50 protein-coding genes, 2 tRNA genes and 2 pseudogenes (1 of these 54 cut by a window edge) are annotated in these 48,060 nt (G+C 66.5%); 16 read left to right on the top strand and 38 right to left on the bottom strand.

The genetic code is table 11. The features are described from left to right. Positions 1-1,044, bottom strand: partial view of an LLM class flavin-dependent oxidoreductase gene (locus MAY35_RS17980; RefSeq protein WP_308192470.1) — the 5' portion only. It extends 408 nt beyond the left edge of the window; 1,044 of the gene's 1,452 nt are visible here — the first part of the coding sequence; it begins with the start codon at positions 1,042-1,044; its stop codon lies off the left edge, out of view. Positions 1,045-1,113: 69 nt separating this feature from the next. Between MAY35_RS17980 and MAY35_RS17985 the strand changes: the two genes are divergently transcribed. After that, positions 1,114-1,617, top strand: coding sequence for a DUF664 domain-containing protein (locus MAY35_RS17985; RefSeq protein WP_238422665.1), 504 nt, complete (start codon positions 1,114-1,116; stop codon positions 1,615-1,617). Positions 1,618-1,749: 132 nt separating this feature from the next. Here the strand turns inward: MAY35_RS17985 and MAY35_RS17990 are convergent, their stop codons facing one another. Continuing rightward, positions 1,750-2,163: a hypothetical protein gene (locus tag MAY35_RS17990; RefSeq protein ID WP_238422666.1), complete on the bottom strand. Its 414-nt coding sequence runs from the start codon at positions 2,161-2,163 to the stop codon at positions 1,750-1,752. Between the two features lie 131 nt (positions 2,164-2,294). On the opposite strand from MAY35_RS17990, the gene MAY35_RS17995 reads away from it, so the two are divergent. The 3 genes from MAY35_RS17995 (at position 2,295) to MAY35_RS18005 (ending at position 4,616) form a co-directional block, all read left to right on the top strand. Next, positions 2,295-3,224: an LLM class F420-dependent oxidoreductase gene (locus MAY35_RS17995; RefSeq protein WP_238422667.1), complete on the top strand. Its 930-nt coding sequence runs from the start codon at positions 2,295-2,297 to the stop codon at positions 3,222-3,224. 86 nt (positions 3,225-3,310) lie between these two features. Then, on the top strand, positions 3,311-3,700 hold the full coding sequence (locus MAY35_RS18000; protein WP_238422668.1) for a hypothetical protein: 390 nt from the start codon (positions 3,311-3,313) through the stop codon (positions 3,698-3,700). A gap of 67 nt (positions 3,701-3,767) precedes the next feature. Beyond that, positions 3,768-4,616, top strand: coding sequence for an alpha/beta hydrolase (locus MAY35_RS18005; RefSeq protein ID WP_238422669.1), 849 nt, complete (start codon positions 3,768-3,770; stop codon positions 4,614-4,616). A 29-nt stretch (positions 4,617-4,645) separates the two neighbouring features. Here MAY35_RS18005 and MAY35_RS18010 read toward each other — a convergent pair whose 3' ends face one another. The 5 genes from MAY35_RS18010 to MAY35_RS18030 all read right to left on the bottom strand — a co-directional run bounded on the left by MAY35_RS18010 (position 4,646) and on the right by MAY35_RS18030 (position 10,364). Further along, on the bottom strand, positions 4,646-5,089 hold the full coding sequence (locus tag MAY35_RS18010; RefSeq protein WP_238422670.1) for a hypothetical protein: 444 nt from the start codon (positions 5,087-5,089) through the stop codon (positions 4,646-4,648). 110 nt (positions 5,090-5,199) lie between these two features. Beyond that, positions 5,200-6,708, bottom strand: coding sequence for an alpha/beta hydrolase family protein (locus tag MAY35_RS18015; RefSeq protein ID WP_238422671.1), 1,509 nt, complete (start codon positions 6,706-6,708; stop codon positions 5,200-5,202). A 75-nt stretch (positions 6,709-6,783) separates the two neighbouring features. Continuing rightward, the gene (locus tag MAY35_RS18020; protein WP_238422672.1) at positions 6,784-7,584 is read right to left on the bottom strand and encodes an alpha/beta fold hydrolase; all 801 of its coding nucleotides are present in this window, start codon (positions 7,582-7,584) and stop codon (positions 6,784-6,786) included. A gap of 70 nt (positions 7,585-7,654) precedes the next feature. Beyond that, positions 7,655-8,584 carry an alpha/beta hydrolase family protein gene (locus MAY35_RS18025; RefSeq protein WP_245404256.1) on the bottom strand — a complete coding sequence of 310 codons (930 nt, stop codon included), beginning with the start codon at positions 8,582-8,584 and terminating at the stop codon, positions 7,655-7,657. 355 nt (positions 8,585-8,939) lie between these two features. After that, on the bottom strand, positions 8,940-10,364 hold the full coding sequence (locus MAY35_RS18030; RefSeq protein ID WP_238422674.1) for an aldehyde dehydrogenase family protein: 1,425 nt from the start codon (positions 10,362-10,364) through the stop codon (positions 8,940-8,942). A 184-nt stretch (positions 10,365-10,548) separates the two neighbouring features. Between MAY35_RS18030 and MAY35_RS18035 the strand changes: the two genes are divergently transcribed. Beyond that, positions 10,549-10,869, top strand: a complete 321-nt coding sequence (locus tag MAY35_RS18035) for a putative quinol monooxygenase (RefSeq protein WP_238422675.1) — start codon at positions 10,549-10,551, stop codon at positions 10,867-10,869. 5 nt (positions 10,870-10,874) lie between these two features. Here MAY35_RS18035 and MAY35_RS18040 read toward each other — a convergent pair whose 3' ends face one another. The 3 genes from MAY35_RS18040 to MAY35_RS18050 form a co-directional block, all read right to left on the bottom strand. Further along, positions 10,875-13,232 (bottom strand): MMPL family transporter, encoded by a 2,358-nt coding sequence (locus tag MAY35_RS18040; protein ID WP_238422676.1) that lies wholly within the window; start codon positions 13,230-13,232, stop codon positions 10,875-10,877. 1 nt (position 13,233) lies between these two features. Next, positions 13,234-13,902 (bottom strand): TetR/AcrR family transcriptional regulator, encoded by a 669-nt coding sequence (locus tag MAY35_RS18045; protein WP_180819300.1) that lies wholly within the window; start codon positions 13,900-13,902, stop codon positions 13,234-13,236. Between the two features lie 100 nt (positions 13,903-14,002). Continuing rightward, positions 14,003-15,016 carry a LacI family DNA-binding transcriptional regulator gene (locus MAY35_RS18050; RefSeq protein ID WP_238422677.1) on the bottom strand — a complete coding sequence of 338 codons (1,014 nt, stop codon included), beginning with the start codon at positions 15,014-15,016 and terminating at the stop codon, positions 14,003-14,005. A 179-nt stretch (positions 15,017-15,195) separates the two neighbouring features. On the opposite strand from MAY35_RS18050, the gene MAY35_RS18055 reads away from it, so the two are divergent. Then, positions 15,196-16,668, top strand: a complete 1,473-nt coding sequence (locus MAY35_RS18055; protein ID WP_238422678.1) for an MFS transporter — start codon at positions 15,196-15,198, stop codon at positions 16,666-16,668. A gap of 54 nt (positions 16,669-16,722) precedes the next feature. Here MAY35_RS18055 and MAY35_RS18060 read toward each other — a convergent pair whose 3' ends face one another. The 6 genes from MAY35_RS18060 to MAY35_RS18085 all read right to left on the bottom strand — a co-directional run bounded on the left by MAY35_RS18060 (position 16,723) and on the right by MAY35_RS18085 (position 24,705). Beyond that, positions 16,723-17,958 carry an alpha-hydroxy acid oxidase gene (locus tag MAY35_RS18060; protein ID WP_238422679.1) on the bottom strand — a complete coding sequence of 412 codons (1,236 nt, stop codon included), beginning with the start codon at positions 17,956-17,958 and terminating at the stop codon, positions 16,723-16,725. A 20-nt stretch (positions 17,959-17,978) separates the two neighbouring features. Next, entirely contained in the window at positions 17,979-19,466 is a 1,488-nt protein-coding gene (locus tag MAY35_RS18065; RefSeq protein ID WP_238422680.1) for a rhamnulokinase family protein, read from the bottom strand. Further along, entirely contained in the window at positions 19,463-21,499 is a 2,037-nt protein-coding gene (locus MAY35_RS18070; RefSeq protein ID WP_238422681.1) for a bifunctional aldolase/short-chain dehydrogenase, read from the bottom strand. The genes MAY35_RS18065 and MAY35_RS18070 overlap by 4 nt, the downstream gene beginning before the upstream one ends. A gap of 87 nt (positions 21,500-21,586) precedes the next feature. Continuing rightward, positions 21,587-22,747, bottom strand: a complete 1,161-nt coding sequence (rhaI, locus tag MAY35_RS18075; protein WP_238422682.1) for an L-rhamnose isomerase — start codon at positions 22,745-22,747, stop codon at positions 21,587-21,589. A 112-nt stretch (positions 22,748-22,859) separates the two neighbouring features. Continuing rightward, positions 22,860-24,233: an MFS transporter gene (locus tag MAY35_RS18080; protein ID WP_238422683.1), complete on the bottom strand. Its 1,374-nt coding sequence runs from the start codon at positions 24,231-24,233 to the stop codon at positions 22,860-22,862. A 115-nt stretch (positions 24,234-24,348) separates the two neighbouring features. Continuing rightward, on the bottom strand, positions 24,349-24,705 hold the full coding sequence (locus tag MAY35_RS18085; protein WP_238422684.1) for an L-rhamnose mutarotase: 357 nt from the start codon (positions 24,703-24,705) through the stop codon (positions 24,349-24,351). A gap of 204 nt (positions 24,706-24,909) precedes the next feature. Here MAY35_RS18085 and MAY35_RS18090 point away from each other — a divergent pair, with 204 nt between their 5' ends. Beyond that, the gene (locus tag MAY35_RS18090) at positions 24,910-25,773 is read left to right on the top strand and encodes an SDR family oxidoreductase (protein ID WP_238422685.1); all 864 of its coding nucleotides are present in this window, start codon (positions 24,910-24,912) and stop codon (positions 25,771-25,773) included. Here MAY35_RS18090 and MAY35_RS18095 read toward each other — a convergent pair. Both MAY35_RS18095 and MAY35_RS18100 read right to left on the bottom strand, forming a co-directional pair. Further along, positions 25,770-25,988 carry a hypothetical protein gene (locus MAY35_RS18095; RefSeq protein ID WP_238422686.1) on the bottom strand — a complete coding sequence of 73 codons (219 nt, stop codon included), beginning with the start codon at positions 25,986-25,988 and terminating at the stop codon, positions 25,770-25,772. The two genes, MAY35_RS18090 and MAY35_RS18095, sit on opposite strands and share 4 nt — an antisense overlap. A 49-nt stretch (positions 25,989-26,037) precedes the next feature. Beyond that, positions 26,038-26,122: transfer RNA gene (locus MAY35_RS18100), tRNA-Leu, on the bottom strand. A gap of 222 nt (positions 26,123-26,344) precedes the next feature. On the opposite strand from MAY35_RS18100, the gene MAY35_RS18105 reads away from it, so the two are divergent. Beyond that, positions 26,345-26,614 (top strand): hypothetical protein, encoded by a 270-nt coding sequence (locus MAY35_RS18105; RefSeq protein WP_238422687.1) that lies wholly within the window; start codon positions 26,345-26,347, stop codon positions 26,612-26,614. Between the two features lie 190 nt (positions 26,615-26,804). Here the strand turns inward: MAY35_RS18105 and MAY35_RS18110 are convergent, their stop codons facing one another. The 3 genes from MAY35_RS18110 to MAY35_RS18120 are packed head-to-tail and all read right to left on the bottom strand — an operon-like array spanning position 26,805 to position 28,135. Next, positions 26,805-27,542: a hypothetical protein gene (locus tag MAY35_RS18110; protein WP_238422688.1), complete on the bottom strand. Its 738-nt coding sequence runs from the start codon at positions 27,540-27,542 to the stop codon at positions 26,805-26,807. A 19-nt stretch (positions 27,543-27,561) separates the two neighbouring features. Beyond that, positions 27,562-27,849, bottom strand: a complete 288-nt coding sequence (locus MAY35_RS18115) for a hypothetical protein (protein WP_238422689.1) — start codon at positions 27,847-27,849, stop codon at positions 27,562-27,564. Positions 27,850-27,859: 10 nt separating this feature from the next. Further along, positions 27,860-28,135: a hypothetical protein gene (locus MAY35_RS18120; RefSeq protein WP_238422690.1), complete on the bottom strand. Its 276-nt coding sequence runs from the start codon at positions 28,133-28,135 to the stop codon at positions 27,860-27,862. A 92-nt stretch (positions 28,136-28,227) separates the two neighbouring features. On the opposite strand from MAY35_RS18120, the gene MAY35_RS18125 reads away from it, so the two are divergent. Beyond that, a complete protein-coding gene (locus tag MAY35_RS18125; protein ID WP_238422691.1) occupies positions 28,228-29,016 on the top strand; it encodes a hypothetical protein in 789 nt (262 codons plus the stop codon). A gap of 105 nt (positions 29,017-29,121) precedes the next feature. Here MAY35_RS18125 and MAY35_RS18130 read toward each other — a convergent pair whose 3' ends face one another. The 15 genes from MAY35_RS18130 to MAY35_RS18195 all read right to left on the bottom strand — a co-directional run bounded on the left by MAY35_RS18130 (position 29,122) and on the right by MAY35_RS18195 (position 40,164). Beyond that, entirely contained in the window at positions 29,122-29,295 is a 174-nt protein-coding gene (locus MAY35_RS18130; RefSeq protein WP_238422692.1) for a hypothetical protein, read from the bottom strand. Continuing rightward, entirely contained in the window at positions 29,292-29,441 is a 150-nt protein-coding gene (locus MAY35_RS18135; RefSeq protein WP_238422693.1) for a hypothetical protein, read from the bottom strand. Before MAY35_RS18135 ends, MAY35_RS18130 begins: the two co-directional genes overlap by 4 nt. Beyond that, positions 29,438-29,989: a hypothetical protein gene (locus tag MAY35_RS18140; RefSeq protein WP_238422694.1), complete on the bottom strand. Its 552-nt coding sequence runs from the start codon at positions 29,987-29,989 to the stop codon at positions 29,438-29,440. Before MAY35_RS18140 ends, MAY35_RS18135 begins: the two co-directional genes overlap by 4 nt. Positions 29,990-30,005: 16 nt before the next feature. Continuing rightward, positions 30,006-30,251 (bottom strand): hypothetical protein, encoded by a 246-nt coding sequence (locus MAY35_RS18145; RefSeq protein WP_238422695.1) that lies wholly within the window; start codon positions 30,249-30,251, stop codon positions 30,006-30,008. Further along, positions 30,251-35,497, bottom strand: a complete 5,247-nt coding sequence (locus MAY35_RS18150; RefSeq protein ID WP_238422696.1) for a tape measure protein — start codon at positions 35,495-35,497, stop codon at positions 30,251-30,253. The genes MAY35_RS18145 and MAY35_RS18150 overlap by 1 nt, the downstream gene beginning before the upstream one ends. 252 nt (positions 35,498-35,749) lie before the next feature. Beyond that, on the bottom strand, positions 35,750-36,160 hold the full coding sequence (locus MAY35_RS18155; protein WP_238422697.1) for a hypothetical protein: 411 nt from the start codon (positions 36,158-36,160) through the stop codon (positions 35,750-35,752). Further along, positions 36,157-36,525, bottom strand: coding sequence for a WhiB family transcriptional regulator (locus tag MAY35_RS18160; RefSeq protein ID WP_308192471.1), 369 nt, complete (start codon positions 36,523-36,525; stop codon positions 36,157-36,159). The genes MAY35_RS18155 and MAY35_RS18160 overlap by 4 nt, the downstream gene beginning before the upstream one ends. Then, a complete protein-coding gene (locus MAY35_RS18165; protein ID WP_238422699.1) occupies positions 36,468-37,817 on the bottom strand; it encodes an AAA family ATPase in 1,350 nt (449 codons plus the stop codon). Before MAY35_RS18165 ends, MAY35_RS18160 begins: the two co-directional genes overlap by 58 nt. Further along, positions 37,814-38,227, bottom strand: a complete 414-nt coding sequence (locus MAY35_RS18170) for a hypothetical protein (RefSeq protein WP_238422700.1) — start codon at positions 38,225-38,227, stop codon at positions 37,814-37,816. The genes MAY35_RS18165 and MAY35_RS18170 overlap by 4 nt, the downstream gene beginning before the upstream one ends. Positions 38,228-38,286: 59 nt before the next feature. After that, complete coding sequence (locus MAY35_RS23445) at positions 38,287-38,682, bottom strand: DUF6011 domain-containing protein (protein ID WP_374237977.1); 396 nt, start codon at positions 38,680-38,682, stop codon at positions 38,287-38,289. Further along, positions 38,594-38,941 carry a hypothetical protein gene (locus MAY35_RS18175; protein ID WP_238422701.1) on the bottom strand — a complete coding sequence of 116 codons (348 nt, stop codon included), beginning with the start codon at positions 38,939-38,941 and terminating at the stop codon, positions 38,594-38,596. The genes MAY35_RS23445 and MAY35_RS18175 overlap by 89 nt, the downstream gene beginning before the upstream one ends. Next, a complete protein-coding gene (locus MAY35_RS18180) occupies positions 38,938-39,570 on the bottom strand; it encodes a hypothetical protein (RefSeq protein ID WP_238422702.1) in 633 nt (210 codons plus the stop codon). The genes MAY35_RS18175 and MAY35_RS18180 overlap by 4 nt, the downstream gene beginning before the upstream one ends. Beyond that, positions 39,567-39,743, bottom strand: coding sequence for a hypothetical protein (locus MAY35_RS18185; protein WP_238422703.1), 177 nt, complete (start codon positions 39,741-39,743; stop codon positions 39,567-39,569). Before MAY35_RS18185 ends, MAY35_RS18180 begins: the two co-directional genes overlap by 4 nt. A gap of 1 nt (position 39,744) precedes the next feature. Further along, complete coding sequence (locus MAY35_RS18190) at positions 39,745-39,954, bottom strand: hypothetical protein (RefSeq protein WP_238422704.1); 210 nt, start codon at positions 39,952-39,954, stop codon at positions 39,745-39,747. An 18-nt stretch (positions 39,955-39,972) separates the two neighbouring features. Beyond that, positions 39,973-40,164 carry an excisionase family DNA-binding protein gene (locus MAY35_RS18195; RefSeq protein WP_238422705.1) on the bottom strand — a complete coding sequence of 64 codons (192 nt, stop codon included), beginning with the start codon at positions 40,162-40,164 and terminating at the stop codon, positions 39,973-39,975. Between the two features lie 117 nt (positions 40,165-40,281). Here MAY35_RS18195 and MAY35_RS18200 point away from each other — a divergent pair, with 117 nt between their 5' ends. From MAY35_RS18200 to MAY35_RS18210, 3 genes and pseudogenes are all read left to right on the top strand, one after another. After that, positions 40,282-40,974 carry a helix-turn-helix domain-containing protein gene (locus MAY35_RS18200; protein WP_238422706.1) on the top strand — a complete coding sequence of 231 codons (693 nt, stop codon included), beginning with the start codon at positions 40,282-40,284 and terminating at the stop codon, positions 40,972-40,974. A gap of 65 nt (positions 40,975-41,039) precedes the next feature. After that, positions 41,040-41,162, top strand: a pseudogene (locus MAY35_RS23245) (Arm DNA-binding domain-containing protein); the annotation flags it as partial. A gap of 150 nt (positions 41,163-41,312) precedes the next feature. Continuing rightward, positions 41,313-42,143, top strand: coding sequence for a site-specific integrase (locus MAY35_RS18210; RefSeq protein WP_238422717.1), 831 nt, complete (start codon positions 41,313-41,315; stop codon positions 42,141-42,143). A 36-nt stretch (positions 42,144-42,179) separates the two neighbouring features. Here the strand turns inward: MAY35_RS18210 and MAY35_RS18215 are convergent. Continuing rightward, a tRNA-Leu gene (locus tag MAY35_RS18215) sits at positions 42,180-42,253 on the bottom strand. A gap of 217 nt (positions 42,254-42,470) precedes the next feature. On the opposite strand from MAY35_RS18215, the gene MAY35_RS18220 reads away from it, so the two are divergent. The 4 genes from MAY35_RS18220 to MAY35_RS18235 all read left to right on the top strand — a co-directional run bounded on the left by MAY35_RS18220 (position 42,471) and on the right by MAY35_RS18235 (position 47,769). Further along, the gene (locus MAY35_RS18220) at positions 42,471-43,694 is read left to right on the top strand and encodes an oxygenase MpaB family protein (protein WP_238422707.1); all 1,224 of its coding nucleotides are present in this window, start codon (positions 42,471-42,473) and stop codon (positions 43,692-43,694) included. A 49-nt stretch (positions 43,695-43,743) separates the two neighbouring features. Continuing rightward, positions 43,744-46,014: an MMPL family transporter gene (locus tag MAY35_RS18225; RefSeq protein ID WP_238422708.1), complete on the top strand. Its 2,271-nt coding sequence runs from the start codon at positions 43,744-43,746 to the stop codon at positions 46,012-46,014. 54 nt (positions 46,015-46,068) lie between these two features. Beyond that, positions 46,069-46,746: a TetR/AcrR family transcriptional regulator gene (locus MAY35_RS18230; RefSeq protein WP_238422709.1), complete on the top strand. Its 678-nt coding sequence runs from the start codon at positions 46,069-46,071 to the stop codon at positions 46,744-46,746. A gap of 156 nt (positions 46,747-46,902) precedes the next feature. Continuing rightward, the gene (locus MAY35_RS18235) at positions 46,903-47,769 is read left to right on the top strand and encodes a Bax inhibitor-1/YccA family protein (protein ID WP_238422710.1); all 867 of its coding nucleotides are present in this window, start codon (positions 46,903-46,905) and stop codon (positions 47,767-47,769) included. Here the strand turns inward: MAY35_RS18235 and MAY35_RS18240 are convergent. Further along, positions 47,766-48,060, bottom strand: a pseudogene (locus MAY35_RS18240) (acetyl-CoA C-acyltransferase); the annotation flags it as partial. The gene MAY35_RS18235 and the pseudogene MAY35_RS18240 sit on opposite strands and share 4 nt — an antisense overlap.

Raw genomic sequence — 48,060 nt, forward strand, 5'->3', positions numbered from 1 at the left:
GGCGGCCACCGCGGACTGGATGGCGTTGCTGTGTACGTTGCCGATCGGCTCGTCGAGCTGATAGCTCGCGAGGTCGATGCCCATCCACCCCGACATGAACACCAGTGCGCCTTCATCGCTGGTGTAGGACTGGTACTCCTGCGCCTTGGCCCGCGCCGCCTCCGGCGTCGAATCGGTGATGATCGTCAGCAGGGTGTAGATCTTCGCGTCGTACGGATCGCGGCCGGCGAGGACGAGTTCTTCCCGGGTTCGCGCGACGACATCGCGCAGGATGGCCTTCGTGGGCGCCGCGACGAAGATCGCCTCGGCGTTCTCCGCGGCGAATCGTCGACCGCGCGGTGACGCGCCCGCCTGGTAGATGACCGGAGACCCCTGCGGGGACGGCTCCGACAGATGGATACCCGGCACCGTGAAGTGGGTGCCGTGGTGGCCGATGTGATGAACCTTGGCCGGGTCGGCGAAGATGCCGGCGTCGCGGTCTCGCAGCACCGCGCCGCGCTCCCACGACCCTTCCCACAGCTTGTACAACACCGTGAGGTACTCGTCGGCGTGGTCGTAGCGCGCGTCGTGTTCGAGTTGGTCGTCGGCGCCCATGTTGCGAGCCGCCGCCGGCAGGTACCCCGTCACGACGTTCCAGCCGACACGGCCGCGGGTGAGGTGGTCGAGTGTCGACAGCCGGCGAGCGAACGGATAGGGATGTTCGAAGCCGGTTCCGGTGGTGATGCCGAATCCGAGATGCTCCGTCGCATGCGCCATCGCCGAGACGAGCAGCAGCGGGTCGTTGACGGGGATCTGCGCCCCTTGCCGGATGGCGGCCTCGTCGGTCCCCGCATATACGTCGTAGGTGCCCAGTACGTCGGCGATGAACAGTCCGTCGAAACCGCCGGTCTCGAGCAGTCGGGCGAGGTCTACCCAGTAGTCGATGGTGTTGTAGTTCCACGACCGGTCGGCGGGGTGGCGCCACAGGCCCGGCGACTGATGCGCCACGCAGTTCATGTCGAAGGCGTTGAAACGGATCTTGCGAGAGGTGTTCGGTTCTGACACCGGAGGAATGATGCTGACCGATCCGCGCAGTGACCATCATTGAGCCCATCGCGAACCTAAACTTGCCGCATGCGATCCACCGATGTGTTACTCGACGGTCTCGGCCGAGTCGCCGACAATGTGCACGCCGTCCTCGACGGCGTGGGACACGATGTGCTCAACCGCGCTCCGGCGCCGGGTGCCAACACCATCGCTTGGCTGGTGTGGCATCTGACGCGGGTCCAGGACTCGCACATCGCCGACGTGGCCGGAACGGACGAGGTATGGGTGACCCAGGGGTGGGCCGAGCGCTTCGACCTTCCGTTCGCGGCGTCGGAGATCGGTTACGGGCAGTCGGCCGAGGACGCGGCTCGCGTCGTCGTCGAAGACCCGGCGTTGCTTCGGGCCTACTACGACGCAACGCACGCGGTCAGCGTGGATTACATTGCGGCGCTGTCTGATTCGGATCTCGATCGGGTGATCGACGACAACTGGGACCCGCCGGTGACGCTGGGCGTCCGTCTTGTGAGCGTGGTCGACGACGACGCCCAGCATGTAGGTCAGGCCGCGTACGTGCGGGGTCTGCTCTCCTGACGTGGTGCGGCTGCCTCGGTGTCGTGCTCACCGGGCTCCGCGATCCTCGCATCGCCTGAGTCGGGATCCTGTAGCGAACGATGGCACATGACACCGTTGTTCGCCACCGAATCCCGACTGCCCGCGAGACGATCAGGAGATGCAGCCCCGGAACGTCTGGAAGTCACCGGCGAAAGCCGGTCCCTTGCAGGTGGGGCCGTTCTTGCCGTCGACGACGACTTCGCCACCGGGGCCGGCGATACCGATGGCCAGACCGGGGCGGATGCCGTTCATGGTGACCGTCGCGCCGGGGCCCAGTGCGATCGCCGCGGGTCCCGCGAAGTTGTCGGCCGAGGAGGTCGCCGTGCCGCCGTTGTCGGTGATGGCGAGCGACAGTCCGGTGGGGCCGGATTCCGCGCTGCAGGAGTCCGCCGACGCGGACTGTCCGGGCAGCGCCGGACAGATGGTGGGTGCTGCGCTCGCGGACGGGGCGGCAGCGAGGGACACTGCGGTCGCACCGGCGGCCGCGACGACGAAACCGAGAGCTGTGCGCGTAACTGTCTTCATGATCGGACTCCTGTTGTCGAGGAACGATGTGTCATGCGTTGAGCGATTCGGAGTGACCGTAGGGCTGGATGGGAACGATGGGCGCCCCGCCTCGCACCAGCACGGGTGCCCACTCCGCGTAGCGTGGAAACGTGCAGCTGCGAATTTTCACCGAACCCCAGCAGGGTGCCACCTACGACGACCTCCTCGCGGTCGCGAAGGCGGCCGAAGAACTCGACTATGACGCGTTCTTCCGCTCCGACCACTTCACCGGGATGGGTGGCGACGGCCTGCCCGGTCCCACCGACGCGTGGATCACGCTGGCCGGCCTCGCGCGTGAGACCTCCCGCATCCGACTGGGGACCCTGGTCTCCTCGGCGACCTTCCGACTGCCCGGCCCCTTCGCCATCGCTGTCGCCCAGGTCGATCAGATGAGCGGTGGCCGTGTGGAGTTGGGCATCGGCACCGGTTGGCACGAACGTGAGCACGAGGCCTACGGGATACCGTTCCCGCCGCTGAAGGAACGATTCGAGCGGCTCGAGGAGAATCTCGAGATCATCACCGGCCTCTGGGAGACTCCGCTCGGCGACGAGTTCGATCACCAGGGGAAGCACTTTCAACTCACCCGGTCTCCCGCATTGCCCAAGCCCGTGCAGACCCCGCACCCGCCGATCATCATCGGTGGCAGCGGCAAGAAGCGAACGCCCGCGCTCGCAGCACGTTTCGCCGACGAGTTCAACGTCGTGTTCCAGCCGCTCGACGTCGCCGCGGACCTCATCGGCCGCGTGCGGGACGCGTGCACCGACAGCGGTCGCGACCCGGAGGGCCTCACCTACTCGGCGGCACTCGTATTGTGCTGCGGCAAAGACGAATCCGAGTTCCGGCGCCGCGCCGAGGCGATCGGTCGTGAACCGGAGGAGCTGCGCGAGAACGGTGCTGCGGGTACCCCCGACGAGGTGGCGGCGAAGATCGAGACCTACCGGGAACTCGGCGTGACACGGATGTACCTGCAGACGCTCGACCTGTCCGACCTGGACCACCTGGAGCTCGTCGCGTCGAAGGTGGCGCCGCAACTCACCTGATCCGTCGGCACGGGCACGGTTGTTTCTCGCGGCTCTTTCTCGCGACACGGTCCTGACGACGGGCGGCATGAGCCATAATCCACCTCATGGCCGACAGAGGCGAGCACTCGTCATCGCGACCGCCGGAACGGCAGCGCATCAAGAAACTCGCGCAGGCCGCACTCAACGCCGACGTGACCGTGGATCAGCTGGAGAGCATCCTCGCCGACATGGGGGAGACTCTCGAAGGTATCGGTCCGACCATGGACGGATTGAATTCGACGATCGTGAAGCTCGACGACACCCTCGTCCGCCTGTCGGGAACCCTCGATCAGGTGGACGCCACCGTGGACCGGATGTCCGACATCGTGGGCCGTCTCGAGCGCGTGGTCGGGCGCGTCGAGGCCATGGTGGGTGTCGGCGAGGCCGCGCTCCGGCCGCTCGGCGCGCTCGAAGCCGCGGGCAGATCGGTGGCCGCGCGACTCGGCTGGCACTGAACGACCACACCGATTCGTCTCGGGTGCTTCAGGCCCGGGCATCCGACGACTTGAGCGAGATCAGGGAATGACACCGGAAGAACACAGTTTTCGCGGCGGCCACGGTCACACGATCGTCTACGACGTCCATCGTCCCGAGGGCACGCCACGCGGTGTCGTCGTCATCGTGCACGGCCTCGCCGAGCACGGGCGCAGATATGGCCACGTCGCGCAGCGACTCGTCGACGCCGACTACGTGGTGGCGATCCCTGACCACGTCGGTCACGGTCGGTCCGGCGGCAAGCGGCTTCGGGTACGCCGCTTCGCCGACTTCACCGATGACCTCGGCACCGTGCTCGCTCACGTCGCCGACCCCGCGCTCCCGACGTTCTTGCTCGGGCACAGCATGGGAGGGTGCATCGCGCTGGATTACGCGCTCGACCACCAGGACAAGGTCGACGGGCTGGTCCTGTCCGGAGCAGCGGTGCTGCCCGGCGACGACCTGCCTGCCCTGGCCGTCCGGTTCGCGCCGCTGATCGGCCGGATCGCCCCCGGGTTGCCGACCACCGAACTGAGCAGCTCGAGCATCTCGCGCGACCCCGCGGTCGTCGCCGCGTACGACGCCGATCCGCTGGTCACCCGCGGAAAGATCCCGGCCGGGCTCGGCGGCGCGATGATCGCGACGATGCGATCGTTCCCCGATCGCCTGCCGTCGCTGCAGTTGCCTCTCTTGGTCATGCACGGCAGCGATGACCAGCTCACCGACCCCCGGGGGAGCGAGATGGTGGACCGGCTCGCCGGTTCACCTGACAAGAAGCTCGTCATCTACGACGACCTGTACCACGAGATCTTCAACGAGCCGGAACAGGACGTGGTCCTCGAGGAGGTCATCGTCTGGCTCGCCCGGCACACCGCGGGGTCGCCGCCCTCGCCCTGAAGCGGGGATCGCCCTGAAGCGGGGATAGCTCAGAGCAGTCGCACCAGGACGCCGGCCACCAGAACGACCACGCCACCGATCTCACCCACGATCAGGGCGAGCATGAACAAGTAGGTGCCCGGCGTCGGGTCGACGAACTGGTTGGTGGTGTCGCGCAGTGCGCCGTGTAGGCAGTACGCGGCGATGGCGGCGACGAAGAACACGATCGGCACCGCGGCGGCGATCAGGTTGACCGGGGTCGAGAACTCGCTCAGCTCGACCAGCGCCGCGAGCACCAAGGTGGCGAACGAATACATCAGTGCCGCGCGGTGCGCGATGTCGACGTAGACATGCGCGCTTCGGTCCGGAGATGTCCGGATGCCGTGGTACTTCCACACACCGAGCGCGAGACCCCACACGAGGATCCCGCCGGAGGCGAGCACCACGATGGCCGTGTCGGTACCGATGGTGTCGGCGAGGTCGGCGGCAGGCATGGCTGCACGCTAGCAGCCGGCGCGGATGCCGAGACGACTCGCTCACGTATCCCGTTCCCGCTCACGCACTCCTGCGTGAACGGGAACGGAAACGGAAGCGGGAACCTTCGTCAGCGGGACGGGACCGGGGTACTGCTCGAGCTGCTACCGGAAGTGGACGCGCGACCCGGGCCTGCGGGTGCGAGCCGGGGAGCGCTCCGTGTCGCGGTCTCGCTGCTGGTGGCCGACTCCGGTGCGGTGGCGTCCACCGATTCCGACTTCGACGCTGCCGACGGGGCGAGCCCGGCCGACGACGACTCGGAAGCGGACGACTCCGAACCGGACGACTCAGAAGCCGACGAGTCGGCTGAGGCGGACTCCGACGAGGAACCGGACTCGCTCGACGACCCCCTGGCGGAGAGCCCCGAGAGATCGAGTGCAGGAGTGGTCTCGGCGGCCTTCTTGGCTGCGAGGGTCACCTTGGCGGGGCCCTCCGGGTCGGGGTTGCCCGAAGAGGAGACGACGGTGGTCTTCGTGGTCACCGGCGGGTTGTTGCGGAGCGCGGTGAGGACCTGGTCCTTGCCGCCGCCGAGTGCGCGTCCCCAGTTCTCCCATGTGTGCCCGCCGTAGTTCGGCAGCGAGATCACCGACACACCGGCCTGCTTCGCCTGCAGCTGCATGAGCACGGTCGACACCGCGGACAGGATTTCCAGCGCCATCGCACTGATCTGGTCCTGCGGGGCGAGCTTGGCCATCTCGGTGGGGGTCAGGAAGCCGTTGCCCGACGAGATGATGAGGACCTGGCCGTTGTCGGCCAGTTGCGTGAGGTTCTTCGACGGGTCGTTGTCGGTCCAGCGGGTACTTCCCGGCGCACCCCACATGTTGACGACACCGTTGACGTAGTTCGACACCATCGTCTGAGTGGCCATGACACCGAGGGCGCCGACCGGGTTGTCGGTCTGGTAGTAACCGGACATCGCCTGGACCACCCTGAACTGCTCCGGGTGCCGTTCGGCCAGTGTCACCGCCGGTCCGCCCGACATCGACAGACCGATGATCGCGTTGTTGTTGCGGCTGACGCCGAACTCGCGCTCGAGGTAACCGGGCAGCTCCGAGGTCAGGAACGTCTCCTGCTTGATCGTGGTGTTCTTGTCACCGGCGCCACCGTCCCAGTCGGTGTAGAACGACGATGCTCCGCCCACCGGCATGACCAGGGTGGTGTCGGCCTTGGCGTCGTAGACCTTCGCTGCCTGCACATCGGTGGTCCAGGCCGAGCGGGTCTCGCTGGCCCGCATGCCGTCGAGCATGTAGACGCCGCTGTCGCTGCCGCTCGAGGCGCGGATCTGGACGATCACCTCACGCTTCTGCGACTCCGACCACACCTTGCAGTTCTGGACGAAGTTCCCCGACTTGTCCCAGGTGCAGCCCGGGCGCAGGACCTCGGGATGCCCGCGCAACGCGCTCGCGGTGTTCGACGAGTTGAGCAGCGTGCTCGCCCCGAACAAGCCGAGAGTGAGGACGACGACCGCCGAGATGCCCGTCAGGATGCGGCGGCGCGGAGAGAACCGACGTGGCGACGAGGTGTCCGCATGAGCGGGAGAGGGGGACGAGATGGGCTGTTCGCTGTGCGAGTGCGACATGGAGCTCCTGAGATATGCGGCCACCCGATCACCTGGTGCCGATATCAGGGATGTCGTTCGGGGAGGGGACCTGCGTTACCGCTCCAGAGAAATTTTTCGGACCAGTTCGGCTGTCTCGTCGGGACGCTCCCACCAGAACATGTGCCCGACACCCGGCCAGCGTTCGAGTCCCGCGTTCGGGATCGCCCCGGCGAGGCGCTCACCTTCGGCGACACCGATCACCTCGTCCACATCGCCGTGGACGACGGTCGTGGGCACGGCGAGGTCACCGAGCCGGTCGCGGGTGTCGTGGGCGGCGCAGGCCGCCGCCTGCCAGGCGACGACGGCCGACGGCACTCGCCGCTGCGTGGAGAGCGTGACGAATCGGTCGAACGCGCCGTCGCGGGCGGCGAAGTCCGGTGACAGGTTCACTTCGAACGCGGTGCGGGCGACGCGTGCGGCGTCGCGGGAGGCGATCGCGTCCACGAGGCGGGCCGCGCCCGGGGCACTGATGGATCCGGGACCACCCGCGGTGGTGCACCCCAGGACAAGGCTGCGCACATGATCGGGGAAGCCCAGAGCGAGTTCCTGCGCGATCATGCCTCCCATCGACGTGCCGAGGATGTGCGCCGAACCCCAGCCCAGACCGTCGATCACGTCCCGGGCGTCCGCGGCGAGATCGGCGATGGTGAAGGCGGCCTCGGCGCGGCTGCTCTGACCGATACCGCGATGGTCGTAGACGGCGACGGAGAAGTGCGGGGTGAGGGCGTCGAGCAGGTCGTCGGTCCACATACCGCGGTGGGCCGACATCCCTTCGATGAGGAGCAGCGGGGCGCCGTCGCCGAACACCTCGGCGTCGAGCAGGGTCGATGAGTCGGGGCCGGCCGGGATCTGCATGGACCGATCGTATCGGCGGGCTTAGCGCGACACCGAGCGATGCTCGGTCCCGAGCGGGGAGAACATCTTCTCAGAGGGCGGGCGCGATGGCCGTCCACATACGGGGCAGTTCCTGTGCCCAGTAGTACCAATGGTGCGTTCCGACAGTCCGCAGACCATCGATGTACGGCAGACCGGCGTCGCGGAGCTGCCCGGCGAACCGGCGTGAACAGTCGTCGGTGGCGACTTCGAAGGCCGAGGAGGCCGCCAACACGGCTTGATAGAGGCCCTCCTCGGGGGTGACATCTCGGGCGACGTCCGCGGGTCCGAGCCGGCCGGCACCCGAGTAGAGGTACAACGTCTTGCCGCGGAGTCGCTCGAGGTGACGGGCGGGATCGTGATCGCGCCACCCGCGGGAGCCGACGGGGCCCCACATGTTGTCGGCATCGAAGCCGCCCCGGGCAAGCGTCGCCCGGACATACGCCTCACCCTGCGGCGAGGACACCGGGGGGCATCCGCTGAGCGAGGCCACCGCACGGTAGAGCCAGGGGGCACGCGCTGCCAGGGTGAACGCGGCCTGGCCGCCCATCGAGACACCGGCGATGGCTCGCGACCCGTCGGACTCGAAGCGGCTGTCGATGAGCGGCGGCAGCTCTCTTGTCAGGAACGTCTCCCACATGGGCTTGCCCACCTTGGGATCTCGTCGCTCCCAGTCGGCGTACTGCGTTCCGTACGCTCCCGTCGGAAGCACGACGGTCACGTCCTTGTCGGCGAAGAACTCGTCGACGCTTCCGGCTTCACGCCAGCCGCTGGTGTTGCCCCGCGAACCCGCGCCGTCGAGCAGGTAGAGCGTGGGTCGTGGCCCGGTCGTGGTCCGAGGAGTCAGGACGAACAACTTGATCTGCTTGTCCATCGCCGCCGAATACACCCACACCTGGGCCCGGGTCGCGGACTCCTGCACAACCGAGACGATTCGTGAGTGTGCGGGCGCGCCGGCGGCGGGCCCGGCCGCCGAACACATCGCCGCAACACTCACTGCGACAAGACCCACTGCGACGACACTCGCTGCGAAAACACGCACAGCGGCCAGGCGTGCGGCAACGTCCGCACGCGAAAATGCTTGAAACACTGTCCCCCCGTTTGCGTCATGCTGACGCTCTTCTTCCCCCGAAGAATGCCGAACCGGTCATCTGCCGGACGCGACCGTTCTGAAGTCGTTCGGCCAGCTTAGGTCCCCGCCGTGCGCGTGTCCCGAGGTTGCGACTTATCGGACCCCGATGGCTCGCGGCGACACCGACCCGCCGGTGCCCACACACAGCACCGCCGGGCGCATCCGTGTGAGGATGCGCCCGGCGGTGTCGTCGGAAAATTTGGTGTCAGGCGCCGAAGCCGAGCAGCGACTTCACCTCGAGGAACTCGTCGAAGGCGTAGTCGCTCCACTCGCGACCGTTGCCGCTCTTCTTGTAACCGCCGAACGGTGCGCTGGGGTCGAGCTGCGCGCCGTTGAGCGAGATCGAGCCGGCGCGGATCTGCGAGCCGATGCGGCGCACCTCGTCGACGTCCTTGCCCGAGACGTATCCGGCGAGGCCGTATTCGGTGTCGTTGGCGACCTTGATCGCTTCGTCGATCGAGTCGTAGCCGATCACGACGAGGACCGGACCGAACACCTCGGTGCGGGCGATCTCCATGTCGTTGGTGACATTGGTGAACACGGTGGGCTTCACGTAGTAACCGGTCTCGAGGCCCTCGGGACGGCCGGCGCCGCCGACGGCCGCGGTGGCACCGTCGGCGAGGGCCCGCTCGATGAGGCCCTGGATCTTGTCGAACTGCGCCTCGGAAACCACCGGACCCAGCTTCACGTCGGTGGTCGGGTCGCCGACGGTGAGCTCGGCGGCGACGCCCTTGGCGATCTCGGCGACCTCGTCGACGCGACCCGCCGGGACCAGCATCCGGCTCGGGGCGTTGCAGGACTGGCCCGAGTTCATCATCATCGTCGCGATGCCGCCCGCGACGTTCTTCGCGAAGTCCTCGTCGTCGAGGATGATGTTCGGGCTCTTGCCGCCCAGTTCCTGTGCGACGCGCTTGACGGTCGGCGCCGCGCTCTTCGCGACCTCGATGCCGGCCCGGGTGGAACCGGTGAACGAGATCATGTCGATGCCCTCATGGCTCGACAGCGCGGCACCGACGCCGGGGCCGTCACCGTTGACGAGGTTGAACACGCCGGCGGGAACGCCCGCGGCGTCGAAGATCTCGGCGACGATCGCGGCCGAGAACGGTGCGACCTCCGACGGCTTGAGGACCATGGTGCAGCCGGTGGCCAGAGCCGGGGCGACCTTGCACATCACCTGGTTGAGCGGCCAGTTCCACGGAGTGATGAAGCCGCACACGCCGATCGGCTCCTTGGCGATGCGCGAGCTGCCCCGGTCCTCGACGAACTTGAAGTCGGGGAGTTGCGCGGCGGCGGTCATCAGGTGGCCGAGGCCGATGGGCACCTGGGCGGCGTTGGTGAGACCGACGGGCGAACCCATCTCCTCGGTGACCGCGGCGGCGAGATCGCCCATGCGGTTCTGGTACTCGGCGATGATCCGGTTGAGGACCTCGAGGCGTTCTTCGACGGTGGTCTGACCCCAGGTGACGAATGCGCGACGAGCGGCGTCGACCGCTGCGTCGACGTCGGCGGCACTACCGATCGCGACCTGACCGGCCGACTTCTCGGTGGCCGGGTTGATGACGTCAATGAGGTTGAGCTCGGCGGGCTCGACCCACTGGCCGTCGATGTAGAACTTGGTGATGTCCGGCATGGTGCCTCCATTGCAGCCTGAAGTGAGGACAATTGTTGTCTGTTTCACACTCTAGGCCCTGCCGCGATCGGGGTCTCGTGAATCCCCGCCTTCCGGGTGGAACACTTTGTGACACATTCTGGGACAGCCGTCCCAGTCGCATTCTGCGACGCTTCGTCCGTGTGCGGGGTACTAGGGTCGAGTCATGATCCTCATCGTCGTGAAGTTCCCGATCAAGCCCGAGTACGCCGACGAGTGGCCCGAGCTGTCACGCGAGTTCACCGAGGCTACGCGCGCCGAACCCGGCAACAAGTGGTTCGACTGGTCGCGGTCGATGGAAGACCCGAACACCTACGTGCTGGTCGAGGCCTTCGACGACGACGCCGCCGAGGCGCACGTCACCGCTCCGCACTTCAAGCAGGCCCAGCAGGAACTCCCCAAGTACCTCCAGCGCACCCCCGACGTCATCAACACGACGATCGACGGGGACAGCTGGTCCGAACTCGGGGAGTTCCGGGTCGACTGATCTGCTCAGCGGCCGGCGCGGACCTCGGGGTCCGCGTCGGCTCCCGCGGCCGAGCCGGCGGGGGCGCTGCCGAGTCCCAGCTTCTCGCCCTCGATGTCGACCTCGGGCAGGATGCGATCCAGCCATCGCGGCAGCCACCAGGCCTTGTCACCCAGGACGGTGAGCACCGCGGGCATCAGCGTCATCCGGACGACGAAGGCGTCGAAGAACACCGCGGCCGCGAGCGCGAAGCCCATCACCATGATGAACGCCATGTCCTGCAGCATGAACGCGGCGAACACCGAGATCATGATGGCCGCGGCGGCCGCCACCACGCGGGCGCTGTGCCGGTACCCCTCGACCACCGCCGTCTTGGCGTCGGCGCCGTGCACGTACGCCTCCCGCATCCGGGTCACCAGGAACACCTGGTAGTCCATCGCGAGCCCGAACACGATGCCCACCAACATGATCGGCAGGAACGACACCAGCGGTTGCGGGTTGTCGACGATTCCCAGATCGCCATCGGTGAACAGGGCCACCGTCACACCGAAGGTCGCGGCGACGCTCAGCAGGAAGCCGAGGGCCGCGGTCAGCGGGACGAGGATCGAACGGAACACGATGATCAGCAGGGTGAACGCGAGACCCACCACGACCAGGAGGTAGGGGATCAGTGAACTCGACAGGCGGTCGGAGATGTCGAGTTCGATCGCGGTCTGGCCGGTGACGCCGTACGAGATGCCCGTCGCGCCCTGCACCTGGGACTCCATCTCGCGGAGCGCTTCGACCAGTGCGGGAGTCGCCTCGTCCGACGGCGCGGTCGACGGGATGATCGTGATCTTCGCGGTGTCCTGGGCCTCGTTGAGACCACCCGCGCCGATCTGGGCAACCGCGACGTCGTCGATACGACCGAGGTCGTCGACGAGGGTGTCGAAGGCGCGCAGACGCTCGCCGGTGTCCTCGATGGCCCGACCGTCCGCGACGACGACAAGCGGTCCGTTGAAGCCGGGGCCGTAACCCTCGGCGACCATGTCGTAGGCGCGGCGCTGTGTTTCGGACGGATCCGCGGTCCCGTCGTTGGGCAGCGCGAGCTTGAGCCCGGCCATCGGGATCGCGAGGACGATCATGATGCCCACGATCGCGACCGTCACGGTGCGCGGCCGGGCCACGACGCGCTGGACCCAACGTTGGCCGTTGTGGACGCGGTCGGCGTCATCCGGTCCGACATCGGGTGCGTTGAGGCGCGGCACCCGTCCCGCGAAGGCCTTGCCGCCGAAGAGGCCGAGGATCGCCGGCAGGAGTGTGAGGGCGACCAGCACGGCTGCGACGACGGTGCCTGCGGCGGCGATACCCATCGCGGTCAGGAACGGGATGTTCACGATCGCGAGGGCGGCCAGCGCGATGACCACGGTGCTGCCGGCGAAGACGACCGCGGAACCGGCGGTGCCGACCGCTCTGCCCGCCGCATCGGCCCGGCTCGCCGATCGATGGATCTCGTGGCGATAGCGGGAGACGATGAACAGCGCGTAGTCGATGCCGACCGCGAGGCCGATCATCGTCGCGAGGATGGGGGTCTCGTTGCTGAGATCGAAGAAGTGAGTGCCCATCTGGACGCCGAGCATCCCGATCGCCACGCCGACGATCGCGGTGATGATCGGCATGCCCCACGCGACGAGGGAGGCGAACGTGAGGATGAGGATCAGCGCGCCCACACCGATGCCGATCAGCTCAGAGGTGATCCCGAGCTCGAATTGCTGGGTGGCCGAGCCCTTCATCTCGACGGTGAGCCCCGCAGCGCGCGCGTCGTCGGCGATCTTGTCCATCTGTTCGCGCATCGTCTCGGTGACATCCGACGACGCCTCGACATTCAAGGAGGCGCCGAGCTGCGCGACGGTGCCCGCCGCGTTGATCGGTGACGTGGCCTGCGCGTCGGCGGCCGCCTCCTCGGCGTTCTTGCCGAAGGTCTTCTCCTGGAAGGCCGCCGACAGTTCGCGGAGCTGACCCGGTGACTGCTCGGTGCCGTAGGAGACGAACGGGTTGGTGATCGAGTCGGGGTTCTTGACGTCCTCGACCGACTTCAGTCCGGCGACCATCGAGTCGATGGCCTCCTGGTATCGGGGCTCGGTCAGCGTCGAACCCTCTGGTGCGCGAACGACATACGTGACGCCGATGTCTGAGCCGAAGGTCGCCTCGCCGGGGAAGCGCTCGACCATCAGGTCCTGCGCCTTCTCCGACGGGATGCCCGGGATCGAGAACGACTCCGAGGTCGGTTTGGCCAGAAGGCTCGCGCCGATGCCCAGTCCGATGAGGACCAGAACCCAGATCGCGATGGTCTTGAGGCGGTTCTCGAACGCCCATCGCCCTAGTCGGTACAGGTGTGTTGCCACGTCAAAGCTCCTCGGGGGATGGGACGGCGAGATCGTTCATGGGTGGGATCGGTTGCGACAGGCCGGATGCCAGCTGATCGAAGGCGGACTCCAGGACCGAGGCCAGGTCAGCCGGCTCGTCTGCGGTGTCGTCGTGATGCGTCACCCAGAATTCGAGGGCGACACGGATGGTGGTGATCGCGTTGTGCAGGACGAGCCGCGGGTACAGGGTGTGTGCAGGCTGGCCGCGCTGTGCGCACAGTTCGGCGAGTCGGGCCTCGACGGTGTCGCCCAACTCCATGTCCCGGGACCTGGCCGTCAACCCGGGATCGGTGTCGAGAAGGCGTAGCAGCGCGACGATCTCGGCGGGGTCGCCGACATCGGGCGAGGTGGCGGCATCGATGAGAGCCGTGCGGACCGAGCAGAAGAAACTCTCGTCCGTCGGCCGGGCCTCGATTCGTTCCACGATCGTGTCGAACAGCGACGACACGAAATACAGCAGCGCGTCCTCTTTGCCGCTGAAGTAGTTGTGGAACGTCCGGACCGAGACATTGGCCTCGGCCGCGACGGCGTCGATCGTCACATGGTCGATGCCGGCCCGGGTGGACAACCGGAGCACGGCGCGGGCGAGCGCCGAGCGGGTGGCCGCTTTCTTCGCTTCGCGGAGGCCGGTGGAGTGCACGACTTCCACCGTACGGAAGTTGCAGAAGTCTGCAATGTTGCAGAGTCATGCATTATTTAGGAGAGTCCTCACACCGCGTACCCGGCGATGACGCGCATCACACCGGCGATCACCCCAGGGTCGACGCCCGGGCGACGAGTTCGGGCTGGAACACCAGGTTCGACGGTTCGTGGCGTTCCGCGGGATCGTTTGCCGCGCTGATCAGCAGGTCGACCGCGGTGACGCCGATCCGGGTGGTCGGCTGCCGGATCGAGGACAACGGGACGACGGCCGACCTGGCGAAGTCGATGTCGTCGTAACCGATGATCGCCACGTCGTCGGGGACCCGCACACCTCCGGCGAGCATGGTGAAGGCTTGCAACACACCGATGGCGAGGAGGTCGTTGGCGCAGAAGACCGCATCCGGGAGGCCGTGCGGACCGCGATCCAGCAAGGCGGTGCCCACCTCACGCCCGGCCAACACGCTCAGAGTCGTCGTGTCCACGACCTCCAGGGTCGCCCCGTCGACGCCGGAGACCGCGTCCTGGGCGCCGCGGCGACGGTCGGCGACCTGCCGCAGTCCCCCGGGCCCGCCGACGAAGACGATGCGGCGGCGCCCGGTCTCGCACAGATGCGACACCGCCAGGCGCCCGCCCGCGATGTCGTCCACGGCAACGGAGTCGAAGGGGGAGCCGCCCGCGTCGCGGTCGACGAGGATGACCGGGGTGCCGCGGCGTCGCAGGGACTCGAACCGGCGCAGATCGTCGCCGATGGGGGAGACGAGCAATCCGAACACCCGCTGTTCGTCGAAGGTGTCGAGGTAGGCCTGCTCGCGCGACTCGTCATCGTCGGACGTGCCGAGCAGAACCGTGAGGTCGTGGTCGCCCGCGCGGCGTTCGGCGGCCCGCGCGATGTCGGTGAAGAACGGGTTCCCGACATCGAGGACCACCAGCCCGACGCATCGGGACCGTCCCGCCCGGAGTTGACGCGCGGCGTCGTTGCGTACGAAGCCGAGTTGGTCGATCGCCGCCTGGACCCGGGCGACGGTGGACGGGGAGACCTTCCCCGGAGCGTTGAGCACGTTCGAGACCGTGCCCACCGACACCGAGGCCGCGGCGGCGACGTCACGCATGCTCACACTCATGGGTTCATCTCACCAGACGCGGTGCGCGTACACGCGGTACGCGGAGTCGGGAGGGTCGCCCATCTCCCGGCCTGGTTGACTACGAACAGGTTTCGTCCCGCCACGTTTCGTCCACTCTGGTGTCGTTCTGGCGCGTCGGGCACCACCTGCGCGGCACCTCCAGCACGAAAGGCGACTCGATGTCGACTCCGGCCAGTCCGTTCTCCGCCGACTACCAACCCGATCCGCGCCGGTGGAAGGCCCTGGCGGTGTGTCTGGTGGTGGGATTCATGACGCTGCTCGACGTCTCGATCGTGAACGTCGCGCTGCCGTCCATCGAGGCCGGGCTCGGTGCCACGTCCGCCGATCTGTCGTGGGTCGTGTCCGGGTACGCGCTCACCTTCGGTCTGGTACTCGTGCCCGCCGGGCGGGTCGGTGACGCCCGGGGCCGCAAGGTGACCTTCCTGGTCGGACTGACTCTGTTCGTGCTGGCATCGGCAGCATGCGGGGTGGCGCAGGGCCCGACCCAGCTCGTCGTCTTCCGCCTGATCCAGGGCGTTGCAGGCGGCATTCTCGCTCCGCAGGTCTCCGGCCTCATCCAGCTGCTGTTCCGCGGGGCCGAGCGCGGCAAGGCCTTCGGTATGTTCGCCGCGACCATCGGGATCTCGACGGCGGTCGGACCGCTGCTCGGCGGTGTCCTCATCCAGCTGGGCGGCGGAGTCGACGGCTGGCGGTGGATCTTCTTCGTCAACGTGCCGATCGGTGTCGCCGCCTTCGTCGCCGCGATCCGGCTGATCCCGGCCCGGCCCGACGAGCTCAAGCAACCACTGCGCGGGAGTTTCGACCCCGTCGGCGTGGTGCTGCTGGGAGTCGGCGTGTTCGCACTGATGCTGCCCCTCGTGCAGGAACAGGAGTGGCCCGGCGCGCAGAAGTGGCTGCTGCTGATCGTGGCAGCGGTGTTGCTCGGCGCGTTCGTGCTGTGGGAACGCCGCCAGGGTCGGGCGGGACATCAGCAACTCGTCGACCTCTCGCTGTTCTCGATGCGGTCGTATTCACTCGGCTGCATCATCGCCATGGTCTACTTCGCGGGCTTCACCACGGTGTTCTTCATCTACACCCTGTTCGTCCAGCAGGGTCTGGGCTACTCGGCGCTGCAGGCAGGGCTGGCGGTCACGCCGTTCGCCCTGGGGTCCGCGGTGTCGGCTGCAGTCGGCGGCAACATCGTCAACCGGGTGGGTCGGTCGTTGGTGCTGCTCGGCCTGGGGCTCGTCGTCCTCGGGATGATCACGACGATCCTCGCCGTCCAGTTCGTGCCGGGCCACAACGTCGGTTACGCCGCCGCGTTGCCGCTGCTCGTCGCCGGTGTCGGCTCGGGTCTGGTGATCTCGCCGAACCTCACGCTGAGCCTCGACCAGGTGCCGGTCACCAAGGCCGGCATCGCCGGAGGCGTCCTGCAGACCGGCCAGCGCATCGGCGCCGCGGCCGGTATCGCGCTCGTCGGTGCGGTGTTCTTCGCCCAGGTCGCCAACAGCGGCGGCGATTGGGCCCGTGCCTTCCAGATCGGGCTCGCGACCGCCGCCGGCCTGGTCCTCATCGCGCTGGTGGTGGGGCTGGTCGACCACTTCGGACATCGACGCGAACAGTCCCCGGACGTCGGGGCACGATCCGCCTGATCAGACGCGGAAGGGCCCGATCGCAAGAATCGGGCCCCCCGCGACACCGTGGCGTCAGGAACGCGCCCGAGGCACCAGACGCTCGAGCTGGGTCACATGCGCGGGTGTCAGCTCCTCCAGGGATGCGACCCCGAGCAGGCGCATGGTGCGCGCGATCTGCTCGCCCAGGATCTCGATCATCCGGTCGACCCCGGCCTCGCCCCCGGCCATCAGGCCGTACAGGTAGGCGCGTCCGACGAGCGTGAATCGGGCGCCGAGTGCGACCGATGCCACGATGTCGGCGCCGCTCATGATGCCGGTGTCCAACATGACCTCGGTGTCCGCGCCGACCTCCCGGGCGACGTCCGGCAGGAGGTGGAACGGGATCGGTGCCCGATCCAGCTGACGCCCACCGTGATTCGACAGGACGATGCCATCGGCGCCGAGTCCGGTGACGGCCTTGGCGTCGTCGACGGTCTGGATGCCCTTGACCACCAGCTTGCCCGGCCACTGCGACTTGATCCAGGCCAGGTCGTCGAAGGTGACAGTCGGGTCGAACATGGTGTCCAGCAGCTCGGCCACGGTGCCCGACCATCGGTCGAGGGACGCGAAGGCGAGGGGTTCGGTGGTCAGGAAGTCGATCCACCACTGCGGCCGCGGGATCGCGTTGACCACCGTCTTGGCGGTGAGGGCGGGCGGGATCGACATGCCGTTGCGCTTGTCACGCAGGCGTGCCCCGGCGACCGGGACGTCGACCGTCACGAGCAGCGTGTCGTAGCCGGCCTTCGCGGCCCGGTCGACCAGGGCCATCGACCGCTCGCGGTCCTTCCACATGTACAGCTGGAACCAATTGCGCCCGTGGGGGTTCGCGTCCTTGACGTCTTCGATCGACGCGGTGCCCATCGTCGACAGCGAGAACGGGATGCCTGCGCGTCCGGCAGCACGCGCACCCGCGTACTCGCCCTCGGTCTGCATCATCCGGGTGAACCCGGTCGGCGCGATGCCGAACGGCAGTTCCGAGCGTCCGCCCAGGATGGTCGACGAGGTGTCGACCTTCGAGACGTCGCGCAGGATCGCCGGATGGAACTCGATGTCGGAGAACGCCTGACGTGCACGTTCGATGGACAGCTCCGCCTCGGCGGACCCGTCGGTGTAGTCGAAGGCCGCCTTGGGGGTGCGCCGCTTGGCGATCTTGCGAAGGTCCTCGATGGTGAGCGCGGCGTCGAGGCGGCGCTTCTTGGCATCGAACTGCGGCTTCTTGAACTGCATCAGCGGCGCGAGGTCGCGCGGCTTGGGTACTCGGCGCTTCATAGCGGAACCGGTGTCCATGGTCATGCCTTTCCGGCCCCGACCGCGGCGCGCGCACGCGTGCCGCGACTGCGTCGGGGTGCATAGTGTTGCGGCGGGAACCTGTCGGCGACGATAGTCCGCATCGCCTCGAGATCGCCATCGATCAATTCATGGGCGCGTGCCGTGAGGAGAACGTTGCCGAGTGCGGTCGCCTCCACGGGCCCGGCCTGGACGGGCAGGCCCAGGCGGTCGGCGGTGAGCTGGCACAGCAGCCGGTTCTGCGACCCGCCGCCGACGAGGTGCACGGTCTCCACCGGGATCCCCGACAGCGCGGCGGCCTTCTCGACGCCGTCGGCGAATGCGGATGCGAGACTCTCGACGATCGCGCGCACCATCTCGGCGCGGGTCATCGGCGGTCGCATGCCGCGCTCGTCGTACCACCCGCGGATGCGTGCCGGCATGTCACCCGGCGGGAGGAAGCGCGCGTCGTCGGTGTCGAAGACATCGACGGTCGGCGTCACCTCCGCGGCCTGGGCCAGCAGCTCGCCGAGGTCGGCCCGGTAGCCCTCGCGCTGGTACTGACGCACCGTCTCGCTGAGCAGCCAGAGTCCCATCACGTTGTGCAGGTAGCGGATTCGGCCGTCGGCGCCGACCTCGTTGGTGAAGTTGGCCTTCCATCCGTCGCGGGACAGGACCGGTTCGGTCAGTTCCACACCGACGAGACCCCACGTGCCGCAGGAGATGTAGGCCGCCCGCGACGGGTCCATCGGGATCGCCGCCACGGCCGAGGCCGTGTCGTGCGAGGCGACGGCGGTGACCCGGGTGGATGACGACAGACCGAGCCGCTCGGCGACATCGGGAAGCAGTGGTCCCTGGTCGGACCCGGTCTCGACGATCTCGGGGAAGAGTCCGACGGGCAGCCCGAGGCGTTCCATCATCGCGGTGTCCCACTGGCCGTTGACGGCGAGCAGGCCGGTGGTCGAGGCGTTGGTCCGCTCGGTGCCCCGCCTGCCGGTCAGCCAGTAGGTGATCAGGTCAGGGATCAGCAGGGCGCTGTCGGCCTGGTCGAGCAGACCGTCGGCCTTCTCCGCGGCCAGCTGGTACACCGTGGTGAACGGCAGGAACTGCAGGCCGTTGCGCAGGTACAGGTCCACCGGCCCGAGTTCGGCGTGCACGGCGTCGACGCCCGCGGCCGTGCGGTCGTCCCGGTAGTGGTGCGGCAGACCCAGCATCCGGCCGTCGCGGAGCAACGCGTAGTCCACCGCCCACGAGTCGACGCCGATGCCGACGAGGTCGTCGGACTGCCGGGCAGCCTCGGCCAGGCCCGCCGAGGCTTCCCGGAACAGGCCGGGTACGTCCCAGTGCAGTGCCGACCGTCGACCGTTCCACACGTGCACGGGATCGTTGGCGAACCGGGCGACCTGTTCGAGCTCGAGTCGTCCCTGCGACACATCGGCGAGCATCACCCGGCCGCTGGTCGCGCCCAGGTCGATGGCGGCGACCTGGGCGGACCGAGTGGAGCGACTCATCGCAGGAACGCGGCGGCGACGCCGGCGTCCACCGGCACGTGCAGACCGGTGGTGTGCGAGAAGTCCGAGGTGCACAGGGCGAACGCGGCGTTGGCGATGTTCTCCGGCAGCACCTCGCGCTTGAGGAGGGTGCGCTGGGCGTAGAACTTGCCCAGGTCCTTCTCCTCGACGCCGTAGACCGCGGCGCGCTTGGCGCCCCAGCCGCCGGCGAAGATCCCCGAACCGCGCACCACGCCATCGGGATTGATCCCGTTGACCTTGACCCCGTGTTCGCCGAGTTCGGCCGCGAGCAACCTGACCTGATGGGCCTGGTCGGCCTTGGTGGCGGAGTAGGCGATGTTGTTGGGGCCGGCGAAGACCGAGTTCTTCGACGAGATGTAGAGGATGTCGCCGCCCAGCTTCTGGTCGATCAGGGCTCGCGCCGCTGCCTTGCTGACGAGAAACGAGCCGCGGGCCATCACGTTGTGCTGCAGGTCCCAGTCGGCAGCGGTGGTGTCCAGCAACGACTTCGACAGCGACAGGCCGGCGTTGTTGACGACGAGGTCGATGCCGCCGAAGGCGAGCACGGTCGCGTCGATCGCCGCCTGCACGGCTGCCTCGTCGGTGACGTCGGCGGCCACACCGATGGCGACGTCGGTCGAACCGATCTCCTCGGCGGCGGCGCGTGCCTTCTCGGCGTCGAGGTCGGCGATCACGACGCAGGCGCCCTCGGCGGCGAGGCGGGCCGCGATGGCCTTGCCGATGCCCGACGCCGCGCCGGTGACGAGTGCGATGCGGGTGGCGAGCGGCTTGGGCTTCGGCATCCGCGCGAGCTTGGCCTCCTCGAGCAACCAGTACTCGATCCGGAACTTCTCCGATTCGTCGATCGGTGCGTAGGTGGAGATGGCCTCGGCGCCCCGCATCACGTTGATCGCGTTCAGGTAGAACTCGCCGGCGACGCGTGCGGTCTGCTTGTCCTTGCCGAAGCTGAACATGCCGACGCCCGGGACGAGCACGATGGCCGGGTCCGCGCCGCGCATCGCCGGGCTGTCCTCGGTCGCGTGGCGGTCGTAATAGGCGCGGTAGTCCTCGCGGTAGGCCTCGTGCAGGGCGGACAGGCGTTCCTTGCACTCGTCGACCGATGCCGACGCCGGGAGATCGAGGACGAGCGGCTTGACCTTGGTGCGCAGGAAGTGGTCCGGGCAGCTGGTTCCGAGAGCGGCCAGTCGCGGGTGCTCCTGTGCGGCAAGGAAGTCGAGAACCGGATCGACGTCGGTGAAGTGGCCGACCTGCGGCTTGTCCATCGAGGCGAGGCCGCGGATGAACGGTGCGAGGGCCGCGGCCTTGGCACGACGTTCGGCGGCCGGGAGTGCGCCGTACCCGTCCAGCGGTGCGCCGAACGGCTGCGAGCGGCCGTTGGCGGCGATGTACTTCTCGGCGGTGTCGATGATCTCGAGCGAGTGGGCTTCGGCCTCTTCGGACGTGTCACCCCAGGCGGTGATTCCGTGTCCGCCCAAGATGCAACCGATCGCCTGCGGGTTGTTCTTCTTGATCTCAGAGATGTCCAGACCGAGCTGGAAGCCCGGGCGGCGCCAGGGCACCCACACGACGCGGTCGCCGAAGATCTTCTGGGTCAGCACCTCTCCGTCGGCGGAGGTCGCGATCGCGATGCCCGAGTCGGGGTGGAGATGATCGACATGCGCGGCGTCGACGAGGCCGTGCATGGCGGTGTCGATCGACGGCGCCGCCCCGCCCTTGCCGTGCAGGCAGTAGTCGAAGGCGGCGACCATCTCGTCTTCGCGGTCGAGGCCGGGGTAGACATCGACGAGCGCGCGCATGCGGTCGAGACGAAGGACGGCGAGGCCCTTCTCGGTCAGGGTGCCCAGGTCGCCGCCGGAACCCTTGACCCACAGCAGTTCGACGTCCTCGCCGGTGACGGGGTCGGTGTCGGTGCCCTTCGCGGAGGTGTTGCCGCCGGCGTAGTTGGTGTTCTTCGGATCGGAGCCGAGCCGGTTGGAGCGCGCGATGAGCGCGGCGACTGCGGGATTGGTCATGGCGAGAGATCTCCTGAAGATCGGGAAAGCGGGGAGTTCACTGAAGCGGGCAGTTCGAGAAAGCAGGGAGCAGGTGTGGGGGAGCGCTCAGGCGCCCCAGGACGACTGGGTGCCACCGACGCGCTCGGCGACGATGCGCTCCCGGTAGCCGGAGTCGGCGTAGGCGGCCATCGGGTCGGCGGGGAGTCCGCGCCGGGTGCGACGCTCGGCCAGCATCGGACGCACGTCGGTGTAGAAGGCGTCCATCAGAATTCCGTTCGCGCCCAACACGTCTCCGGATTCCTGCGCCGCGGTCAACGCGTCGGTGTCGACGAGCAGCGCGCGGGCGGTCATCTCCTCGACGTTGAGGACCGAACGGATCTGTCCGGGGATCTTCTCCTCGACGTTGTGGCACTGGTCGAGCATCAGGGCGACCGGGGACCCGGCGTCGAGGCCGCCGCCGCGGATGACCTCGAAGAGGATGCGGAACAGCTGGAACGGGTCGGCCGCACCGACGATCAGGTCGTCGTCGGCGTAGAAACGCGAGTTGAAGTCGAACGACCCGAGCTTTCCGAGGCGCAGCAGCTGCGCGACGATGAACTCGATGTTGGTGCCCGGCGCGTGATGGCCGGTGTCGAGGCAGACCATCGCCCGCTCACCGAGAGCGGTCACGTGGGCGTAGGAGGTGCCCCAGTCGGGGACGTCGGTGACGTAGGTCGCCGGCTCGAAGAACTTGTACTCCAACACGAGTCGCTGGTCGTCGCCGATGTGCTGGTAGATGGTCGCCAGCGATTCGGCGAGACGATCCTGGCGTCCGCGGATGTCTCCCTGACCCGGGTAGTTGGTGCCGTCGGCGAGCCAGATCTTGAGGTCGCGCGAACCGGTCGCGTTCATCACGTCGATGCACGCGATGTGGTGGTCGATGGCCTTCTGGCGCACGGTCTTGTCGGTGTGGGTCAGGCTGCCGAACTTGTAGTCGTCGTCCTGGAAGGTGTTGGAGTTGACCGTCCCGAGGTCGACGCCGAGATCCTTCGCGTACGCGGCGAGCGCGCGGTAGTCGTCGACGGTGTCCCAGGGGATGTGCAGGGCGACCGTCGGGGCGAGCCCGGTCAGCTGGTTGACGGTGGCCGCGTCGGCGATCTTCTCGTGAATGGTGCGGGGGGTGCCCGGGGTGCCGAACACCTTGAACCGGGTGCCGGAGTTGCCGAACGCCCAGGAGGGGAGCTCGATCTCGAGATTGTCGAGGATCGTCTCGTCAAAGGTGGTCATCAGTGTTCTTTCGGTTGGGTTTCCCCGCCGCCGGCGTCGGGGAACAGCCGGCGGCGGGGAAGTCGATGGACTGATACGTTTCAATCGAGCGGGACGGCCCGGTCGAGACGACTCAGACGGCGGTCTTGCTGGTGGACTCTGCAGTGGGTGCGTCGCCCACGACCGGGCTGTTCGTCGACACCGGGTGCTCGATGAGTTCCGGCGACAGCGGTGCGCCGTAGCGCTCGACCTCGATCTCCTGCAGCGTCTTGCCCTGGGTGTCCGGGGCGGCGATGGCACCGATGATCAGGGCCACGGTGAGCAGTGCGACCAGCAGGATGCCGACGGTGGTGAGTCCGGTGGCGGCCAGCATCGTCGGGAAGAAGTAGCTCAGCAGGCCGGTCGCGGTGCGGACGACGAAGAACATCACACCCTGAGCGCTGGCGCGGTATGGCGTCGCGAACATCTCGCTGGCCCAGAGGCTGTAGAACGCCTGCGCGCCGATACCTGAGGAGATACCCCACAGGACCGCGAAGATGAGCATCGTGGCGACGCCGCTGTCGGTGAACGCGACCAGCACGATCCAGGCGACGATGCCCAGTGCGGCGCCGAAGACGTAGAGCGCACGCTGCGAGACCCGATCGGCATATCGCATGAAGCCGAAGTAGGTCGCGAGGACGGTGCAGCCCCAGACGAGCACCTGCAGGAGGTTCTGCTGAACGGCGCTCTCGACACCCGCGGTCTCGTAGACACGGGGCATGAAGATGCCGGCCTGTCCGGCAACGGTGTTCCAGAACAGGTAGATGCCGCCGAGCAGCAGCAGCGCGGTGATGTTGACCTTCTTGGAGAACAGGCCCTTGATGCCGCGTGCACCGACCGATGCGGTGAGTTCGCGCGTCTCGTCGACGGCCTCGTCCTTCCAGATCTTCGACTCGGAGAGTCCCTGGCGGATCCACCAGACGACGGCGGCGACCACGAAGAGGTGCAGGAAGATGAGGCGCGATCCGAGCAGTCCGAGCGGTGCCAGTGCGGCGGCGAGGGCGAATCCGATCAGCGGACCGACCGACCAGGCGAGCTGCGCGGTACCGACGTGCTTGGCGCGTTCGACCGACGGTGCCTCCTCGGCGATGTAGGTCCAGGACGCGGGTACGCCGGCGCCGACCGCGAGGCCGGTGATGACGAACGCGGCCAGCAACATGGTGAAGTTGAGCGCGAAGGCGGCGAGCAGGACACCGACCATGTAGACGAGCAGGTCATAGGTGTAGATCGCCTTGCGGCCGTAGCGGTCGCACAGCGGGCCGCCGATCGCGGCACCGACCGCGGCACCGAAGGCGTTGGCGCTCAGCGCCGCGAGCAGTCCGACGGCGAAGTTGCTGATGCCGAACTCGTCCTGCCAGAAGCCGAGGCTGGTGGCGATCGCGATGATCGAGCCGGCTTCGATGTAGTTCGACATGGCGACCGAGATGGTCGCCCGCCAGCCGGTGGTGGAGCGCGCTCCTACTTTCATGGTGATTCCTTGCGTCGGAGATCAGTACAGAGGGTCGGGATCGGAGAGGTCAAACCGGAGTTCGTTGATGTCGGTGCGCCCGTCAGTACGTGTCGTGTGCTGCGTGTGTGCGGGGTCAGTCGAGGTGGAAGTACTCGAGGAGTTCGGTGCGGATCGTGTCCGGGTTCGCACCCCCGTCGCTACCCCCATCGCCGCCCGGGGCGGGGAGGAAGTACTCGGCCATGTGGGCCTGCCAGCGGGTGTTGACGTCGGTGGCCTCCATCGCGGCGGAGGTCGTCGCGAAGTCATCGGTCTCGAGGTAGCCGACGACCATGCCGTCGTCTTTCCGCAGGAACAGGGAGTAGTTACGCCAGCCGGTCTCGCGCAGTGCGTCGAGCATCTCGGGCCAGACCTCGGTATGCGCCTCGAGGTAGTCCTCGACGCGTTCGGGACGGAGGTGCAGCACGAAACAGACGCGCTGGGGCTCGGACATGGCTGCTCCTGACAGACGACGTGGGGGGAAACGCAGATCGTCGGGAGTAGGTCGTCTCGGCGAATTAAAACGTTTCAATTTGTGATGGCAGCAACACTAAGAGCGAGCTGTGAGGATGTCAAGACCTGTCTGGGGCAATCGGGTCCCGGCCGGGCAGGGGTGCGACATGATCATCGGAAACCGGTGAGGGCGACAGGGGATGGCGTGCGCGAAGCGAGTCGGGGAACGGGTGTCGGCGGTTCGGATCTGAGGGGGAAGACGGCCATCGTGACCGGCGGCGGCTCCGGCATCGGGGCGGCACTGACCCGGGCGCTGGTCGCCGGTGGCGCGGATGTCACGTGTGCGGACATCGATCTCGCCGCGGCCGAGCTTGTGGCGGCGGCGCTGGCCGGTGGGCGCGGTGGGGTCCGGGCCGTTCACCTCGACGTGACCGATGCCGCCGCGGTGAAAGATCTGGTCGACGATGTCGTCGCGCGGTCGGGCCGGCTCGATCTGATGTTCAACAACGCGGGGATCACGTGGGGCGGACCCACCGAGATGTTGTCGCTGGACCAGTGGAACGCCATCATCGACGTCAACATCCGCGGCGTCGTCCACGGGGTGGCGGCGGCCTACCCGGTGATGATCGGTCAGCGGTCCGGGCACATCGTGAACACGGCGTCCATGGCGGGCCTCGTGGCGGCCGGCTTGATTACCAGTTACGTCATGACGAAGCACGCGGTCGTCGGGATGTCGCTGGCGCTGCGCACCGAGGCGGCCGGGCACGGCGTCAACGTGACCGCCGTCTGCCCGTCCGCAGTCGAGACACCGATCCTGGACAAGGGCTCGGTCGGCGGATTCGTCGGCCGCAGATACTATCTCGCGAGCCAGGGTTCGACGAAGGCGTACGACGCCGACCGGTTGGCGCAGGACACCCTGGCCGCGATCGCCGCGAACCGGCCGCTTCTCGTCGTGCCGCGACGTTCCCGGATCTCCTGGCGCATGCAGAGATTGGCGCCCGGGCTCACCAATCGCCTTGCCGCGCAGTTCATCGCACGGCAACGCGCGGAGTTGCGGCCGGAGGGCTAACCTCCCGCGGTGCTGCTCAGGATGGCGACGATGACGCCGACAACAGTCAGCACACCGACGACCCACGCCATCGTCACCGCGACCCGTCTGCGCCCGAACCGTGCGGCGTTGATCGCGATACCGAGGCACACGAGGATAGCGATCGAGTAGACCGAGATCCCGAGGGTGAGCAGGGCGACCGAGGAATCGGCGAGCAGGACAACCCGTGTGGACATGGCATCGAGTACATCACCCCCGGACGCGCGCGACCGAATTCGGTGCCGCTGGTGCCCCCAGTCGGACTCGAACCGACACTGTGCCGATTTTAAGTCGCCGCCATGCTGTGCGGGGTAGTCCGCTGCGGTCTGGCGAATGCCCTCCGATCTGCGCGGACAACACGCAGCGCTCCGTTGCATTCCGCTCGGCATCGGCTGCACTTGTGACAACGTCGTGACACTTTCGTAGGTGCAGAAGGGGCAAGCAAGAACCGCTCGGCCATCAGCCGGTACAAGATGCCAGAGCCTCACCGACCTACGTGAGTAGACCCGGATGTGGCCTCACGGAGACACGCCTTGTGAGACGATCTGACGTCGTGGATGTCTGGAGAATCGAAGAGATCAGCGATGGCCGCTACCGTTTCCATGGCGTGCCGTCGGAGGCATATGGTCAGGTGCGTATCCAGGGCGATGTGGGGTCGATACCCATCCCTGGACCTGTGGACGCCCCGTTCGAGGTTGACCTTCCCGCGGGTGAGTACACGATCGGTTGGCACTGGATGAGAGGCCACACGGACGATCGCGCGGCCGGCACGTTTGAGGTTCCGCTAAATGGGTCGCATCAGGTCGTCACCATCACCGATTGATGAGCCTGCCACGCTCTTCTGCCACGGCCGCTGTGTGGGGGGGTGCCACCCTCCCCCCGGGGCCTGGCGCCGCCCAGGGCATAGGCGCGATCTATCCGCAGCATTTTTTCTTCCCGCCCATCTTCGTCCCACCGTCGAGTGATTGTGACGGGCGGAGCGGTGAGGAGTCCCCGCCCCGGGGGCAGAGTTACTAGGTGAGCCTGTCTGTTGTTTCGCCGTCCCATCGGTTCACGTCCGACCACCTACCAAACGTGGGGCGCGACGATGCCTCAACGACAGCGGGACCGTGTCGCCGGATGAGACGGTAGATCTCGAACTCGTCTGCGTCGACGCCTGCGTGTGGGTCAGAGATGAAAGTCCCGCCTGGATCGAGCATCTCAGCGGCCGCGATCGCCTCAGGTGTTCCGCCCTCTTCGGCCATGAATAGGCCGGCAGAGGCGCGCTCGGAGTAGTTCACGTGATCGGAGTAGGTCGGGTCGAGTATCCAGATGCGGTTGCCGGGTCGAGCGGTGAGGCGTGCTCGATGTTCGATGTACGCCTGAGTGAAGGTGTCCACGCTGAACGGCTGAGTGTCGAGGCTCTGGTCTGAGGATGTCAGTTCGCCTAGGAAGGACGGGCCGGAAGCGAAAGCGCCGGCGCGATACTGCGGGGGTACGCGCTGCCCTCCGTGCTCGATGAGCTCGTCCCGAATGTCGCCGGAAATCTCGAACCACCATTCGTCGCGCAGCCCCCGTGATTGCACGAGTTTGGCGACGATGTCTTGGGTCAGGCGGTATGCCTCCGGGGCTGCGTCGCCCCAGAAAGCATCAGAGACAACCGCGATGTCGTTCTGCGCTAGTTGAACGATTTCGTCTGCGGTCAGGTCCTTCCGTGGGTTGGCGATGAGGTCGGCGAGCGATGACTTCGACAGCGGGCTGTACCAGGACATGACAGAAAGGATATGCCGGTCATGGGTGCAGGATGCGGTTGACTTCGAGCTCCGACAGATGGCTCACCGCCGCGATCTCGGGCACGGACACCCCTGCAGCGGCCGCCTCACGCACGTCCCGCGCGACTCGAGCTCGGGTCTTGCTGGGCGCATCGATCCAGGAGAGTGTCGCGCATCCCAGTAGCCCGCCGCCGACTGTGAACAGCAGCGTGGCGACCGCGCCTTCGATTGACGTCACGAACAGCAAGGCCACCGCAGCGCCGACGATGCTGGCGACGCCGAGGAGGGCGAGTTGCGCGGTCTTCATGTCAGGCAGTCTAGGTGGGCCGATGCGTCGAGGCTGGCTCGTCCGGTAGATCGTCGATCGAAAGACTGAGCGGGACCGGAGTTCCGAAGAGCTGCACGACGATGACCTCGCTCGAGGCCGTCTGCACAGTCACGTATGTCACGACTCCATCGTCGTCGACCGCGGCATCATGCTGAATTGAGGAGACTCGACCGCGAACGACGCGGCCGTTCGGCTCCGACCACAGCGCAGTGAAGCTCCAGATGTCTGAACCATCAAGGCTCGCAGCGTTCTTCCATGCGGCCATCAGTGCAAATCCCCGCCCTGATCAGTGCTGTAGTTCATGCCGATGATGCTAGACAACGGCTCCGACACCAGATGTCGACCTACCATGCAGACATGACAATCAGTCTTCGCAACTTCCTCTACCTCGACGAGGCGGCTGTTGTTAATTACCTCAGCGTGCTCGAGGACGGCAACAGAGAGAGCGTTCAGAGAGAACAGGGCCGCTCGGGAAACTTCGGCGGTTCAGTTGGGCCCGGCCCGGCTCGCCTCGAAGGCGGTCGCAGCAGGCAGTACACAGAGACCGAGGAGGCTGTCGACACAATCGAGGCGAAGTACAACCGTCTGGTGAACCTCACTGCCAACGAACCGGACCTGTGGAATCGCGTGCTTGAACCGACCATGCTCGATGAGGCCAAGGCTGGCGAGATCGTGGAAATCGACGCCGAAATCTACATCCCAGACGCGGTCAAGGTTCTGCAGCGAGGCAGCGACCTTGGAAACATGTTTGACCTCATGGACACGCTCGGCGGAATGAGTGGTGAAGGCATCGAAGCCATGCCGTCCAAGCGCGAACGCGATGCCATGCGGTCAGTGTTGAAGCAGATGCCGGCCGAGCTCGTCGTTGTGGGTGAAGTCGATGACGACTGGAAGATCGCTGGCAGCCTCAAAGAGAGGTTCGTTCGCGATCCGGACCTCGAGGGCGATGTGACTGTCGTTGGCAAGGTTCGCAGGCGATGGGGACCCGACGAGTGGAAGCTTGTTCTGGCACTGCCCGGCATGACATCGCTGATGCCACGCGAGCAGCGACGGAAGCTGGAACGAGGTGGTCCGGGCGAAGGGGAAGACGGCCAGTTCGTGAAAGGACCCGGCCTGACACTGGACATCTTGGCCATCTACCGCTGAGCAAAGACCTCCCGTTGGAAAAAACGGATGGGGGGTGTGGCCAATGCCCTGAGTGGCGACGGGTGGCGGGGTGGGGTGGCCGCCCCCACCCCATCACCGATCGTCTTACCTGCTGGAGTTCGGAGCAGGGTCGTGGCCGAAGAGGTTGCTGACGTGGATGGGTTCGGCGTTCGTGCCTTCGCGTGCGACGTGGTTGCGTCTTGGGTGGTCGACGTCTCTGTGTGTGTCGCGGGGGAAGACGTCGGCGGCCAGGTCGCGAAGGTCGTTGTCGTCGGTCATGACTCGGTGATCCGTTCGTAGGCTCCGCCTTCGTATGCCGCGGCGGTTTGTTCGTCGACCGTGAGGATCGTGCCGGACGCGCGGTGACGGAGGCGGACGAGTGGGGGCTGAGGAGGCGTCGTGTCGGCGCTCTGCTGCTCGTTCATCGGAGGCTGCTCACCATGTAGGTGAAGCCGGCGCTCGCGAAGGTGTTGTACTCCTGGAGCTTCTTGAGATCCCGCATCTTCGACAAGGATTGGGGATTGTCGGCAGCGTGTTTGTCGATGATCTTGGACCAACCTTCGTTGAAGGCTCGGGCGAGGATCGCGGAGGTGAGGCTCTTGTCTCCGGACAGTGTTGCGCTGTCGAGGAGTCGTTGGGCTTCCTCACCGCTTTCGATCTTGCTGGCCCGGTCCTGTGCGTCGCGGTAGGCGATGATCTGGTTGGGGTCGCTGCTGGTTGTGGAGCTCAACCCGAACAGATCCTGTGACAGCTGCTGCTTGCGATCCTCGACGAGCTTGACCTCGTTCTGTCGGAGCTTCTGCATCTTCGCCTTGGCGGCGTCGTGGTACGCGCTGACGCGTTCACGCTTGCCGGAGTCGGACAGTGATGTGTCGTTGTTGATGGCCTGGGTCTCGCGCTCGTACTGGTTGCGCACCTGCTCTGCCTTGCTGCGGATGTCCGAGATCTGGGACTCGAGGAATTCGAGGGACATTGGTGGGGTGTTCCTTTCAGGGTTGTGTCGGTGACAGGTAGTCACTGACTGTTGGCGGGATGCCGCGTGCTGTGAGGTAGGGGATGAGTTCTTGTCGTAGTGCGGTGCGTTCGATGTGGTTGGCGGTGGCCAGAAGGTGTTGGGCCTTGTCGATCAGGTCGTCGGTACTGGTGCCGTCGAGGACGCGTTGCGTCTCTCCCCAGTAGCGCGCGGCCTGGAGCTCGGCGGCGATGTCGTCGCTGATGGATTCGAGGACGCTCACTACCCGCCAGTCCTCATCAGCTGCCGCGACACATACTGTTGCTGCCGCTTCACGGCTTCGGATTCGCTCTTGTAGGTGGGGTTGTTGATCGTCACCCCGCCGCCGTTCTTCGCCAGCATCGTGATCAGCTGGTCGAGCTTGGCCGCCACGTCTCCATCACCATTACGGGCGTTGAAGTCGCGACGCACCATCTCCTCGAATGCCTTCGTCTGCCGTGGCGAGAGAACCCGCTCGGGCTCGAGGATGCGCTTCTGCATGTCGCCGATCCCGTGAGCCAGGCCGCCCTGGTCGTACCAGTTGTTGGCCTCGTGGTGCGCCTTGGCCTTCAGCGGGTCGCCGTACCGCGGGCTGCCGACGTAGTCGTCGAACACCTGGCCCTGAGCGCGGGCGTCGGCGGTCGGCTCGATCCCGGCGGCCGCCCACACCTCGGGGCTGAACTGGCCCAGGCCGTAGTACTTGCCGTTGCGGGCGTTCGGATTCCACGTGGATTCCTTGTTGATGATCCAGTCGGTCGCTTCCCATGGAGGGCCCTGACGCCATGCCTCTCGCAGCCCGGACCGGAACGCGTCCTTGATCGCGTTACCCGTCGCCGGACCGCCGGCGCCGCCACGTCCCAGGTCTTCACCGGGTCGGGGTTTGGTCGTGCCCGGATCAGTCACCGAACCACCCGACGCTCCGAGATTTGGAGCCGCAGAGGCGCGCTCGAACTCCTGCTGCTTCGCGAGCTCAGCCGACTCGTAACGCGCCTTCATCCCCGCAATGTCCGAGTCGTACTGCGCCTTCAACCGGTCAGCGCGGGCCTTCGCCTGCTCCTCGCCGAGACCGTTCTTCTTCTCCTCAGCCAGCGCCTTCTTGTCCGCCTCGTACCGCTCCTTGCGGGCCGCCTTCTCGGCGTCGTGCTGCTGCTTGCGCGCCAGTTTCTCGTTGTCGTAGCGCTGTGAGAGCGCGAGCGCCGCGGACGGATCAGATCCCGGCTCCCCCGGCTTCGGCGTCTTGCCGGTCGCCGAGTCATACCGCGACTTCGCCTCCGCCACGCGGGAGTCGTACTCCTGCTTCTTGGCCAGCTCGTCCTGCTCATAGGAGTGGGTGAGTTCGTTGAGCTTCCGCTCGTATGTGCCGCGGTCGATCCGCTTCAACGTCATCTCGTTCTCGAGATCCTGGCGTTTGGCGTCGTAGTCCTGTTTCCGCGACAGCTTCGCCGCGTCGTAGTCTGCCTGCAGCGAGTCCTTCGCTGCGTCGTACTCGGCCTTCGCACGCTCGCGCTCCTCCTTGGACACCGTCCGGCCACCCTCGGAGCCCGAACGCTGCATCTGTTCGTACTCGGTCAGCGCCGCCAACCAGCCCGGCTGGTCGTTGATCGAGAACACGTCGAACATGTCGGCGATCTGGCCAGTGACGAACGCGTTGGCCGCGTTACCAAGCCGGCCCGAAATGCTCCTATCATCACCGGAACCGGACGTGCTGCCGGAGCCGTATCCACCTGAGCCGAAGTAGTACTGGCTGCCCTGGGTGCTCTGCCATTCGCCGAGGCCGGCGCCGTCGCCGTACTCAGGTGCGATGCGGAAGAATGCGTGATCGGTGAACTGCGGAGCGTCCGCGCCTACGGACCCGCCGAGCATGCCGCCGCCGTTTTGACCGCCCATCTCGATGTTGGTGCCGTCCGGCAGGGTGCCGGCAGTGTGACCGCCGCCCTCACCGCCGTTGTACCAGCCGAACCGGAGATCACCCGAACCGCCGCGACCGAGCTGACCACCCATCTGCTGGATCTGGCCACCCATCGTCGCGGTCGAGAAGCGACCACCGAACGGGTCCAGACCGGCGGCCTTGCGCGCGAATGCCGACATAGCGCCAGAACAGTCGCCCCAGTTGATGCCGCCCCAGTCGTACGGGGCTCCGGTGAGGGGGCGGGACGCTCCGACGCCGTTGGCCAACTGCCGAAGAGCGTCACCGGTAATGCCGCCGTCGGCGAATTTGCGCACACCGTCGACGCCCTTCAAGGCGTGCTTGACCGCACCACCAGTGACCGCACCGAACAGTCCGGAGATGCTGTTGGGCATGCTGTCCCGGGGGAGCAAGTCGAACCCGAACAGATCCGCCACCGTCGCCAACAGACTCGTCGACCGACGCCGCTTGCCTGGGGTCAGCGGAATCCACGCCTCACCGCCCGTCTCGCCCTCAGCGGCGATCGCCGGACCCATCGCAGTGGTGTACATCGACCCCACGCCGCGACCGGGGAGGATCTGAGGCTCGGTGAGATGCCCACCGTTCGCGAACTTCTCAAGCTCGGTGATGCCGCCGTTGGCGTATCGGCGGATGAACCCGTTCGCGCCGGCCGGGACCGGTCCCGCGACTCCGGGCATTCCCGGGGCGTTCGGAGCGATGCCGTACCCGGCCGCCTCGACGATGATCTTCTTGTACTCGGTCTGCGTCCACTTCGGGAGCTTGGTGACATAGTCCTTGTCGTCTGCGCGAACGAGGATGCTCTTGTTGTTGTTGCGCTGCACCTCGAGTCCGAGGATCTGCAACTGCTGCAGAACACTCGGCGCCAGTGGTGCGAGGACTTCGATGTTCTTGTTGTTGTCAGTTCGGACGTTGGCGCCCATTGCCTGCAGCATCGCGAGGACGCTCGACCCGCCTGGGGCGGAGATGTTGACCGCCTTGCCCGGTGGGATCGCAGAGAGGGTGCCGATGAATGCGTCGAGGCGCGTCTTAGCGTCGTCGGTGAGCGCTTCGACACTGACCCGCGAAGTTCCGGGAATCTCCTTGACCTTGATGCCCCACTGATCGAGCCGCCGGCGTGCCTCACCGTTGACGTCGGTGGCTTCGAGTTCGATCGTCTTCTTGTCGGGCTGAGCCTGGAACGCGGCGTACACCTTGCCCATGCCCCGGACTGCTTCATCCTGGCCGGCCAGCGAGACGGTCAGGTCGACGGTGCGACCACCCTGCTCGGCGTAGAGCTGGCGGATCTTCTCGATCGGCTTGTCCGTCGCGTCGGCCAGTGCCTGGAACACCTTCTCGTTCTCGGCCGCTACTGCACCCATGTTGCCGCCGGTGGAAGCGACCTGCCCCGACTTGTCTGCGAGATCCGCGAGGGTGCGGGCGAGGTTTCCGCCGGCCTCAGACATCTCATTGAGTGCACCGCCGTTGAATGCAGTGGGGTCGATGCCAGCTGTCGAGATCTGGCGGATCGTGTCGGCGTACTGAGCCATCGCCTCGCTCTTGGACCGCGCCGGATTGAGGGCGTCCATCGCGGCTTTCAGCTTCGACAACTTGTCACCCGACGAGGCTCCGCGGTCACCCATGGCCGCGATAGCGTCACCGAGCTCGATCATTCCTGGGGAGACTCGCCGTGCGGTCTCCTGCTGAGCCAACACCTTTGCGCGGTAGTTGCCCATCTCCCGGGCGGCGATCGCACCATTCTCGCCCATCGCAAGAAGCTGCTGGCGCACCTGCATGTATCCGCTGACAGACCCGGACATTTTGCGGTGCAACTCTTCTGACGAGTACCCGAGCTTGTCTAGCGCGTCCCGGGTCTGGATTGCCTCCTCTGCTGCCCAGTACTCCTTCGTGTGGTCACCCCACTTAAGGGAGGCGAACTGCTCGAAAGCGGACTGATGAGACTCGGCGGTGGCGTCGATCTGCTTGCGGTAACTCTCCAGCTGGGCGGTGCCAGACGTCACGGAGGAGTCCGCGCCCAAGTCGCCGCGGTTCTTGATCAGTTCGGCCTGGAACGCGCGTTGTGACAGCGCGTAGTCCTTGGTCGCGGCATCGAGACTCTTCATCTGGTTCTTGGCCTCGGACATCTCCGCGGCTACGACGGTCGCACCTGCCGCGACGCCGGCGAGGGCCATCCCGAGTGGTCCGCCGAAGACGCCGGCCACCGCGGAGCCCGCGGCCCGCAGTCCGGTTCCAGCAGCAGCAGCGACCCCAGCGGTGCGTCCGAAGTGGTTGACGCTTCCGGACGCCCGGATGAACGAGCCCTGCATTTGCCCGATGATCGGCATGCGGGTGCCGAGGACACCGATTGCTGCGCCCATGCGTCCGATCTGGATGCCGTTCATCGCGGCTAGGCGTTGCTGGAGCGCCATCTGTTGCGAGAACCCGCGCATTGCCGTTGTCGCACCGACGGTTCGGGCAGTGATCGGTGTGATGGCGCCACCGAGTCGCCCGAGGATCGCAGGGACTGTCTTGAACGCCAGCCACGCGGCGAGGAGTCCAGTTACGACACCCTGATGTGACTGCATGAGGCCACCGACGCCGGAGAGGATCGGCTCGAGCCCTTGGAGAACAGTCGAAGCCGCCTGGAGCGTTGTGAGGAAGAGTTGCCATCCACCAACACCCAGCGATGCCGACGCTTCAGCGATCGACATGGCGATGGTCCGAGCCGCGGGGCCGAGGTCGACCAGCGCGTCCCACAGGCCGAGGAAAGCGTTCTGTGCTTGTTCCAGCATTCCGGTGTCGCGCAACGCTTCCATCGCGCCCTTGATGCTCGGAATCCACTCGTCGAAGATCTTGGCGTCCGCGGCGATCGCGAAGTCCTTCATCTTCGGGGTGAGCGTGTTCACCGCGTCGGTCAGGCCGACGACCCCGCCCTTCGCCCGCAGCAGGAATGGTTCCATACCGGCGGCGGACAGGCGCGCCATGGATGTGCGGAAGTTCGCGATCTTCGCTGGGAGGGTCTCGCCCATTTCCTTCGCGAGAGAGCCTGTACCAGCATTGATCGCGGTCACGACCTGATCGAACGAGATCTTGCCCTCTTCGCCCATCTTCCGCACTTCGGCGGTCGTCTTGCCCATCGACTTGGCGATCATGTCGTAGATCGGGACACCACGCTGGGCCAACTGCAGCGCCTCCGAGCCCATGAGCTTGCCGGAAGCCTTGATCTGCATCATCACGAGCCCGATGTCCTGGGCTGACGCTCCAGATGCCGCGGAGATGTTGACCAGCGCCTTGATAGCCGCATTCATGTCGTCGCCGGCCTTGACCCCGGCGCCACCGAGCATTGCGGCCGCGCCCGCTGCGTCCGACAGAGAGGTGGAGGTGCCGGTGACGATGCTGTTCAGGTCTGCGAGCTGTTGCTTGGTCTGAACAGCGGAGTAGCCCATGTTGCGGAACTGGATGTCCGCCTTCTCGAGGGTGGTGATCCGGTTGTACCCGGCCGACAGTGCCTCTTGGATGACGCTCGACGCGGCGCCTGCGGCCTTACTGACTCCGATGCCGAGCGCGGTACCCAGCGCAGTGGACATGGTGTGCCCCATGCGCCGACCGGTCTGCCCAGCTCCCCGTTCAGCGCCGTTCAGTGCGTTGCGGATGCCGGGAGCGATTCTGCTGGTTTCGGGCAGGATCGAAATGTAGGCGACGCCTAGTTCCGTGGCGATGGGGCACCTCCGTGGTTGCGCTTGGCACATGAGTCAGGCCCCCGGCTGTTGGTGTCGGGGGCCTGACTCAGTTCGGTTGTTGCGCCGTGGCTGCCGCGGACCGGCGCAGGCGCGAGCAGACTATGTGCCTGTGCCCCTGCTTCGTTCACGCTGCCGCTCCCTGGCGTAGTCCTCTACCGTGCCTCGGTGGAATGTCCAGTTGCCGTTGGGTAGCTGGGTTCCTTCGAGGGTGGCACCCAATCGGACTGCTTGGCGGCGAGTCACCCCGAGGATGCGGGCCGCGGTCGCGGAGTCGATCAGGTCTGTCTGGGAACAGTCTTCTGCGAGTGCGGGTTCGGGTCCGTCCGATTGTCCCGACCCGGACATGGCGGCGAGTGCTTCAGTGGCCGCGGCGAACATCACATCGAGCTCGGGGTTACGAATCCCGTTGTACGCGTGCCGCTGGACGCCAGCCTTGATCGCAAACTTGAGCAGCTGCAACGTCTTTTCGCCCTCGATCATCACGGCCGGGCCCAGCGCGCGCGCCGTCACTGATCACTGCCATTCTTCGGCCGGCCGGGCTGTCTCGGGGCGCGACCCGCGGTCACGGCGTGGGTCTGATCTCGGCTCGCGTCGGCCCAGGATCGGCATGTGTCCAGGACGGGACAATCGAGGCACAGCGTCACCGCGGCATGGTGTCGGCGTTCCGCGGTGGCACTGTCCTCGGTGGAATCGCGGGGGTCGAACAGCTTTGGCGCTCGGGTGCACGCGGCGCCTGACAGTGACTCGGTGCCCTCGAGTATCTCCACGAGCAGCGCCACGGGACCAGCTTCGCGGCGCGCCGTCGTGCGGCGCCCCCTCATGCTGACTCGCGATCCGTCAGGCACTCCACGTGTGCCTTGATGGTCGGCTTGCATGGCCGGCCGCACACACTGCACGCCGAGAGGGGTAGAGCTGCTGTCTCGGCAGAGGTCCCCCTGTCGCTCTCAGGCCCGCCATCTTTGCCAAGATTGCCATCATTGCTGGTCACGCCAGGCGATACCGAGCCCCCAACCTGCTTACTTGGCAAAGCTGGCAAAGGTGGCGGCTCTGACGCGTAGAGACCCCCCTCTGCCAAGACAGTCCCAACGAGGTCGCCACGGAGCCAGAACCACGGCGCACCTTTGCCCCCCGACTTCACAGCTCGGATGACAGTACCGGCGGCGTTGATCCTGTCTTTCGAACGACGCAACTGGTCCTTGCTCCACCCATTGCCGCCGGCCTCCTCGACGATGTCCTCGTGCCAACTCGGCCCGGTCTCGAGGAGCTCTAGGAGCCATGCATCAATCGGCTGGTCGGACTTGTCCATCGCGCCGCGACTCGCCTCCCGTAGAACGTCGCCCACGCTCTTGTCTGAGTCGCCGAGGATGACGAACCGGGCAACATCAGCGGATTTCCCGGAGGCTGTCTGGACGGTGGTGGACTCGATGCGATACCGCAGCGCCAAGCTTTCGTCTCCCAGACTGTTCTTCTCCTGCGACAGAACGCGTTCGCCGTCGTCGGACGTGGGGTCCTTCGCGAACCCGAACACTGCACGCGCGATCTCCCCGAATGCCGAAGAGCCATTGATGCCGGCTACGACGTCGCCGTTGCCAGCTTTGTTCAGGTGCGCGACACCGAGGACCACGCCATCGATTACCTCAGCGAGCCGCCGCCAGGGGTCGAGGATTGCGCGAACCTCGTTGTTCCGGTTGACGTCCGCCTTGGCGCCGAGCATCGACATGAGGGGATCGACGACCACGAGGCGCACCTCGGCGGCAATCAGTTGTTCGGTGAGCGCGTGAATGTCGTGGGTGGTCACAGCGGACAGGATCTGTTCGTCGTCGTCCCCGTAGCGTTCTACGACCTCGGGGAAGTACACGCGGCCGAGATCCGCGCCGTGCGCTCGGAAGCTCGGCTTGACGATGTACTCGACGGCCTCCTCTCGGGCGATGTAGGCGACGTTGCTCGGCTTGCCGAGCCAACACCCATCAAGCGTGCCGACCGTCACCTGGGATGAAAGCCACCGCGCGCTGGTCGATTTGCCGGCGCCGGGACGCCCAGCGAACAGTGCGGCAGTCCCGAGGGCTATCCGCCCGCGACCGTTGTACTCCCATGCCCAGGTGGGCACGTCGTCGTGGACATCTGTGGCGCGACGCAGATGGACCTTGCGCGTGAGTTCCTCGGTCATGCGGCTACCCCCCGGGCGTGACACAGCCGCTCCCAGAGCCCACGGACGGCTACCCCTTCGCGGACGAATGTCTGCCAGGCATCGGTCTCCGCGCCGTCGCGTGCCCGCTCGGCGATGGCGGCAGCGGCGGAGATCATCCGCTCACGAACCACCTCGGCGAGTACCGCCGCGGCGTACTCCATCAACCGCACACCTGGGGCTTCAATCGTCACCGAGTCGATCACGCGTTGCTTGACGAGCTCACCGTGGTGGCCGGCGTATAGGCCGTGACGCATCATCTCGGCGTTGAGGAGTACGGGTGCTGGCTGGTCGCCCCTTTTCGCCATTGCCAGGATGACGTCCAGACACTCAGCGGTCGGCGCATCTAACAGCCGGACGTCGTCAGGAGTGACTGTCGTGAGGGCTGCCACGATCGCACCTGGACTCGCGGTAAGCGATGCCGCCAGGAGTGAGGCTGTGAGGGTTGGGCTCATGCTGCGCCCTCCCTGCGTCGGCACTTCGGGCCGATGAGTCTGGCAACTGACTTCGCGGCGGTCAGGGGATGGCCGCACACGCGGCAAGCGGGTCGCATCTGCTGCTGGTCGTCGGGGTCGATGTAATTCTCGGGATACGCGTCTCGCGCATCGGTAGACTGGGGTGCAGACATTTGGTGATGTCCTTCCGGACCCCGACCTCGAACGCCGCCGAGGTCGGGGTCCTTTTGGGTAGTGGGTAGAGATTTTGACCAGGAGCCCAGCGCACGCGGTTCTGCGTGCGCCCACCCAAACGAAGGGGCCTCAATGAGGCCGCGTGGCATCACCTCCGGGCCCTTGTACGAGCACGACGCGCTTGCCGTTGTCGTCTTCGTAGACCAGCTCGACTCCATCGAGCCGAGCCCAGTACGCGAGCGCGTCTGACAGGTCGATGTCGGTAGTGCCGGTCATCGCTTCGTATTCTTTCCGGCGCCGAATGCCGTTGCGCACCACCAGGGGCGGGAGTGATCCGGCGACGCGGCCATCGTTGTCGGTGACGGATCGTTTGATGATTGAGACGTCGACGCCGAACATGAGCGCCGCGCACTGGTCGTTCATGTGCACTTCGCCATCTGGTTGCAAGCGCAGGACTGCTGTTCCGTGCTCGGTCATCGGTGATCACCGGCCTCATCCGCGGGCCTCTGCTCCGCCCGGGCGAGAGACACGAGGGTCTGCAGGATCTCCGCCATGGCATCCGCCTCGTCAAGCGTGAGCGCGACGACAGGCTCATGCCCCCAGCCGTATCCTGCGTCATCCTCGTTCTTGGTCGGCCAGTAGCGACGAATCGCCACGATGGCGTCGGACTCCCCGCGCCTCTGGTGCAGCCTCAGGTCATGCTCGGGGACAGCGAACTTGCCGTCGCTCTGGATCGTCCCTCGATACCGGCGTGCAGGAATTCTGACGGGGTGACTCTGCCAACTGAAGTCCCGATGCGCCATCACCTTGCCCTTGGAGGCGACGCCTTCCCACGTGGACCAGCTCGGTCGACCCTCCTCCAAGACCTGGGTGACCGTCATATCCTTTCGCGCTTCAGCAAAACGCCCATCAAGCTCACTGATGACGCGCGCAGCCAGCGGTTCTGAGCACTTCTCGTGCTGCTCGTTCCACTCGTCGATCTGGTTGACGATGTCGCTGTCGAGCTCGTCGGGCGTGGTGAGGATCTGCGCCTCAGCACCACAGTGCTCGCACCGGAGTTCGGTCTTCGCCGTGCGCTTCTGCCTCGTTGCCGTCGCAATACTCATGCCGTCACCGCCGTCTGCAGCTCGTAGCGGCCGGCTTCCACATCGATCGCAAGGTCGGCCAGTTGCAGCAGGTCAGACAGGGTTCTCGGTTCGACCTCCGCGAGGCATTCGAACAACACATCACGATCTGCCGACGGGCTTGGTGCCTGTCGGACTGGTGCGGTAGCTTTCATGTCAGAGCGTTCCTTCATCTTCTTGCTGGGGATTGGGATCACTGGCCTCGACACCGGTTGCCGCCGGGTCGGGGCCTTCTTTTTGCGCCCCGACGAGGTCGTCGGTGCGGTCGGGGAACATCTCGAGACCCCCGAGGTCTTCGTTGCTGCGGATCGCCGCATAAGCGATCCGGAGTGGGTGACTGTGCCCGTAGGGCTGCGCGCGGATCACTGTCACTAGCGAGACGCATCAGGCTCCCACCGCCTCCGGCTGCGCTTCAGCTCGAGCAATGAACTCGCTGATCGCGTCTTCGGGAATCCGTCTCGCGCTGCCGATCTTCACCGATCGCAGTTCGCCGGACTTCAACAGTTCGTAGCCCTTGCTGTTGCCAACGCTTAGGCGACCGAACGCCTCCGCCGGCTTGAGTAGACGTGTGGACATCGGGACGACAACCTCCCTGTGTTCTGGAATGAAACATGTACCCGTTGTTCATGTCTCGTATCGGAGCGTAACACGGATGCTCCCGAATGCGTGCGTAGTGACACGTATATTGGTGCAATGCCGAACATCGATGACGTGGCCAAGGCGTGGCAGCTCGAAAGATCGAGAGACTTCGGGGCTGCTCTTAGCAAGCGGCGGAAGGGGGCCGGCTTGACTGCGCTTCAGCTGTCGGAGCGGACCCGTGAACTCGGCTTTCCGATTTCACGGGTGGCTATCTCGAAGATCGAAAGTAACTCGCGTGCAGGGAAATTGGATATCGCCGAGTTGGTGGTTCTGGCGGCCGCGCTCGAGATACCTCCCATCTTGTTGCTGTATCCGTCTGTCCCCGACGGTGGGATTCGGGTCCTTCCACGGGAGGAAGTGGCGTCAAGCGTCGCGCTGACGTGGTTTACCGGCGAGCGGCTGCTGCCGCAGGATGATGAAATCGAGTTGTCCGAGAGCACAATCGACGCTCTCCATCTCCTTCAACTGATCCGCGAGCGCATCGAGCGGGATAGGGCTTTGGGCGCCGCGTGGCTGGACTTCTACGCGAAGGCTGGTGACCGGGTGGCCGCTGGCGAGAGGATCGCGGTCAAGATGGGCGCAGATGGAGTCTGGAGCAGCGACGACGACGAGTTCACTGCTTTCCTGAACTCACAGCGCCAGCGGAGCCGGGAGCTCGACGCGCAGATCCGGCTCGCGGGCGGAGTCGTAGATCCGACCGGGCGCCGCGGCCGGGAACGCCGCCGGCATGAGGAGGAAACCCCGTGAAGCGGCAGCAACTACCTCCGCAGATCCGCAAGCTGGCGGTTCGTGACAGGCGCACTGGGAAGCCAGTGACTCGGTATCAGGTCACCGTCGACGCGGGCGTTGTGGAAGGCAAGCGCAAGCAGATCCGGAGACGATTCACTACTGAGGCGGAAGCGCGCGCGGAACTGGCCTCAGTCCAGGCGTCGGTTGCGGCCGGAACGTTCATCCACGCATCCAAGCTCACCACCGCGCAAGCGATCGAAGGATGGCTCGCTGCCAAGCATCGGCTAAAGCCATCGACGCGACGCAGTCACACGACTGGACTCGCCCCAATACGCGACGAGCTCGGTGACACGCTCGTGCAGCAGCTGACTAAGCGCGACGTCGACACCCTCGTCGGGCGGCTTCGCGCCGGCTCTGTCGAGGGACGCAAGAAGTGGTCACCCCGATCCGTGAACCACATGCTGGGCCTACTCGTCGCCGTCCTCGAGGACCAGCAGCGCCAGGGGCACGTGGTGCGCAACGTCGCGAAGCTCGTCGACCGCCTCCCCGCCGACCGCCCAGAGATGAAGACTCTGACGCAAGCAGAGATGTTCCAGATCCTCGACCACGAGTGCCGAGATCGACAGCTGTGGACCCTCGCGCTGTACGGGTTGCGGCGTGGCGAGATCGCCGGCCTCCGGTGGGAGAACGTCGACCTGGTCGGGAAGACGGTGACCGTAGCGGAGAACCGTGTCGCAGTCGGCTCCGAGATTGTGTCTGGGTCGCCCAAGTCGAAGCGGTCGCTGCGGACGCTGCCTATGCCTGACGAAGTGGTCGAGGTGTTGAAGACCGCGCGCAAGCGTCAGCTCGAGGAACGGATGGGCCTGGGGGAGGCGTACGGGCCGGGGGAGTACGTCGCATGCGACGAGGCCGGGGAGCCCTACCATCCGAACCTGCTCACGTTCCGGTGGGGAAAGCTGCTCGAGGCGTTGAAGATCGACCACGTCCGACTGCACGACGCACGACACTCGTGCGCCACCCTCATGCACCTACGTGGCGTCCCGATCGCGGTCATTGCGGCCTGGATGGGACACGCGTCTGCAGCGTTCACCTTGGCGACCTACGCGCACTCCCAGGACGAAGCGCTGAGAGCTGCTGCGAGTAGTTTCGGACGAGATGTGACAACTCGTGACACCGACAGCGGGTAGGCGCAAGGTAGTTAGCTAGAAATGCCTGTTCAGAAGTGCCCCCAGTCGGACTCGAACCGACACTGTGCCGATTTTAAGTCGGCTGCCTCTGCCAATTGGGCTATGGGGGCTGGTGTTCTATCTGGCCGCCAAGCGGCGACGGCTGTCCTCGGTGAGCATAGTCAGGCGTGGGATCGAGAGGGGTGTCGCGGGGCCGCGAGGACCGACTCGATCCGACCGCCAGACCTCAACTCGACCGCCAGACTTCGATCGAGGTCTGGCGGTCGAGTCGAAGTCTGGGAGTCGAAGCATCCTTGACCGGCCTCGTAGCCGGGGCCATCATGGGGCATGGACGCGGCAGCAGTGACCGGGGCACGAAACTGGGATTCCGTGCGGGAGCGGCATCCCGAACGCGTCGCACGTCTCGAGGCCGGTCTGGTGCAGGGCGACCCGCTGGCCGACGCCGTCATCGTCGAGGCCCGGCAGCAGGGCATCTCGTTCTCCACACTCGTCGCACTGCTGGAAGCGAACACCGAAACCGACACCCCGACCGATCCGGATCATCTCGAGATGCCGGCATCGATGGCTCGACTGTTGGAGGTGGCCGGCGAGCCACCGCCGTGGTTCGACCCCGCGTTCGCGGCGGCGGGGGCACGCGCCTGGTGGCGCTTCGGGACGTTGCAGTCGTCGACGCTCTACCAGTCGCTGATCTACGGGTTCAAGGCGCAGGGTTTCGTCCGGCCGCTGGTGGCGACGGGCCGTCTCGGGTCGGGTACCCGCGATCGCGTGCAGTCGACCGCGCGGTGGGTCGCCGAGGCGACCACACCGGGGTCGATGCTGCCCGGTCATCCGGGTTGGGTGGCGACCCTGCGAATCCGATTGCTGCACGCCTACATTCGTGATGTCCTGCGGCACCCCGTCGACGACGCCGAGGGTTGGGATGAGGGCGAGTGGGGTGCGCCGATCAACCAGACGTACTCGGTCATGACGATCTCCTGTGGGTTCCTCGCGCTGCCGCTCGTCGTGGCCCGCGACTTCGGCATCCACTACAGCAGTGCCGAACAGGAGGCGATCACCCATCTGTGGCGGTGGATCGGCTGGGTGATCGGCGTCGACGACGACCTGCTCCCGCCCAGCTACGCCGACGCGCGTGAATTGTTCCAGGTGGCAGGCGAATTCGAGCTCCGCCCGGACGACTCGTCGAAGATCCTCATCAAGGCGCTGCTGCGCGAGGGGTACGACCTACCGGGTGTGGTCCACAGCGCGGCGCCGGTCCCCGTGCCGGGGCTGCTGGTGTCCGCGGTGGACACGTTGACCAGGCCGTTGCTCATGTCGTCGTTCTCCGCGATCAGCACCCGCTGGGTCGAACGGCCCGTGGCGCGCCGGATGGGCTTGCGGCGGACGCCCCTGCATCACCTCGTCGACGTCGCGCGGCCCGCGGTCCGTCTGCGCGAGATCGCCCGCGCGACCGGACTCCTGGGGTCGGAGTCGACGGTGATCGAACGGGAACTGCGGACGGTGCGACGCGGACTCGGCATGACCGAGGCGTCCGAAACATACCTGTCCGCCTGATTGCTGATAACTTAACGCCGTAAAGTCGACCGACGCGACAGGGGTCCGCATGCTGGTCCGATTGACACGGCTTGTCATTTCCATGCCACGACGGGTGCTGCTCGGTGCACTCATCCTGCTCGTGGTCTGCGGCGCCTATGGTGCGACCGCTGCCGAACACCTCCTCGCCGGCGGGTACAGCGACCCGAACTCGGATTCGGCGCGCGCCGAGAGGGTCCTCGACGAGACCTTCAACCGCGGCGGCATTCAGGTGGTCCTCAAACTCGACGGTCCCGACGGCGTCGACATCTCCAACGACGCGAACGCCCGCGCCGTCGGCGACGATCTCATCCGGGAGCTCCGCGAGAACGAGTACGTCCAGGATCAGATCCTCTCCGTCTGGGCCGACCCGGCGCTCGACACAGCCCTGGTCAGTCGAGACCGGACGTCGACGCTGATCATCGCCTCGCTGGACGGCGGTGAGGATCTCGCACCGGCGCGCGCGGTGGAGATCGAGGACGCCCTGTCCGGCGTCCGCGACGGGATCAGCGTCCGCGTGGGAGGTCAGGCCCTCGTGTTCTCGCAGGTCAACGATCAAACGGCATCGGATCTGCTCGTCGCCGAGGCGATCGCGATCCCGATCACGTTCGTCGTACTGATCTTCATCTTCGGCGGATTGCTCGCCGCGGCCCTGCCGGTCGGCATCGGCATCGCCTCGATCATCCTCACCTTCGCCCTGCTGCGCGTCATCGGTTCGGCCACCGACGTGTCGGTGTTCGCGCTGAATCTCACGACTGCGATGGGTCTCGCCCTTGCGATCGACTACACGCTGCTGCTGCTCACGCGATATCGCGAAGAAGTGGAACGGGGACTGGCCCGCCCCGACGCCATCGTGCGCACCCTCGCCACCGCGGGACGGACCGTCGCGTTCTCGGCCGTGACCGTCGCGCTGTCGTTGAGCGCGCTCGTGCTGTTCCCGCAGTACTTCTTGCGCTCCTTCGCATTCGCCGGTCTCGGCGTCGTCGCCGTGGCAGCGGTGTCCGCGCTGGTTCTGACGCCGGCGGTCCTGATGCTGCTCGGCGACCGCATCGACGCATTCGACGCCCGCAAACCTGCGCGGCGGCTGCTGCGGCTCCCGGCACCCCGGCCACGCGAACCCGAGGAGACGTGGTGGTATCGCCTGGTGCAGTGGGTGCTGCGCCACGCCCTCTCGGTGGCCCTCGCGGTCACGCTGTTCCTCCTCGTCCTCGGCGCGCCGTTCCTCTCGATCAAGCTCGGATTCCCCGACGACCGCGTGCTGCCCGAATCGGCGAGCTCGCACTCGATCCAGCAGGAGATCCGCGACGACTTCGACGACGATCTGTCCGCCGCGGTCACCATCGTCGTGCGGGGCCCGGTCGATCGGCAGTCCCTCGCCACCTACACCAGCGCACTGTCGGAGGTCGACGATGTGAACTCCGCCGGATCGTCGGCGGGAACGTTCGTCCGCGGCGCACCGGTCGCCCCGGGAAGCCCGGAGGACAGCCGCGACGACGTGCACGTGCTGAACGTGTCGACCGATCAGGACCCGATGAGCGACTCGGGCATCGCCCAGCTCGACGAGCTGCGTGCGGTGGCGACGCCGGCCGGTACCGAGACCCTCTTCACCGGGTTGGCTGCCACGACCGACGACACCGTCGAGTCGATCTATGCGCACCTGCCGTGGGTTCTCGGCCTCATCGCGATCGCCACCTTCGTGCTGCTGTTCCTCTTCACCGGCAGCGTGGTGCTGCCGCTGAAGGCGTTGGCGCTCAACATCCTGTCGCTGTCGGCGACCTTCGGAGCGATGGTGTGGTTCTTCCAGGAGGGGCACCTCGGTGGCCTCGGCACCACCACGACGGACACCCTGAGTGCGACGATGCCGGTGCTGCTGTTCTGCGTCGCCTTCGGCTTGTCCATGGACTACGAGGTGTTCCTGCTCGGACGGATCCGTGAGGAGTGGCTGCGATCGGATCGCACCCGAGCGGCGAGCGACCACGCCGTGGCGCTCGGGGTCGCGAGAACCGGCCGCGTCATCACCGCCGCCGCACTGCTGATGAGCATCGTCTTCGCCGCCATCGCCGCCTCGGAGGTCTCGTTCATGCGGATGTTCGGCGTCGGGTTGACCCTCGCCGTCCTGATGGACGCGACCCTGATCCGGATGTTCCTCGTACCAGCGTTCATGCGCCTGGCGGGCCGGGCCAACTGGTGGGCGCCGCGTCCGCTGCGCCGGCTGCACGACAAGATCGGTCTGACCGAGGAGCTCCCGGAGGCCGGTCACGAGGGAAAACCGGTGGCGACGACAACGCCGTCGAAGGTCTGACGCCGAATACCTCTTGTCGGGGCCGACGATGGCAGTGCGGGACTCAGGAGTGCAGTGACGACACACAGACGGGCGCGATCACCTCGTGGATCCGGGGACATCCTGGCGGAGGAGATCATCGAGGCAGCCGGCGAACTCCTGGTCGAGAACGGGGACGACACCGCGATGTCCATCCGCGCCGTCGCCAACCGGGTGGGCGTCACCCCGCCGTCGATCTACCTGCACTTCGCCGACAAAGAGGCATTGCTCGACGCGGTGTGCGCCCGCTACTTCGAGCGGCTCGACGATGAGCTGGCCGCCGCATCGGAAGGGATCGACGACGCGCTCGAGCGAGCCCTCACCCAGGGCATGGCGTACGTGCGTTTCGCTGTGGCGACCCCGGTGCTCTATCGCGTCGCCTTCGGTAAGCCGACGTCGCCGGGGCATCCGTCGAAAGTGGACGAGGTACTCGCGGCCAGTGCGTATTCGCGCTTCGTCGACACGATCACCCAGCTCGCCGACGAGGGCCTGTTCGACCATGCGGACATCGGGGACATCGTCGTCGAGCTCTGGGCCACCGCACACGGGATCGCGTCTCTGATGCTCACGAAACCCGACCTCCGGTGGGGCGACGACTTCGCCCGTGCCGAGATGACACTGAAGGCCGTGTGTCTCGGTCGGGCCGTGCTGGCGACGGGGCGGGTGTGCAACGACAACGACGCCACTCGATCGTGGTTGCGGGCGTTGCGGTAGCCGCTGTTCCGGTCCGCGGCGTGGGTGTTCGCGACAGAAGAGTCAAGAGTCGGTAAAGTCGACTGCGACACGGTCGACTTGTGTCCTCGTCAGGGAACTCACAGGAACGACCTGACGTTGAGACGGTATACATCCGTACCGATTAAGGAGCGCTTCGTGCGAGAGAGCAGCAATCCGGTGATGCGCGGCGTCGTCCGCGACAATCAATCCGGATACGCGGGTTTCGGGGCCGGCATGGCCGGCGCCGGCGCCGCCGCGAATCACTACGGTCAGGCCACTGACCCCTACACCCAGCCGGCACCACCGGCCACGCGTCAGCTCACGATCGACGACGTCGTCACCAAGACCGCGATCACGCTCGGAGTCCTGACCGTCGCCGCCGTGGCGACCTACTTCGCCATCAGCAGCCAGGCGACCGAGTCCGCGCAGGCGGCTCTCGCGACCCCGCTGATGCTGGTCGGCGCCATCGCCGGCCTCGTCCTGGTCCTGGTCGCGAGCTTCGGCCGCAAGCAGGACAACCCAGCCATCGTGCTGGCCTACGCAGCCTTCGAAGGTCTGTTCGTCGGTGCCATCTCGTTCGTCTTCGCGAACTGGGCCGTCGCCGGTGACACCTCCGCCGGGGCGCTGATCGGTCAAGCCGTTCTCGGCACCTTCGGTGTGTTCTTCGGCATGCTGTTCGTGTACAAGATCGGCGCCATCCGCGTGACGCCTCGATTCACCCGCATGCTGTTCGCGGGCATGATCGGTGTGCTCGTCCTCATGCTGGGCAATCTGGTCATCGGGTTGTTCACCGGTGAAGCCGGCGTCCTCCGCGACGGTGGTCCCATCGCGATCATCTTCTCGCTGGTCTGCATCGCGCTCGCCGCGTTCAGCTTCCTGCTCGACTTCGACGCCGCGGATCGCCTGATCCGTGCCGGCGCTCCCGAGCGGGCCGCCTGGGGCGTGGCACTCGGCCTGACCGTCACCCTGGTGTGGCTCTACGTCGAGATCCTGCGACTGCTGACCTACTTCAACTCCGACTAGTCGATCGACACGACACTGAGGCGTTCCAGCACCATCGCCATACCCTGCCCGCCGCCGACACACATCGACTCGATGCCGAACGTCTTGTCGTGGGTGCGGAGGTTGTTGAGCAGCGTCGTGGTGATGCGGGCGCCGGTCATGCCGAAGGGGTGCCCCAGTGCGATGGCGCCGCCGGACACGTTCAGCTTGTCGTGGTCGATGCCGAGCTCGGCTGCCGACCCGAGGACCTGAACCGCGAAGGCCTCGTTGATCTCCACGAGGTCGATGTCGGACAGCGACATCCCGGAGACC

This window comes from Gordonia sp. 'Campus', from assembly GCF_022206305.1.
Classification (GTDB): Bacteria; Actinomycetota; Actinomycetes; order Mycobacteriales; family Mycobacteriaceae; genus Gordonia.

Excerpts from the sequence above, each read along its gene's own strand:
- MAY35_RS18140 (WP_238422694.1), bottom strand. The coding sequence starts at position 29,989 with ATGTCCCTCGAATTCCTCGAGTCCCAGATCTCGGACATCCGCAGCAAG.
- MAY35_RS18025 (WP_245404256.1), bottom strand. The coding sequence starts at position 8,584 with ATGTGTTCGGCGGCCGGGCCCGCCGCCGGCGCGCCCGCACACTCACGA.
- MAY35_RS18085 (WP_238422684.1), bottom strand. The coding sequence starts at position 24,705 with ATGTCCGAGCCCCAGCGCGTCTGTTTCGTGCTGCACCTCCGTCCCGAA.
- MAY35_RS23445 (WP_374237977.1), bottom strand. The coding sequence starts at position 38,682 with ATGGAGTCGAGCTGGTCTACGAAGACGACAACGGCAAGCGCGTCGTGC.
- MAY35_RS18015 (WP_238422671.1), bottom strand. The coding sequence starts at position 6,708 with ATGTCGCACTCGCACAGCGAACAGCCCATCTCGTCCCCCTCTCCCGCT.
- MAY35_RS18150 (WP_238422696.1), bottom strand. The coding sequence starts at position 35,497 with ATGTCCACTGCGCTGGGTACCGCGCTCGGCATCGGAGTCAGTAAGGCC.
- MAY35_RS17990 (WP_238422666.1), bottom strand. The coding sequence starts at position 2,163 with ATGAAGACAGTTACGCGCACAGCTCTCGGTTTCGTCGTCGCGGCCGCC.
- MAY35_RS17985 (WP_238422665.1), top strand. The coding sequence starts at position 1,114 with ATGCGATCCACCGATGTGTTACTCGACGGTCTCGGCCGAGTCGCCGAC.
- MAY35_RS18175 (WP_238422701.1), bottom strand. The coding sequence starts at position 38,941 with ATGACCGAGCACGGAACAGCAGTCCTGCGCTTGCAACCAGATGGCGAA.
- MAY35_RS18070 (WP_238422681.1), bottom strand. The coding sequence starts at position 21,499 with ATGACCAATCCCGCAGTCGCCGCGCTCATCGCGCGCTCCAACCGGCTC.
- MAY35_RS18185 (WP_238422703.1), bottom strand. The coding sequence starts at position 39,743 with ATGAAAGCTACCGCACCAGTCCGACAGGCACCAAGCCCGTCGGCAGAT.
- MAY35_RS18080 (WP_238422683.1), bottom strand. The coding sequence starts at position 24,233 with ATGAAAGTAGGAGCGCGCTCCACCACCGGCTGGCGGGCGACCATCTCG.
- MAY35_RS18060 (WP_238422679.1), bottom strand. The coding sequence starts at position 17,958 with ATGAAGCGCCGAGTACCCAAGCCGCGCGACCTCGCGCCGCTGATGCAG.
- MAY35_RS18115 (WP_238422689.1), bottom strand. The coding sequence starts at position 27,849 with ATGAAGACCGCGCAACTCGCCCTCCTCGGCGTCGCCAGCATCGTCGGC.
- MAY35_RS18035 (WP_238422675.1), top strand. The coding sequence starts at position 10,549 with ATGATCCTCATCGTCGTGAAGTTCCCGATCAAGCCCGAGTACGCCGAC.
- MAY35_RS18005 (WP_238422669.1), top strand. The coding sequence starts at position 3,768 with ATGACACCGGAAGAACACAGTTTTCGCGGCGGCCACGGTCACACGATC.
- MAY35_RS18010 (WP_238422670.1), bottom strand. The coding sequence starts at position 5,089 with ATGCCTGCCGCCGACCTCGCCGACACCATCGGTACCGACACGGCCATC.
- MAY35_RS18195 (WP_238422705.1), bottom strand. The coding sequence starts at position 40,164 with ATGTCCACACGTCTACTCAAGCCGGCGGAGGCGTTCGGTCGCCTAAGC.
- MAY35_RS18000 (WP_238422668.1), top strand. The coding sequence starts at position 3,311 with ATGGCCGACAGAGGCGAGCACTCGTCATCGCGACCGCCGGAACGGCAG.
- MAY35_RS18110 (WP_238422688.1), bottom strand. The coding sequence starts at position 27,542 with ATGTCCTGGTACAGCCCGCTGTCGAAGTCATCGCTCGCCGACCTCATC.
- MAY35_RS18065 (WP_238422680.1), bottom strand. The coding sequence starts at position 19,466 with ATGAGTCGCTCCACTCGGTCCGCCCAGGTCGCCGCCATCGACCTGGGC.
- MAY35_RS18180 (WP_238422702.1), bottom strand. The coding sequence starts at position 39,570 with ATGAGTATTGCGACGGCAACGAGGCAGAAGCGCACGGCGAAGACCGAA.
- MAY35_RS18135 (WP_238422693.1), bottom strand. The coding sequence starts at position 29,441 with ATGAACGAGCAGCAGAGCGCCGACACGACGCCTCCTCAGCCCCCACTC.
- MAY35_RS18225 (WP_238422708.1), top strand. The coding sequence starts at position 43,744 with ATGCTGGTCCGATTGACACGGCTTGTCATTTCCATGCCACGACGGGTG.
- MAY35_RS18200 (WP_238422706.1), top strand. The coding sequence starts at position 40,282 with ATGCCGAACATCGATGACGTGGCCAAGGCGTGGCAGCTCGAAAGATCG.
- MAY35_RS18030 (WP_238422674.1), bottom strand. The coding sequence starts at position 10,364 with ATGCCGGACATCACCAAGTTCTACATCGACGGCCAGTGGGTCGAGCCC.
- MAY35_RS18220 (WP_238422707.1), top strand. The coding sequence starts at position 42,471 with ATGGACGCGGCAGCAGTGACCGGGGCACGAAACTGGGATTCCGTGCGG.
- MAY35_RS18160 (WP_308192471.1), bottom strand. The coding sequence starts at position 36,525 with ATGCAAGCCGACCATCAAGGCACACGTGGAGTGCCTGACGGATCGCGA.
- MAY35_RS18120 (WP_238422690.1), bottom strand. The coding sequence starts at position 28,135 with ATGGCCGCATGGAAGAACGCTGCGAGCCTTGATGGTTCAGACATCTGG.
- rhaI (WP_238422682.1), bottom strand. The coding sequence starts at position 22,747 with ATGACCACCTTTGACGAGACGATCCTCGACAATCTCGAGATCGAGCTC.
- MAY35_RS18130 (WP_238422692.1), bottom strand. The coding sequence starts at position 29,295 with ATGACCGACGACAACGACCTTCGCGACCTGGCCGCCGACGTCTTCCCC.
- MAY35_RS18125 (WP_238422691.1), top strand. The coding sequence starts at position 28,228 with ATGACAATCAGTCTTCGCAACTTCCTCTACCTCGACGAGGCGGCTGTT.
- MAY35_RS18050 (WP_238422677.1), bottom strand. The coding sequence starts at position 15,016 with ATGAGTGTGAGCATGCGTGACGTCGCCGCCGCGGCCTCGGTGTCGGTG.
- MAY35_RS18020 (WP_238422672.1), bottom strand. The coding sequence starts at position 7,584 with ATGCAGATCCCGGCCGGCCCCGACTCATCGACCCTGCTCGACGCCGAG.
- MAY35_RS18095 (WP_238422686.1), bottom strand. The coding sequence starts at position 25,988 with ATGTCCACACGGGTTGTCCTGCTCGCCGATTCCTCGGTCGCCCTGCTC.
- MAY35_RS18055 (WP_238422678.1), top strand. The coding sequence starts at position 15,196 with ATGTCGACTCCGGCCAGTCCGTTCTCCGCCGACTACCAACCCGATCCG.
- MAY35_RS18165 (WP_238422699.1), bottom strand. The coding sequence starts at position 37,817 with ATGACCGAGGAACTCACGCGCAAGGTCCATCTGCGTCGCGCCACAGAT.